This window comes from Pseudomonas sp. NPDC089734 (assembly GCF_044748865.1).
Taxonomy (GTDB): Bacteria; Pseudomonadota; Gammaproteobacteria; order Pseudomonadales; family Pseudomonadaceae; genus Aquipseudomonas.
Map to the genome: position 1 here is coordinate 1 of NZ_JBIVGV010000007.1, position 57671 is coordinate 57671.

52 protein-coding genes are annotated in these 57671 nt (G+C 60.1%); 17 read left to right on the forward strand and 35 right to left on the reverse strand.

The window, feature by feature from the left end:
- Together ilvA and ACIPY9_RS10885 are read left to right on the forward strand one after the other, a co-directional pair.
- Positions 1–972: threonine ammonia-lyase, biosynthetic (gene ilvA, locus ACIPY9_RS10880; RefSeq protein ID WP_400700381.1), on the forward strand; the 972-nt coding region annotated here is incomplete at its 5' end.
- A gap of 136 nt (positions 973–1108) precedes the next feature.
- A complete protein-coding gene (locus tag ACIPY9_RS10885; RefSeq protein ID WP_400700383.1) occupies positions 1109–1504 on the forward strand; it encodes a DUF2269 family protein in 396 nt (131 codons plus the stop codon).
- Between the two features lie 10 nt (positions 1505–1514).
- Here ACIPY9_RS10885 and ACIPY9_RS10890 read toward each other — a convergent pair whose 3' ends face one another.
- On the reverse strand, positions 1515–2171 hold the full coding sequence (locus ACIPY9_RS10890; protein WP_400700385.1) for an HAD family hydrolase: 657 nt from the start codon (positions 2169–2171) through the stop codon (positions 1515–1517).
- A 142-nt stretch (positions 2172–2313) separates the two neighbouring features.
- Here ACIPY9_RS10890 and ACIPY9_RS10895 point away from each other — a divergent pair, with 142 nt between their 5' ends.
- Entirely contained in the window at positions 2314–2793 is a 480-nt protein-coding gene (locus ACIPY9_RS10895; RefSeq protein WP_400700387.1) for an RNA pyrophosphohydrolase, read from the forward strand.
- A gap of 21 nt (positions 2794–2814) precedes the next feature.
- Complete coding sequence (gene ptsP / locus ACIPY9_RS10900; RefSeq protein WP_400700388.1) at positions 2815–5094, forward strand: phosphoenolpyruvate--protein phosphotransferase; 2280 nt, start codon at positions 2815–2817, stop codon at positions 5092–5094.
- A gap of 29 nt (positions 5095–5123) precedes the next feature.
- Here the strand turns inward: ptsP and ACIPY9_RS10905 are convergent, their stop codons facing one another.
- Positions 5124–5906, reverse strand: coding sequence for an NRDE family protein (locus ACIPY9_RS10905; protein WP_400700390.1), 783 nt, complete (start codon positions 5904–5906; stop codon positions 5124–5126).
- A gap of 101 nt (positions 5907–6007) precedes the next feature.
- Between ACIPY9_RS10905 and ACIPY9_RS10910 the strand changes: the two genes are divergently transcribed.
- Genes ACIPY9_RS10910 through ACIPY9_RS10920 form a run of 3 tightly spaced genes read left to right on the forward strand, consistent with a single transcriptional unit; the run spans position 6008 to position 8678 of the window.
- The gene (locus tag ACIPY9_RS10910) at positions 6008–6790 is read left to right on the forward strand and encodes a sulfite exporter TauE/SafE family protein (protein WP_400700392.1); all 783 of its coding nucleotides are present in this window, start codon (positions 6008–6010) and stop codon (positions 6788–6790) included.
- Between the two features lie 51 nt (positions 6791–6841).
- Positions 6842–7654: a prolipoprotein diacylglyceryl transferase gene (lgt, locus tag ACIPY9_RS10915; protein ID WP_400700394.1), complete on the forward strand. Its 813-nt coding sequence runs from the start codon at positions 6842–6844 to the stop codon at positions 7652–7654.
- 52 nt (positions 7655–7706) lie between these two features.
- Positions 7707–8678 carry a thymidylate synthase gene (locus tag ACIPY9_RS10920; RefSeq protein WP_400700396.1) on the forward strand — a complete coding sequence of 324 codons (972 nt, stop codon included), beginning with the start codon at positions 7707–7709 and terminating at the stop codon, positions 8676–8678.
- A 57-nt stretch (positions 8679–8735) separates the two neighbouring features.
- On the opposite strand, the gene cadR is transcribed toward ACIPY9_RS10920, so the two are convergent.
- Positions 8736–9182, reverse strand: coding sequence for a Cd(II)/Pb(II)-responsive transcriptional regulator (gene cadR / locus ACIPY9_RS10925; protein WP_400700398.1), 447 nt, complete (start codon positions 9180–9182; stop codon positions 8736–8738).
- 82 nt (positions 9183–9264) lie between these two features.
- On the opposite strand from cadR, the gene ACIPY9_RS10930 reads away from it, so the two are divergent.
- Positions 9265–11514 (forward strand): heavy metal translocating P-type ATPase, encoded by a 2250-nt coding sequence (locus ACIPY9_RS10930; RefSeq protein WP_400700400.1) that lies wholly within the window; start codon positions 9265–9267, stop codon positions 11512–11514.
- A gap of 66 nt (positions 11515–11580) precedes the next feature.
- Here ACIPY9_RS10930 and hutG read toward each other — a convergent pair whose 3' ends face one another.
- The 5 genes from hutG to hutU all read right to left on the reverse strand — a co-directional run bounded on the left by hutG (position 11581) and on the right by hutU (position 18466).
- Positions 11581–12381: an N-formylglutamate deformylase gene (gene hutG / locus ACIPY9_RS10935; protein WP_400700402.1), complete on the reverse strand. Its 801-nt coding sequence runs from the start codon at positions 12379–12381 to the stop codon at positions 11581–11583.
- A gap of 11 nt (positions 12382–12392) precedes the next feature.
- The gene (hutI, locus tag ACIPY9_RS10940; RefSeq protein ID WP_400700404.1) at positions 12393–13598 is read right to left on the reverse strand and encodes an imidazolonepropionase; all 1206 of its coding nucleotides are present in this window, start codon (positions 13596–13598) and stop codon (positions 12393–12395) included.
- 16 nt (positions 13599–13614) lie between these two features.
- The gene (locus ACIPY9_RS10945; protein ID WP_400700406.1) at positions 13615–14991 is read right to left on the reverse strand and encodes an amino acid permease; all 1377 of its coding nucleotides are present in this window, start codon (positions 14989–14991) and stop codon (positions 13615–13617) included.
- 105 nt (positions 14992–15096) lie between these two features.
- Complete coding sequence (gene hutH, locus ACIPY9_RS10950; protein ID WP_400700969.1) at positions 15097–16638, reverse strand: histidine ammonia-lyase; 1542 nt, start codon at positions 16636–16638, stop codon at positions 15097–15099.
- A 130-nt stretch (positions 16639–16768) separates the two neighbouring features.
- A complete protein-coding gene (gene hutU, locus ACIPY9_RS10955) occupies positions 16769–18466 on the reverse strand; it encodes a urocanate hydratase (RefSeq protein ID WP_400700408.1) in 1698 nt (565 codons plus the stop codon).
- A gap of 297 nt (positions 18467–18763) precedes the next feature.
- On the opposite strand from hutU, the gene ACIPY9_RS10960 reads away from it, so the two are divergent.
- Positions 18764–19957 (forward strand): cyanate transporter, encoded by a 1194-nt coding sequence (locus ACIPY9_RS10960; RefSeq protein ID WP_400700410.1) that lies wholly within the window; start codon positions 18764–18766, stop codon positions 19955–19957.
- Between the two features lie 377 nt (positions 19958–20334).
- Here the strand turns inward: ACIPY9_RS10960 and ACIPY9_RS10965 are convergent, their stop codons facing one another.
- The 6 genes from ACIPY9_RS10965 to hutC form a co-directional block, all read right to left on the reverse strand.
- The gene (locus tag ACIPY9_RS10965) at positions 20335–21042 is read right to left on the reverse strand and encodes an anti-sigma factor domain-containing protein (protein ID WP_400700412.1); all 708 of its coding nucleotides are present in this window, start codon (positions 21040–21042) and stop codon (positions 20335–20337) included.
- On the reverse strand, positions 21039–21605 hold the full coding sequence (locus tag ACIPY9_RS10970; protein WP_400700414.1) for a sigma-70 family RNA polymerase sigma factor: 567 nt from the start codon (positions 21603–21605) through the stop codon (positions 21039–21041). Before ACIPY9_RS10970 ends, ACIPY9_RS10965 begins: the two co-directional genes overlap by 4 nt.
- A gap of 94 nt (positions 21606–21699) precedes the next feature.
- Positions 21700–22233 (reverse strand): DUF3455 domain-containing protein, encoded by a 534-nt coding sequence (locus tag ACIPY9_RS10975; protein ID WP_400700416.1) that lies wholly within the window; start codon positions 22231–22233, stop codon positions 21700–21702.
- A gap of 105 nt (positions 22234–22338) precedes the next feature.
- On the reverse strand, positions 22339–23514 hold the full coding sequence (gene nhaA, locus ACIPY9_RS10980; protein ID WP_400700418.1) for a Na+/H+ antiporter NhaA: 1176 nt from the start codon (positions 23512–23514) through the stop codon (positions 22339–22341).
- Between the two features lie 34 nt (positions 23515–23548).
- Positions 23549–24145 carry a HutD family protein gene (locus tag ACIPY9_RS10985; protein ID WP_400700420.1) on the reverse strand — a complete coding sequence of 199 codons (597 nt, stop codon included), beginning with the start codon at positions 24143–24145 and terminating at the stop codon, positions 23549–23551.
- Positions 24142–24852 (reverse strand): histidine utilization repressor, encoded by a 711-nt coding sequence (gene hutC / locus ACIPY9_RS10990; protein ID WP_400700972.1) that lies wholly within the window; start codon positions 24850–24852, stop codon positions 24142–24144. The genes ACIPY9_RS10985 and hutC overlap by 4 nt, the downstream gene beginning before the upstream one ends.
- Positions 24853–25038: 186 nt before the next feature.
- Between hutC and ACIPY9_RS10995 the strand changes: the two genes are divergently transcribed.
- On the forward strand, positions 25039–26403 hold the full coding sequence (locus tag ACIPY9_RS10995) for a formimidoylglutamate deiminase (protein ID WP_400700422.1): 1365 nt from the start codon (positions 25039–25041) through the stop codon (positions 26401–26403).
- Positions 26404–26477: 74 nt separating this feature from the next.
- Here ACIPY9_RS10995 and ACIPY9_RS11000 read toward each other — a convergent pair whose 3' ends face one another.
- The 6 genes from ACIPY9_RS11000 to ACIPY9_RS11025 form a co-directional block, all read right to left on the reverse strand.
- Positions 26478–27047, reverse strand: coding sequence for a lipocalin family protein (locus ACIPY9_RS11000; RefSeq protein WP_400700424.1), 570 nt, complete (start codon positions 27045–27047; stop codon positions 26478–26480).
- A 3-nt stretch (positions 27048–27050) separates the two neighbouring features.
- Positions 27051–27305 (reverse strand): outer membrane protein assembly factor BamE, encoded by a 255-nt coding sequence (gene bamE / locus ACIPY9_RS11005; protein ID WP_122315216.1) that lies wholly within the window; start codon positions 27303–27305, stop codon positions 27051–27053.
- Positions 27306–27499: 194 nt separating this feature from the next.
- Positions 27500–28102, reverse strand: coding sequence for a DUF924 family protein (locus tag ACIPY9_RS11010; RefSeq protein WP_400700426.1), 603 nt, complete (start codon positions 28100–28102; stop codon positions 27500–27502).
- 5 nt (positions 28103–28107) lie between these two features.
- A complete protein-coding gene (locus ACIPY9_RS11015; protein ID WP_400700428.1) occupies positions 28108–29118 on the reverse strand; it encodes a class 1 fructose-bisphosphatase in 1011 nt (336 codons plus the stop codon).
- Between the two features lie 149 nt (positions 29119–29267).
- Positions 29268–30602, reverse strand: coding sequence for a DUF3999 domain-containing protein (locus tag ACIPY9_RS11020; RefSeq protein ID WP_400700975.1), 1335 nt, complete (start codon positions 30600–30602; stop codon positions 29268–29270).
- Positions 30603–30858: 256 nt separating this feature from the next.
- Positions 30859–33309 (reverse strand): glycogen/starch/alpha-glucan phosphorylase, encoded by a 2451-nt coding sequence (locus tag ACIPY9_RS11025; protein WP_400700430.1) that lies wholly within the window; start codon positions 33307–33309, stop codon positions 30859–30861.
- 280 nt (positions 33310–33589) lie between these two features.
- On the opposite strand from ACIPY9_RS11025, the gene pip reads away from it, so the two are divergent.
- The 4 genes from pip to mdoH all read left to right on the forward strand — a co-directional run bounded on the left by pip (position 33590) and on the right by mdoH (position 39902).
- Complete coding sequence (pip, locus tag ACIPY9_RS11030; protein ID WP_400700432.1) at positions 33590–34561, forward strand: prolyl aminopeptidase; 972 nt, start codon at positions 33590–33592, stop codon at positions 34559–34561.
- A gap of 93 nt (positions 34562–34654) precedes the next feature.
- The gene (gene dtd / locus ACIPY9_RS11035; protein WP_400700434.1) at positions 34655–35092 is read left to right on the forward strand and encodes a D-aminoacyl-tRNA deacylase; all 438 of its coding nucleotides are present in this window, start codon (positions 34655–34657) and stop codon (positions 35090–35092) included.
- A 264-nt stretch (positions 35093–35356) separates the two neighbouring features.
- Complete coding sequence (locus ACIPY9_RS11040) at positions 35357–37327, forward strand: glucan biosynthesis protein G (protein ID WP_400700436.1); 1971 nt, start codon at positions 35357–35359, stop codon at positions 37325–37327.
- Positions 37320–39902 (forward strand): glucans biosynthesis glucosyltransferase MdoH, encoded by a 2583-nt coding sequence (mdoH, locus tag ACIPY9_RS11045; RefSeq protein WP_400700438.1) that lies wholly within the window; start codon positions 37320–37322, stop codon positions 39900–39902. The genes ACIPY9_RS11040 and mdoH overlap by 8 nt, the downstream gene beginning before the upstream one ends.
- Before the next feature lie 60 nt (positions 39903–39962).
- Here mdoH and ACIPY9_RS11050 read toward each other — a convergent pair whose 3' ends face one another.
- The 11 genes from ACIPY9_RS11050 to ubiE all read right to left on the reverse strand — a co-directional run bounded on the left by ACIPY9_RS11050 (position 39963) and on the right by ubiE (position 50156).
- Entirely contained in the window at positions 39963–41915 is a 1953-nt protein-coding gene (locus ACIPY9_RS11050) for a methyl-accepting chemotaxis protein (protein ID WP_400700440.1), read from the reverse strand.
- A gap of 189 nt (positions 41916–42104) precedes the next feature.
- The gene (locus ACIPY9_RS11055; protein ID WP_400700978.1) at positions 42105–43940 is read right to left on the reverse strand and encodes a methyl-accepting chemotaxis protein; all 1836 of its coding nucleotides are present in this window, start codon (positions 43938–43940) and stop codon (positions 42105–42107) included.
- 170 nt (positions 43941–44110) lie between these two features.
- Complete coding sequence (locus ACIPY9_RS11060; protein ID WP_400700442.1) at positions 44111–44818, reverse strand: 16S rRNA (uracil(1498)-N(3))-methyltransferase; 708 nt, start codon at positions 44816–44818, stop codon at positions 44111–44113.
- Entirely contained in the window at positions 44815–45612 is a 798-nt protein-coding gene (gene tatC / locus ACIPY9_RS11065; protein WP_400700444.1) for a twin-arginine translocase subunit TatC, read from the reverse strand. Before tatC ends, ACIPY9_RS11060 begins: the two co-directional genes overlap by 4 nt.
- Positions 45609–46043, reverse strand: a complete 435-nt coding sequence (gene tatB / locus ACIPY9_RS11070; protein WP_400700446.1) for a Sec-independent protein translocase protein TatB — start codon at positions 46041–46043, stop codon at positions 45609–45611. The genes tatC and tatB overlap by 4 nt, the downstream gene beginning before the upstream one ends.
- A gap of 4 nt (positions 46044–46047) precedes the next feature.
- Positions 46048–46311, reverse strand: a complete 264-nt coding sequence (locus ACIPY9_RS11075; protein WP_400700448.1) for a twin-arginine translocase TatA/TatE family subunit — start codon at positions 46309–46311, stop codon at positions 46048–46050.
- 40 nt (positions 46312–46351) lie between these two features.
- Positions 46352–46684: a phosphoribosyl-ATP diphosphatase gene (locus tag ACIPY9_RS11080; protein WP_400700450.1), complete on the reverse strand. Its 333-nt coding sequence runs from the start codon at positions 46682–46684 to the stop codon at positions 46352–46354.
- Positions 46685–46686: 2 nt separating this feature from the next.
- Entirely contained in the window at positions 46687–47079 is a 393-nt protein-coding gene (gene hisI, locus ACIPY9_RS11085) for a phosphoribosyl-AMP cyclohydrolase (protein WP_400700452.1), read from the reverse strand.
- A 67-nt stretch (positions 47080–47146) separates the two neighbouring features.
- On the reverse strand, positions 47147–48766 hold the full coding sequence (gene ubiB / locus ACIPY9_RS11090; RefSeq protein WP_400700454.1) for a ubiquinone biosynthesis regulatory protein kinase UbiB: 1620 nt from the start codon (positions 48764–48766) through the stop codon (positions 47147–47149).
- Positions 48763–49386 (reverse strand): SCP2 domain-containing protein, encoded by a 624-nt coding sequence (locus ACIPY9_RS11095; protein WP_400700456.1) that lies wholly within the window; start codon positions 49384–49386, stop codon positions 48763–48765. The genes ubiB and ACIPY9_RS11095 overlap by 4 nt, the downstream gene beginning before the upstream one ends.
- On the reverse strand, positions 49386–50156 hold the full coding sequence (ubiE, locus tag ACIPY9_RS11100; protein WP_400700458.1) for a bifunctional demethylmenaquinone methyltransferase/2-methoxy-6-polyprenyl-1,4-benzoquinol methylase UbiE: 771 nt from the start codon (positions 50154–50156) through the stop codon (positions 49386–49388). The genes ACIPY9_RS11095 and ubiE overlap by 1 nt, the downstream gene beginning before the upstream one ends.
- 144 nt (positions 50157–50300) lie before the next feature.
- Between ubiE and ACIPY9_RS11105 the strand changes: the two genes are divergently transcribed.
- The 3 genes from ACIPY9_RS11105 (at position 50301) to ACIPY9_RS11115 (ending at position 52037) form a co-directional block, all read left to right on the forward strand.
- A complete protein-coding gene (locus tag ACIPY9_RS11105; protein ID WP_400700460.1) occupies positions 50301–50579 on the forward strand; it encodes a polyhydroxyalkanoic acid system family protein in 279 nt (92 codons plus the stop codon).
- A gap of 218 nt (positions 50580–50797) precedes the next feature.
- The gene (locus ACIPY9_RS11110) at positions 50798–51271 is read left to right on the forward strand and encodes a phasin family protein (RefSeq protein WP_400700462.1); all 474 of its coding nucleotides are present in this window, start codon (positions 50798–50800) and stop codon (positions 51269–51271) included.
- Positions 51272–51281: 10 nt separating this feature from the next.
- A complete protein-coding gene (locus tag ACIPY9_RS11115; protein WP_400700464.1) occupies positions 51282–52037 on the forward strand; it encodes a phasin family protein in 756 nt (251 codons plus the stop codon).
- A gap of 44 nt (positions 52038–52081) precedes the next feature.
- Here the strand turns inward: ACIPY9_RS11115 and ACIPY9_RS11120 are convergent, their stop codons facing one another.
- From ACIPY9_RS11120 to phaC (ACIPY9_RS11135), 4 genes are all read right to left on the reverse strand, one after another.
- Complete coding sequence (locus ACIPY9_RS11120; RefSeq protein WP_400700466.1) at positions 52082–52696, reverse strand: TetR/AcrR family transcriptional regulator; 615 nt, start codon at positions 52694–52696, stop codon at positions 52082–52084.
- 94 nt (positions 52697–52790) lie between these two features.
- A complete protein-coding gene (gene phaC / locus ACIPY9_RS11125; protein WP_400700468.1) occupies positions 52791–54473 on the reverse strand; it encodes a class II poly(R)-hydroxyalkanoic acid synthase in 1683 nt (560 codons plus the stop codon).
- A 164-nt stretch (positions 54474–54637) separates the two neighbouring features.
- Complete coding sequence (phaZ, locus tag ACIPY9_RS11130; protein ID WP_400700470.1) at positions 54638–55495, reverse strand: poly(3-hydroxyalkanoate) depolymerase; 858 nt, start codon at positions 55493–55495, stop codon at positions 54638–54640.
- Between the two features lie 135 nt (positions 55496–55630).
- Positions 55631–57310 carry a class II poly(R)-hydroxyalkanoic acid synthase gene (gene phaC, locus ACIPY9_RS11135; protein ID WP_400700472.1) on the reverse strand — a complete coding sequence of 560 codons (1680 nt, stop codon included), beginning with the start codon at positions 57308–57310 and terminating at the stop codon, positions 55631–55633.
- Positions 57311–57671 lie beyond the last annotated feature (361 nt).

Genomic DNA, 57671 nt, shown 5'->3' on the forward strand with positions numbered 1-57671 from the left:
CTGATTGCGGGCATCGCGGCCTACGTCAAATACCTGCGCCCGGAGATCAAGGTCATCGGCGTCGAACCGGACGACTCCAACTGCCTGCAAGCCGCGATGGCGGCCGGTGAGCGGGTGGTGCTGAATCAGGTCGGGCTGTTTGCCGACGGCGTGGCGGTGGCACAGATCGGCCAGCACACCTTTGAGGTCTGCCGCCAGTACGTCGATGAAGTGATCACCGTTAGCACCGACGAAATCTGTGCGGCCATCAAGGACATTTACGACGACACCCGCTCCATCACCGAACCGGCGGGGGCTCTGGGCGTGGCGGGCATCAAGAAATACGTCGAGCAGCGCGGCATCAGCGGCCAGACCCTGGTGGCCATCGATTCGGGTGCCAACGTCAATTTCGACCGCCTGCGCCACGTAGCCGAGCGCGCCGAACTGGGCGAAGGCCGCGAAGCCATCATCGCCGTGACCATTCCCGAGCAGCCGGGCAGCTTCAAGGCGTTCTGCCAGGCCATCGGCAAGCGTCAGATCACCGAATTCAACTACCGCTACCACACCGACCGCGAAGCCCACATTTTCGTCGGCGTGCAGACCCACCCGGAAAACGACCCGCGCAGCGCCCTGCTCGCCAGCCTGACGGATCAGGGGTTCCCGGTGCTGGACCTGACCGATAACGAACTGGCCAAGCTGCACATCCGGCACATGGTCGGCGGGCATTCGGAACGGGTCAGCGACGAAGTGGTGCTGCGCTTCGAGTTCCCGGAGCGGCCGGGCGCGCTGTTCAACTTCCTCGACAAGCTGGGCGGGCGCTGGACCATCTCGATGTTCCACTACCGCAACCACGGCGCGGCTGATGGCCGGGTAGTGGCCGGGCTGGTGGTGCCGGAAGAAGAGCGGCATCTGGTGGGCGCGGCGCTGGACGAAATCGGCTACCCGTACTGGGACGAGAGCCAGAACCCGGCCTACAAACTGTTCCTGGGCTAACCCGTAGGAGCGAATTCATTCGCGAAAGCAGCATTTCAAACGACAGATATGTGTCGAATGTACCGGCTCTTCGCGAATGAATTCGCTCCTACGGTGCTAGGCTCAATAAGGCTTCGCCTGCGAGGAATGTCTTCACGTGGAATACGTTACAGCACTGAAAACCCTGCATGTCGCCGCGATCACTTTATTGCTGCTAAGCGCCTTTGGGCTGGCGGGATGGGTCATCAAGGGACGCATTCATGATCGCCTCTTGCAGCGTCCGGCCTTGTTCGTCTGGCTGCTAATGGTCCTGTGCCTGGCGATCCTGCCCTTCAGCGGCTGGTGGCTGGTGCATCTGCTGGGGTTGTCACTGGGGCAGACGTGGGTATTGGCCAGTAGCGTGCTCTACGTCCTGGGGCTTTTCAGTGGGTTCTGGTTGCTGAGCCGACTGGCTCGCAAGGCGGGCAATTCGAGGTTCATGCTGGTACTGGCGATTTTCAGTGTCGCCTGTTTTGTCGCGATTGCCGGTCTGATGCTGTTCAGACCGGCTTGAGACGCTGCGTTTATCCGCGCAGTGAAATGACCGGCCAGCCGCGTTTTTCGGCTTCTGCACGCAGTTTCGGATCAGGGTCCACGGCGACGGGATGGGTCACCTGCTCCAGCAATGGCAGGTCGTTCATCGAGTCACTGTAGAAATAGCTGTCTTCCAGACTGAACGCGTTCTCTTCCAGCCAATCATTGAGCCGGGTCACCTTGCCTTCACGGAAACAGGGTATACCTGTCGTACGGCCACTGTAGCGTCCGTCGACCTGTTCGCACTCGGTCGCCAGCAGGGTGTCGATCCCCAGACGGGCGACGATGGGGCCTGTCACGAAGCGGTTGGTGGCGGTTATGACCACCAGTTTGTCACCTGCGTCGCGGTGTCTGGCGATCAGCTCCAGTGCTTTGGGCAGTACGATAGGTTCGATGCAGTCACGCATGAAGTCGCGATGCCACTCATCGAGCTGGGCCCTCTCTGTCCGCCCCAGGATTTCAAGGCTGAAATTCAGGTAGTCGGTCAGATTGAGGGTGCCAGCCAGGTAGTCGTCATAAAAGGCGTCGTTCCGCGTTTTGTAGGCCACGGGATCGAGAATGCCGCGTTCGCACAGGTAATCGCCCCATGCATGATCGCTGTCGCCGCCCAGAAGTGTGTTGTCGAGGTCGAATAAAGCCAGACGCATGGGGTTACTCGCTGAAATAACTGAAAAAAGAGCACAAGAATACGAGGTTTTCACAAGACTTCACATAAGGTGCTAAGGCTCGTTGCTGCTTTGATCGCCTTTGTGGAACAATGCGACGACATGCGTTTGCGAGGTTGTTGCCGTGATCGACCCCGATGGTTTCCGTCCTAATGTCGGGATTATTCTGACAAACGATGCTGGTCAGGTCCTATGGGCTCGGCGTATTAACCAAGATGCCTGGCAGTTTCCTCAAGGTGGGATCAACCCACAGGAGACGCCGGAAGACGCGCTTTACCGTGAGTTGAATGAAGAAGTCGGGCTTGAACGACAGGATGTGCAAATTCTTGCCTGTACTCGGGGCTGGTTGCGCTATCGTCTGCCACAACGACTGGTCCGTACTCATAGCCAACCGCTATGTATCGGGCAAAAACAGAAATGGTTTCTCCTGCGCCTGATCTCCAACGAGCAGCGGGTGCGGATGGATTTGACCGGTAAACCGGAGTTCGATGGCTGGCGCTGGGTCAGCTATTGGTACCCGTTAGGCCAGGTGGTGACATTCAAGCGCGAGGTGTATCGGCGCGCACTCAAAGAGCTTGCCCCGCGCCTTTTAGCGCGCGACTGACACGGAGTTCGACCCCGAGCCATGCTCAATACGCTGCGCAAGATCGTCCAGGAAGTTAACTCCGCCAAGGATCTCAAGGCGGCGTTGGGCATTATTGTGTTACGCGTCAAGGAGGCCATGGGCAGCCAGGTCTGCTCGGTCTACCTGCTCGATCCTGAAGCCAACCGCTTTGTGCTGATGGCTTCCGAAGGTCTGAACAAGCGTTCCATCGGCAAGGTCAGCATGGCGCCGAACGAAGGCCTCGTGGGTCTGGTCGGTACTCGCGAAGAGCCGCTGAACCTCGAAAACGCCGCCGATCACCCTCGTTATCGCTACTTTGCCGAAACCGGTGAAGAGCGTTATGCCTCTTTCCTCGGCGCGCCGATCATTCACCACCGTCGTGTGGTGGGCGTGTTGGTGATCCAGCAAAAGGAGCGGCGTCAGTTCGATGAAGGGGAAGAAGCCTTCCTCGTCACCATGAGCGCCCAACTGGCAGGCGTTATCGCCCACGCTGAAGCCACGGGCTCGATCCGCGGTCTGGGGCGTCAGGGCAAGGGTATTCAGGAAGCCAAGTTCGTCGGCGTGGCGGGCTCGCCCGGCGCTGCGGTTGGTGTCGCGGTGGTCATGCTGCCACCTGCCGATCTGGAAGTCGTGCCCGACAAGGCCGTCAGCGATATCGATGCCGAACTGACCCTGTTCCAGAATGCGCTGGAGGGCGTGCGCAATGACATGCGTACCCTGTCGGCGAAGCTCGCGACGCAACTGCGTCCGGAAGAGCTGGCGCTGTTCGATGTTTACCTGATGATGCTCGACGATGCCTCGCTGGGCAGCGAAGTGACCAACATCATCAAGACCGGCCAGTGGGCGCAAGGTGCCCTGCGCACGGTGGTGAACGAGCACGTCAAACGTTTTGAGCTGATGGACGACGACTACCTGCGTGAGCGGGCCTCCGACGTCAAGGATCTCGGTCGTCGTCTGTTGGGCTATCTCCAGGAAGCCCGCCAGCAGGCGTTGGTCTACCCCGATAACACCATTCTGGTCAGCGAAGAGCTGTCGCCGGCAATGCTCGGTGAGGTGCCGGAAGGCAAGCTGGTCGGCCTGGTGTCCGTACTGGGCTCGGGCAACTCCCATGTCGCGATTCTGGCGCGGGCCATGGGCATTCCCACTGTCATGGGCCTGGTGGACTTCCCTTATTCCAAGGTCGATGGCATCGACCTGATCGTCGATGGCTACCACGGCGAAGTCTTCACCAACCCCAGCGATATCGTGCGTCAGCAGTTCGCCAAGGTGGTGGAAGAAGAACGCCAACTGTCCCAGGGGCTCGATGCCCTGCGTGAGCTGCCTTGCGTGACGCTGGACGGGCATCGCATGCCGCTGTGGGTCAACACCGGTCTTCTGGCCGATGTCGCCCGCGCCCAGCAGCGTGGTGCCGAAGGTGTAGGGCTGTATCGCACCGAAGTGCCGTTCATGATCAACCAGCGCTTTCCGAGCGAAAAGGAACAGCTGGCCATTTACCGTGAACAACTGGCGGCTTTCCACCCACTGCCGGTGACCATGCGCAGTCTGGACATCGGTGGCGACAAGGCGTTGTCCTACTTCCCGATCAAGGAAGAGAACCCGTTCCTGGGCTGGCGAGGCATTCGCGTGACTCTCGACCACCCGGAAATCTTCCTGGTACAGACCCGCGCCATGCTCAAGGCCAGTGAAGGCCTGAATAACCTGCGCATTCTGTTGCCGATGATTTCCAGCACCCATGAAGTGGAAGAGGCCTTGCACCTGATCCACCGTGCGTGGGGTGAGGTGCGTGACGAAGGTACCGATGTGCCGATGCCGCCAGTCGGCGTCATGATCGAGATCCCGGCGGCCGTCTATCAGACCCGGGACCTGGCCCGTCAGGTGGACTTCCTGTCGGTGGGCTCCAACGACCTGACCCAATACCTGTTGGCGGTTGACCGTAACAACCCGCGCGTCGCGGACCTCTACGACTACCTGCACCCGGCCGTATTGCAGGCCTTGCAGACGGTCGTGCGTGATGCTCATGCCGAAGGCAAGCCCGTCAGCATCTGTGGCGAAATGGCAGGTGACCCGGCGGCTGCGGTTCTGTTGATGGCGATGGGTTTCGACAGCCTGTCGATGAACGCCACCAACCTGCCGAAAGTGAAGTGGATGCTGCGCCAGATCAACCTGAGCAAGGCCAAGGAACTGCTGGCCCAGTTGATGAATAACGATAACCCGCAAGTGATCAGCAGCTCGCTGCAACTGGCTCTGCGCAACCTGGGGCTGTCCCGGATGATCAATCCAGGTTCAGTCAAAGGGCATTAAGCGTAGGAGCGAATTCATTCGCGAAAGCATCATTTCGCGAATGAGCGGAACGCCGCCCGATTCGCTCCTACAAGTATCTCCATCTCTCCCAATCTTGCGCCATATGGTCCGAAACTGTGTTCGATCAGCTGTCGGCTGCCATCGGCATTGACGATCAGCACCGTGCTGGCCCGCGTTCCGTAGTTGGGGCTGGCAATGAAGAGGCTGGACAGCAGGGTTTCAGTCGCCAGTCCTACGCCGGTATCGGGCAGTTCGGCCTCGGGAGCGGGGTCGGCATCCTGTAACAGGTGCAACAGCGCAGAAGGCTGCGGGTCATCCAGTTGTGCCTGCAAGGCTGCCGTGGCCTTGCGCACCTTTGGCCAGGGCGTATCCAGACCGGCATTGGAAAGGCCATGGACACCTTCGCTCACCGGCATGGGCTGCGGGTTTCGCGAATTGAGGTAATAAAGTCGCCCTGCATCTCCCACCAACAGGTTGAAGCCCGTGTATTCGCCTGCCCGGCTGACGGTTTCGGCCAGATAGTCCTCCAGCGATTGCTCCCCCTTGAGAAACTGCGCAACCAGTTCGCCTCTGGATCGCAGACCCAACGGCTGATTCGGGTCGCGGACATTGGTCAGGGCCGCAAAGCGTCCATCAGCACCGATTCCCATCCAGGTGCCACCGGCCTCCAGGTCGCGCCCGGCATGGACTGTCGGATGATCCGGCCACTGTGCCAGCGGCAGGGTGGGGCGGGCATAGAACTCGTCACGGTTGGCCGCCACGATCAGTGGCTGCGGATGGGAAGGGCGCCAGGCGAATACGATCAGACACATGCGGTACTCCTTTTTCGGACACTCTACGATTCATCCATCGCCCACCGCTAGAGCATCACGCCGTGCTCCGGTAACATGCCGGACTGATTTTGGGGGCTCCCATGGAATTTCTGGTCTATCTGGCATTGGGTGCCTGTGCGGGTGTGCTGGCCGGCCTGTTTGGCGTCGGCGGCGGCATCATTATCGTTCCGGTGCTGGTATTCAGTTTCGGCCTGCAAGGTTTCGACGCTTCGGTGCTGACTCACCTGGCGGTCGGGACTTCTCTGGCGACTATTGTCTTCACGTCGATCAACTCCGTTCGCGCCCATCACAGCGTGGGTGCGGTGCGCTGGCCGATCTTTGCATGGCTGACGGTAGGTATTCTGGTGGGCGCCGGTCTGGGTTCATTGACGGCCAGTTACATTGCCGGGCCTTACCTGCAGAAGATCATTGGTGTCTTTGCGCTGGCGGTTGCGCTGCAGATGGCGCTGGACCTCAAGCCCAAGGCCAGTCGTGACGTACCCGGAAAGCCCGGCCTGACAGCCGCTGGCGTGGTGATTGGCTGGGCTTCGGCGATCTTCGGGATCGGCGGTGGTTCGTTGACCGTGCCGTTCCTGACCTGGCGCAGTGTCTCGATGCAGCAGGCCGTGGCCACTTCGGCGGCCTGCGGTTTTCCGATTGCCGTGGCAAGTGCAATAAGTTTCATGATTCTGGGCTGGCACGATCCCCTGTTGCCACCGCATAGTCTGGGGTTCGTTTACTTGCCTGCGTTACTGGGCATCGCCGTTACCAGTATGTTTTTTGCGCGCTTCGGTGCCCGGCTGGCACACAAGCTGTCGCCACGCCTGCTGAAACGACTGTTCGCGGCGTTGCTGCTGTGCGTCGGTACCAGTTTCCTGATCTAGCCGTTTTTCGGATTCAATCGCCTGCAAGGGCGTTTCAATTGAGGAGTCGCAATGCTGCCTTACCCGCAGATTGACCCGGTTGCCGTATCGCTCGGCCCGCTGCAAATTCACTGGTACGGATTGATGTATCTGGTCGGCATTGGCGGGGCATGGTTGCTCGCCTCGCGTCGCCTGAACGCCTTCGATCCGACCTGGACCAAGGAAAAACTCTCCGACCTGATCTTCTGGCTGGCCATGGGTGTCATCGTCGGCGGACGTCTGGGTTATGTGCTGTTCTACGATCTGCCGGCCTATCTCGCCAATCCGCTGCTGATCTTTGAAGTGTGGAAAGGCGGCATGGCCTTCCACGGCGGTTTTGTCGGCGTGATGCTGGCGGCCTGGTGGTTCGGCAGACGCAACGGCAAGACCTTCTTCCAGTTGATGGACTTCGTGGCCCCGCTGGTGCCGATCGGTCTGGGTGCCGGGCGTATCGGCAACTTCATCAACGCCGAGCTGTGGGGCAAGCCAAGCGATGTGCCATGGGCCATGGTTTTCCCGCCGTTCAGCGACCCGGCGCAACTGGCGCGTCATCCGTCGCAGTTGTATCAGTTCGCCCTTGAAGGCGTGGCACTGTTCATCATTCTCAACCTTTATGCACGCAAGCCGCGCCCGACCATGGCGATTTCCGGCATGTTTGCGATGTTCTACGGGATTTTCCGTTTCGTGGTCGAATTCGTCCGGGTTCCGGATGCGCAGCTCGGCTATCTGGCGTGGGGCTGGGTCACCATGGGGCAGATTCTCAGTCTGCCGATGATCATCGCCGGTATGGCCATGATCTGGCTGGCCTACAAGAAGCGCGATCTGGCTGCCAAGACTGCGGCTTAATACTGAAACGCCGGGTGAGATTGCCCGGCGGGTTCACCGATGCAGGTAATTTATGAAGCAATATCTGGAATTAGTCGCCCATGTGATCAAGCACGGGACCTTGCAATCCAACCGTACCGGGGTCAACACCATCAGCTTTCCCGGCGCGATGCTGCGTTATGACCTGCAGGAAGGCTTCCCGGCGATCACGACCCGGCGCATGGCCTTCAAGTCGGCCATCGGTGAGATGGTCGGTTTCCTGCGTGGCGTGAGCAACGCGGCGGAGTTTCGCGAGCTGGGCTGCAAGGTCTGGGATCAGAACGCCAATGAAAACGCCCAGTGGCTGAACAACCCGTTCCGCAAGGGCGAGGACGATCTGGGCGAGATCTACGGCGTGCAATGGCGTAAATGGCCTGCCTACAAGCGCATTGAAACCGGCAATGCGGCGGCGATCGAGCTGGCGGTCAGTCAGGGCTACAAGCAGATTGCCGAGTCCGAAGAGGATGGCGAAAGCTTTGTGGTGCTGTACAAGGCCATCGACCAGATTCGCCAGTGTGTCGACACCATCATCAAGGACCCGGGCAGCCGCCGCATCCTGTTCCACGGCTGGAACTGCGCGCAGCTCGACGAGATGGCCCTGCCGCCTTGCCACCTGCTCTACCAGTTGCACCCGAACCCGCAGACCCGCGAAATCTCGCTGACGCTGTACATCCGCTCCAACGACCTGGGGCTCGGGACACCGTTCAACCTGACCGAAGGCGCTGCGTTGCTGAGCCTGATCGGCCGCCTGACCGGTTACACGCCACGCTGGTTCACCTATTTCATCGGTGATGCCCACGTTTACGAGAACCACCTGGACATGCTCAACGAACAGCTCACCCGTGAGCCGTTCCCGATGCCGAAACTGGTGATTTCAGACCGCGTGCCCGAGTTCGCCAAGACCGGCGTCTATCAGCCCGAGTGGCTGGAACTGATCGAGCCTTCCGATTTCTCCCTGGAAGGGTATGAACACCACCCGGCGATGACAGCGCCGATGGCGGTGTGAGTCTTCTTCGCGAATGAATTCGCTCCTACGGTAGGAGCGAATTCATTCGCGAACGCTTCAATGCCCATGACTCTTGCCCACATGCGAGGGTTCGCCCTCAAGGGTTGCCACGGCACCAGTCATCTCCAGCCGCTCCAGAATTCCGCAGTGGTCCGGTCTTCCATCGCCGCAACGTCGACGCAGGTCCAATAGCTGCTCCTGCAAGGCTTGCAGGCTGGCGATGCGGGCGTTGACGTGTTCAATATGCTCGTCGATCAATGCATTGACGCTTTCGCACTGGTCCTGCGGACTGTCGCGTAGCCTGAGCAGGCTGCGGATTTCTTCCAGCGTCATGTCCAGGCTGCGGCAGTTGCGGATGAACGACAGCCGTTCCACGTGAGCCTGGGTGTACAACCGGTAATTACCGTCGCTACGGGCCGGTGCAGGCAGCAGGCCTTCGCGTTCGTAATAACGGATGGTTTCGACTTGAGAGTCCGTCAACTTTGCCAGTTCGCCGATCTTCATGTGTTTCATCTCGTTTGAGCGCTTGACCCTATAGTGGCTACAGGGTGTTCACTTGGCAACAAGTAGATCCTGGAGCGGACCCATGGGCCAGATGACAGACATTTCTCCAAAGCACGACCACGACGAGCGCGGGCTCAAGAAACCCGAGCCTGCTTCTTCCTGTTGTTCCAGCGGTTGTGCGTCAGCGGCTGCCAACAGCGCAGCGACGTTCAGCGAAGCACCTGCAGCCGGCGGACGTTTGAGTCGCTTCCGCATCGAGCAGATGGACTGCCCGACCGAACAGACGCTGATCCAGAACAAGTTGGGCAAGATGTCCGGCGTGCACAAGCTGGAGTTCAACCTGATCAACCGCATCCTCGGTGTCTGGCATGAGCTGCCCGGTACCGATCCGATTCGTGAAGCCATCGGGTCGCTGGGCATGCAGGCCGAACCGCTGGAAGAGGGGGCGGATCAGGATACGCCTGCCGTGCCTGCCCAGAAAAAGCCCTGGTGGCCTCTGGCATTGTCCGGGGTGATGGCGTTGGGGGCGGAAGTCGTCCATTTCGCCGAGCTGGGCCCCACCTGGGTCGTGGCGCTGCTGGCCCTGATCTCGATCTTCAGTTGCGGTCTGGCGACCTACAAGAAGGGCTGGATCGCCCTCAAGAACTTCAACCTCAATATCAATGCCCTGATGAGCATCGCGGTGACGGGTGCGGTCCTGATCGGTCAATGGCCTGAAGCGGCCATGGTGATGTTTCTGTTCACGGTGGCCGAACTGATCGAGGCCAAGTCTCTGGACCGCGCCCGAAACGCCATCAGCGGTCTGATGCAGTTGACGCCGGACATGGCGACTGTCAGGCAGAGCGATGGAAGTTGGGTTGAAACCGACGTCAAGCGTGTCGAGCTGGGCGCTATCGTGCGTATCAAGCCCGGAGAGCGTGTCGGTCTGGATGGTGAGGTGGTGTCGGGGGATTCGACCATTGATCAAGCCCCGATTACCGGCGAGAGCCTGCCGGTGGAAAAGACCGTGGGCGACAAGGTCTTTGCCGGCACCATCAACCAGTCTGGCTCGCTGGAGTACCGTGTGACAGCTGCGGCGAGTCATTCCACTCTGGCGCGGATCATTCATGCCGTGGAAGCGGCACAGGGTTCACGGGCGCCGACTCAGCGTTTCGTCGACAGCTTTTCACGGATCTACACCCCGCTGGTGTTCCTCACCGCACTGGCCGTGGCGCTGGTTGCACCGTTGTTTCTGGGCGGAGCCTGGTTTGACTGGATCTACCGGGCGCTGGTGCTGTTGGTAGTGGCGTGCCCTTGTGCGCTGGTGATTTCTACACCGGTGACCATTGTCAGCGGTCTGGCTGCTGCGGCGCGTAAAGGCATTCTGATCAAGGGGGGCGTCTACCTGGAAATGGGCGAGAAGCTCGATTACCTGGCCCTCGACAAGACCGGCACCCTCACCCACGGCAAGCCGGTGCAGACCGACTATCTGCCGCTGGACGTGACCGTTGCGGACAGCGCACCGGCCATTGCCGCGAGTCTGGCCGCTCGTTCCGATCACCCGGTTTCCCAGGCCATCGCCAAGGCGGCCGGACAGGATCAACGCCTGCATGAGGTCAGCGCTTTCGAGGCCTTGCCGGGACGCGGTGTGAAAGGCGAGATCAATGGCCAGCTTTACCACCTGGGCAACCATCGGCTGGTTGAAGAGCTGGGCCTGTGCTCGCCGGAGCTGGAAACCCGACTCGATGCGCTGGAGATACAGGGCAAGACCGTGGTGCTGCTGCTCGATACCTCGGGGCCGCTTGCACTGTTTGCGGTGGCCGATACGGTCAAGGACAGCAGTCGCGAAGCCATCGCCCAGTTGCATGAACTGGGGGTCAAGACCTTGATGCTGACCGGCGACAATCCGCACACCGCCAAGGCCATTGCGGGTCAGGTCGGGATCGATCAGGCGCGCGGGAATCTGCTGCCTGTGGATAAGTTGCAGGCCATTGAAGACCTGTATGCCCGCAAGCATCGGGTCGGGATGGTGGGCGACGGTATCAACGACGCGCCAGCGCTGGCCCGCTCCGAGATCGGTTTCGCCATGGCCGCAGCAGGCACCGATACCGCGATTGAAACTGCCGACGTGGCCCTGATGGACGACGATCTGCGCAAGATCCCGGCATTCATTCGCCTGTCACGCAATGCTTCGGCCATCCTCAAGCAGAACATTGCCCTGGCGCTGGTCACCAAGGTGTTCTTCCTGGGCATCACCTTTGCGGGGATGGCGACCATGTGGATGGCCGTGTTTGCCGATATGGGCGTGAGCCTGTTGGTGGTGTTCAACGGGTTGCGATTGCTCAAGAAGTGAGGCTTTTTCGCGGATGAATCCGCTCCTACAGGCTCTCCGTAGGAGCGAATTCATTCGCGAAAGCCGTCAACCCAATCTCTCCCGCCCCCACGCAATAAACGTCTCCAGCAACGACTTCAACACCTTCCGGGTCGGTGCAGCCAGATCAGGCCGGTAGTGGAAAGGCGCGAACTCTTCCATGTAGGTGCTCTGTGCCAGCTCCAACTGGACGGCGTGGATGTTGCTGGCCGGATCGCCGTAATGGCGGGTGATGTGCCCGCCCTTGAAGCGTCCGTTGAGCACATGGCTGTAGTCCTTGGCCGCTGCACACACGCTTTCCAGTCGGGCTGCCAGCTCGTTGTCACAACTGGCGCCGTTGAAGGTGCCCAGGTTGAAGTCCGGCAGGCGTCCCTCGAACAGATGAGGGATATGGCCGCGGATGGAGTGGGCATCGAACAGCAGGGCATAGCCGAACTCGTCGCGCAGGCGTTGCAGCTCCTGTTCCAGCGTCTGGTGGTAAGGCACCCAGATTTCTTGCAGGTAGCGGGCACGCTCTTTGGCATCGGGCGTCTGGCCGTCCTTGAACAGCGGCACGCCATCGAACAGGATCGACGGAAACAGCCCGGTCGTTGCACCGGCATACAGGGGCTTGTCGTCGGACGGTCGGTTGAGGTCGATGACGAAGCGCGAATACTCGGCCGCCAGCGTACTGGCACCCAGCTCGGCCGCGAAGTCGTACAGGCGCGGGATGTGCCAGTCGGTATCCGGCAGGCTCAAGGCTTCGTCCACCAGACCGGCCTCGACCGCTGGCGTCAGTTTCAAGCCGGCGTGAGGCATGCTGATCAGCAGCGGGACTCGGCCACGCTTGAATGTCAGAACGTTATCCACAGGGCTCTCCTTCAGAACGATGATTCGACGCCGTGACGCACGATGCGTTTATCCAGGTCGCCGCCCAGCCAGTAGGCCAGATCGGCAGGACGCTCGATGTTCCAGGCGACGAAGTCCGCTACCTTGCCGACCTCCAGCGAGCCATGGGTAGCGTCCATGCCCAATGCCCTGGCGGCGTTCAGAGTGACGCCTGCCAGCGCTTCTTCGGGTGTCATGCGAAACAGTGTGCAGGCCATGTTCAGCATCAGGCGCAGCGACAGGCCCGGCGATGTGCCGGGGTTCATGTCGGTGGCGATGGCGATGGGCACGCCATGTTTGCGCAGGGCATCCATCGGCGGCAGCTGGGTTTCGCGCAGAAAGTAATACGCGCCCGGCAGCAGCACCGCGACGGTCCCGGCAGTGGCCATGGCGATGGCGTCTTCTTCGGTCATGAACTCCAGATGGTCCGCCGACAAGGCCTTGTAGCGGGCGGCAAGGCTGGAGCCGCCCAGTGACGACAGCTGTTCGGCGTGCAGTTTCACTGGCAGGCCAAGTTGCCGGGACGCGATGAACACCTGTTCGACCTGTGCGGGGGAGAATGCCAGGTACTCGCAGAATGCATCCACAGCGTCGACCAATCCTTCTGCGGCCAGGGCCGGAAGCATCTCATTGCAGATGTGCTGGATGTAGTCGTCAGCGCGATCGGTGTATTCCGGCGGCAGGGCATGAGCGGCCAGGCAGGTACTGCGTACAGTGACCGGCAACGCATTGCCCAGGCGTCGGATGACCTGGAGGATCTTGCGTTCGCTGTGAAGATCCAGCCCGTAACCGGACTTCATCTCCACCGTGGTCACGCCTTCCTTGAGCAGGTGTTTCAGACGTCGCTCGGCACTGGCGAACAATTCATCTTCGCTGGCCGCTCGCGTCGCCCGCACGGTGCTGGCAATGCCACCGCCCGCAGCGGCGATATCGGCATAGCTCACGCCCTGCAGGCGTTGCTCGAATTCACCACTGCGATTGCCACCGAACACGATGTGGGTGTGGCAATCGATAAGGCCGGGCGTGACCCAGGCACCGCCCAGGTCTACCGTGCTGGCGAAGTCCGCTTCCGGAAGCCGGGCCTGAGGCCCGATCCAGTGGATGAGTTCTCCAGAGGTCACGATGGCGGCATCTTCGATGATCGAGTAGTTGCCTTGCGCCATGCTTGCGATGTGACAGTTCTTCCAGAGTGTTCTCATCCCGGGCCTCCTGGATTTATGGGGTGTTTGAGGTCTGTCTCGGTTTTATCCACAGGTAGTAGGCAATGACCAGCAACACGACCCAGATAGCACCGACGATCAGCGCTGCCCGGTTGTCGGGGAAGTAGCCCAGTACACCGAAAATAAAGAGCATGAAGACGATGGCGGCAGCTGGCCCGTAAGGCCAGAACGGCACCGGAAACTTCAGTTGGGCGGCTTCTTCGCGGCTCATCGAGCGGCGCATCGCGACCTGGGTCAGCAGGATCATCAGCCATACCCAGACCGTGGCGAAGGTGGCCAGCGAGGCGATGAGCAGGAAGACGTTCTTCGGGATCAGGTAGTTGAGCAGTACGCCTGCCAGCAGTGTCACGCCCATCACCACGACGGTCATCCACGGCACGCCCTGGCGCGACAGGCGGGCAAAACTGGCCGGAGCCTGACCTTCCTGAGCCATGCCATACATCATGCGGCCAGCGCCGAAGATGTCACTGTTGATGGCCGACACGGCTGCCGAGATCACCACGATATTGAGAATGGTGGCTGCCGAGGCAATGCCCAGATTGTCGAAAATCTGTACGAACGGGCTGCCTTGGGTGCCGATCTGCGGCCATGGATAGATGGACATCAGCACGAACAGGGTCAGCACGTAGAACAGCAGGATACGCAGCGGCACGGCATTGATGGCCTGAGGCAGCGTGCGTTGCGGGTTCTTGGCTTCACCCGCGGTGATGCCGATGATTTCGATACCGCCGAAGGCGAACATCACCACGGCCAGCGAGGCGATCAGGCCACCCACGCCATTGGGCATGAAGCCGCCGTGGGTCCAGAGGTTGCTGATACCGATGGTGCTGTCACCGCTGGATGAGCCGATGCCGAATAGCATGATGCCGAAACCGGCCACGATCATTGCCACGATGGCGCCGACCTTGAGCAACGACAGCCAGAATTCGGTTTCGCCGAAGACCTTGACGTTGCACAGGTTGAGCGCGCCGATCAGGAACACGATGCCCAGCACCCAGATCCAGCGCGGTACTTCCGGGAACCAGAAGCCCATGTAGATCCCGAACGCCGTGACATCCGCCAGACAGACGATGATCATCTCGAAGGCGTAGGTCCAGCCCAGCACGAAGCCTGCCATGGGGCCGAGATAACGGCTGGCATAGTGGCTGAACGAGCCGGAGGTCGGGTCATACACGGCCATCTCGCCAAGGGCGCGCATGACCATGAAGACCGCCGCACCGCCGATCAGGTAGGCCAGCAGAACGGCAGGTCCCGCTTGCTGGATCGCGGCGGCAGAGCCATAGAACAACCCTGTGCCGATGGCAGAGCCCAGGGCCATGAAGCGAATGTGGCGAGCTGATAACCCGCGTTTCAAACCATCTTTTGACGTCATTTCCGGTCCATTTCATTACTGGATATGGCAAGTAGCTGCGAGAACACCTGCTTTCGGCTTCCCGCAGCGATTGACCATTGCGAGCCCTGCCAGGCTCGCGGTACATCACAGACTGGGTAGCAGACGTGCAGGAACCAACGGGTTCAGGCAAGTTGAGGACAACAGCTGGCTGGCAGCTTCGATGTCCGGTGCAAAAAAACGGTCCTTCTCATAGGAAGGGACTTTGCTGCGAAGGGTGGCGCGGGCCTGCTCCAGCTTTGGCGATGTTTTCAGGCTATTGCGCAGGTCCAACCCCTGGCACGCAGCCAACCATTCTACGGCAAGAATCCCTCGAACGTTTTCTGCCATTTCCCATAACCGCTTGCCGGCAGCCGGTGCCATGGAAACATGGTCCTCCTGATTGGCCGAAGTCGGCAGGCTGTCGACGCTGTGTGGATGGGCCAAAGCCTTGTTTTCACTGGCCAGAGCCGCTGCGGTGACTTGCGCGATCATGAAACCGGAGTTGACGCCGCCATTGGCCACCAGGAACGGCGGCAGTTGCGACATGTGCTTGTCCATCATCAACGAAATGCGTCGTTCGCTCAGCGAACCGATTTCCGCGATGGCCAGGGCCAGGTTATCGGCGGCCATGGCCACGGGTTCGGCGTGGAAGTTACCGCCGGAGATCACATCGTTTTCGGCGGCGAATACCAGCGGGTTGTCGGAAACGGCGTTGGATTCGATCTCCAGCACGTCGGCTGCCTGACGCAACTGGGTCAGGCAGGCACCCATGACCTGGGGCTGGCAGCGCAGCGAGTAGGGGTCCTGCACCTTGTCGCAGTTGCGGTGGGATTCGGAGACCTCGCTGCTTTCTCCTAGCAGGTCGCGATAGCAGGCTGCGGCATCGATCTGGCCGCGCTGACCGCGTGCGGCATGAATACGGGCGTCGAACGGCGAGCGCGAGCCGAGAACGGCTTCGACGGTGAGGGCACCGCAGGTCATGGCACCGGCGAACAGGTCCTCGGCCTCGAACAGGCCGCGCAGCGCAAAGGCCGTGGACACCTGAGTGCCGTTGAGCAGGGCCAGACCTTCCTTGGCGGCCAGTGTCAGCGGTTTCAGGCCGGCCACCGCCAGGGCATCCACAGCGTCGAGCCATTCACCCTTGTAGCGCGCCTTGCCTTCGCCCAGCAGCACCAGCGACATATGGGCCAGCGGGGCCAGGTCGCCGGAAGCGCCTACCGAGCCCTTGAGCGGGATATGCGGATAGACCTCGGCATTGATCAGCGCAATCAGGGCGTCTATCACCACGCGGCGGATGCCGGAGAAACCACGGCTCAGGCTGTTGACCTTGAGCACCATGATCAGGCGCACCAGCTCGTCGCTGATCGGCTGCCCGACACCTGCTGCGTGGGACAACACCAGCGAACGTTGCAGGTTTTCCAGGTCCTGGCTGGCGATGCGGGTCGAGGCCAGCAGGCCAAAACCGGTATTGATGCCATAGGCCGTGCGGTTCTCGGCCAGAATCCGCTCCACGCAGGCCACACTGTCATCGATCTGTTGATCGGCACTGCTGTCGAGTGCCAGGGTCAACGGCTGCTGATAGACCGCACGCAGTTGCGCCAGTGTCAGCGTACCGGGGATCAGGTTCAGTGCCGTGGCGGGTTTGATCGTGCTCACTGTGCTGCTACTCCTTTATTGATATCAGTCGTTCGCTCGGGCTGAGTGTTGGCTGTTCTGTATTGAGTCAGCCTGAGCGTCGACTGTTGTCATGGCCTGCCGGGTGTTCGCGACAGGTGCTTCAACCTTCAATCATCGGCAGGTTCAGCCCCTGTTCCCTGGCGCAGTCGATCGCGATCGGGTAACCGGCATCGGCGTGACGCATGACACCTGTTGCCGGGTCGTTATGCAACACGCGGGCGATGCGTTTGGCGGCATCATCGGTGCCGTCGCAGACAATCACCATGCCTGAATGCTGCGAAAAGCCCATGCCGACACCACCGCCATGGTGCAGCGAAACCCAGGTCGCACCACTGGCTGTGTTGAGCAGGGCATTGAGCAATGGCCAGTCGGAGACTGCATCCGAGCCATCACGCATGGATTCGGTTTCGCGGTTGGGGCTGGAAACCGAGCCGGAGTCCAGATGATCGCGGCCGATCACCACGGGAGCCGACAGCTCGCCGCTACGGACCATCTCGTTGAAGGCCAGCCCCAGTCTGGCGCGCTGGCCCAGACCGACCCAGCAGATTCGTGCGGGCAGGCCCTGGAAACTGATGCGTTCACGGGCCATGTCCAGCCAGTTGTGCAGATGGGCGTCGTCCGGGATCAGTTCCTTGACCTTGGCGTCGGTCTTGTAGATGTCCTGCGGATCACCCGACAGCGCTGCCCAGCGGAACGGTCCTACGCCACGGCAGAACAATGGCCGAATGTAGGCTGGAACAAAGCCGGGGAAGTCAAAGGCATTGGAGACGCCTTCTTCCTTGGCCATCTGACGGATGTTGTTGCCGTAGTCGAAGGTCGGGATGCCTGCCTTCTGGAACGCCAGCATGGCTTCGACATGTTCGGCCATTGACTGCTTGGCGGCTTTGACCACCGCTGCGGGCTCACTCAAGGCGCGGGCGCGGTAGTCTTCCCAGCTCCAGCCTTTGGGCAGGTAGCCATTGAGCGGGTCGTGGGCGCTGGTCTGGTCAGTGACCATGTCCGGACGCACGCCGCGGCGGACCATTTCCGGAAGAATTTCGGCTGCGTTGCCGCACAGGGCGATGGAGATGGCCTTGCCTTCAGCGGTGTAGCGGGCGATACGCGCCAGGGCGTCATCCAGGTCCGTGGCCTGTTCGTCGACGTAGCGGGTCTTGAGGCGAAAGTCGATGCGGCTCTGCTGGCATTCAATGTTCAGCGAGCAGGCTCCGGCCAGGGTCGCCGCCAACGGCTGTGCGCCACCCATGCCGCCCAGACCGGCAGTCAGCACCCAGCGACCTTTCAGGTTGCCGTTGTAATGCTGGCGACCGGCTTCGACGAAGGTTTCATACGTGCCCTGAACGATGCCCTGGCTGCCGATATAGATCCAGCTGCCTGCGGTCATCTGCCCATACATCGCCAGACCCTTGGCATCCAGTTCGTTGAAATGCTCCCAACTGGCCCAGTGCGGCACCAGATTCGAGTTGGCGATCAGCACACGCGGCGCGTTGCGGTGAGTCTTGAATACGCCGACCGGCTTGCCGGACTGCACCAGCAGGGTTTCGTCATCGTTCAGGTGGGTCAGGCTTTCGACGATCTTGTCGTAGCACTCCCAGTTGCGCGCCGCTCGCCCGATGCCGCCGTATACCACCAGTTCTTTCGGATTTTCGGCCACTTCCGGGTCGAGGTTGTTCATCAACATGCGCAGCGGGGCTTCGGTCAGCCAGCTTTTGGCCGTGAGTTGCGTACCACGGGCGGCCCGGACCTCGACGTCACGATGGCGGGTCCAGTCTTGCTTGCAGGGGCGATTAGTGTCGGTCACGAAGAAATCCTCGGCGTTCAATCCAAACCAGCCCAATGAAGGGCGAGCGGTGCCTGATGCTCAGGCGAAATTCTGGTCAGTGGAGCGTAGGGATATTTATAACCTGTCTCTACTTGTACATACAAGTATGAGCAATTGAAAATCCCGCTTTCTTCATGTACCCGGGAATTCACCGGGAGGGCGCAGGACGTGCTTTCATCCTCAATCCTGATTTCTCAATACCACCCACCAGATTTTCATTTGTCGCTTGCACGGTTGCGCGGCCTAATCGTGTTTTTGGAAATCCAGGGTTGTGTGATGGAAAACATTCGTACCTCGACGGCGCACGCCTTCTGGTTGATGGCCAGTGTCGTGCTGGTGGCGCTGAACCTCAGGCCCAGCATGGCCGCTGTGGGGCCGCTTCTGTCGGCCATTCGTGGCGATATGCCCCTGAGTTTCAGCCTGGCTTCTCTCTTGACCATGCTGCCGGTGCTGGCGATGGGGTTGGGGATGTTTTTCGGCATGCGGCTGGCACAGTCGTTGGGTGAGCACCGTGCGATCGTCTGGTCGCTGCTGGTGATTGGCATTGCCAGTGCTGCCCGTTTGTTTATCGATGGGGCGGTGGAGCTGATCTTGAGCGCGATCCTGTCCGGGCTGGGGATCGCGATGATTCAGGCGTTGATGCCGGCCTTGATCAAGACCCGCTTCAAGGAAAACGTCTCCCTGTTCATGGGCCTGTATGTCACTTCGATCATGGGGGGCGCGGCACTGGCGGCGTCGTTTTCGCCGTTTGTGCTCAAGCAGAGTGGCAGTTGGCAGATTGCACTGGCGATATGGGCCATTCTCGCTTTGCTGGCGCTGGTCCTGTGGACGCTCCAGCGTTCGGCGATACCGGTTGTTGCACCCGCTCCCAAGGGGCGGACGGAATCTTTTTTCGCCAGTTCGCGAGCCTGGTTGCTGGCGATATTCTTTGGTCTGGGTACGGCTTCCTATACCTGTGTGCTGGCCTGGCTTGCGCCTTATTACGTGGAGCGGGGCTGGAGCGAGCAGGATGCGGGGCTGGTGCTGGGGTTTCTCACGGCGATGGAAGTGCTGGCCGGTCTGGCAGTGCCGACCATGGTCAACCAGACCCAGGACAAGCGTTGGGCGCTGACGGCCTTGCTGTTGCTGATCATCGCCGGCTTCTGTGGGCTGATCCTGTCCTTCGACCACATGGCCCTGTTGTGGCCTTGCCTGCTGGGGCTGGGGATCGGAGGCCTGTTCCCCATGAGCCTGATCATCTCGATGGACCATATCGATAACCCGGCCAGGGCCGGAAGCCTGACGGCGTTTGTGCAGGGTATCGGCTATCTGATTGCAGGCCTGTCGCCGCTGCTTGCAGGTGTCATTCGCGATCAGTCAGGCAGTTTCGAGGGGGCATGGTGGACACTGGCAGCGGTGATTGCGGCCATGATCGGTATTGTGTGGCGTTTCAATCCTCGTCATTACCGTCAACACATCAGCCCGGCGTAAAAAATACACAGCGAAAGCCTCTCAGGTATTAGGGTTTGTACGAAAAGTCGCCGAGCGGCGATCAGGCAAGGCGAAAGCAGGCGAGGAAGCGGAGTTTACGGGGTGTAAATGAGCATTCCGAGCCTGCTTTCAACGCAGCATGATCGTCGCGCAGGCACTTTTCGTACAAAGCCTAGCAAAGGAATGTGGTTGTGGCAGTCAATACCCGTGTTGCTCAGGCCTCACCGTTCATGGGCAAGCCGACATGGGCTGCTACTGGCGGCTTGCTTCGGTTTTATGAAGCCCATACGGCTACGTCGATACGCTGTCGATGACGCGATGTTTCGAGGTGTTCCTGATGCCGGGTCCGGTCCTGAAAGGCAGGGCAGAAAGCAACCTCAAATCACCTTCACCGCTCGGCCTATAAACTGTATCGGCCCTGTCGGTTTGCCAATGGGTGATCCCGTGGACTTTTCCAGGGTCAGTTCAAACAGTTGGTTATGTTGCAGCGGCGGCAATTTATCGAGAGGAATATGCAGCGTCTGACCGGGCTTCACCAGACCGAGGGAAACCGGTGCCTGCCAGCTGTCTGCCTTGGTCCAGAATTCCAGGGCCTTGTCGGGCGGAACTTCGCTCTCGCTCAAGGGGATGAGCTGGATTTCCTGCGTATTGCTGGCCTGAACCACCCAGCCGGGTGCCTTGTCCTGAGGGGCAACGAGTACGACGAGATAGGACGGGGCCTGTGTTGTCGGTGGCCGGGTGAGCAAGGCCATGCCCAGCACCAGTGATGCAGCCAGTCCTGCGCCAGCCAGACCACGCCAGAGCGACAGGTTGTTCCATCCGCGAATGGTGCGCGGCTCGGGATTGGCTGTGGTGAGTTCCGTCAGGCTGCGCTCGATACGCTCCCACAGCCTGGGTGTGGGAGTGACCGGCCCGGCCAGTCCGGTCAGTGGCAGCAAGCGCTCTTCCCAGGCATCCACCGCGGCCTGAAGGGCCGGCTCATGGGGCAGGCGACGCTGGACGTCCATTCTTTCCGACAGCGGTAAAGTGCCCAGTACGTATTCGCCCGCCAACTCATGGAGGTCGCGGTCTGAAGGTCGAGTCATCCCATGCACTCCCGCAAGGCTGCGAGGCTACGTTTGATCCAGGCTTTGACCGTACCCAGGGGCGCTCCGGTTTTCCGGGCGATTTCCTGATGTGAGTAACCGTCCACATACGCATGGAAAACACAGTTGCGCCGCACGGGTTCAAGTTGTTCCAGACAGAATTGAACCCGCCCCGGATTCACGTGCCAATCGAACTCATCCCCGGTTTCCTGCCAGCCCTCCAGGGTTGCCTGTTCAGCGTAATCCTCATGGCTTTCATCCCCTGCGTGCACTTCTCGAGCCGAGTTGCGCAGGGTATTGAGGGCCAGGTGCCGGGCCACGCTGAAGATCCAGCCGCGGGCCGAGCCGCGTGTCTGATCGAAGCTCGCTGCGCGAGCCCAGATCCTGAGGAATGCGTCGTGCACGATGTCTTCTGCCAAGGCCCTGTCACGCACAAGCCGCTGGACAACGCCCAGCAGCCGGGCGCTTTCCTGTTGATAGAGACGATGCAAGGCCTGGCGCTCACCGCGAGCGCAGGCGTGCAGCGTGGCTTCGTAGTCAAAGATGGATTCGAGTGAGGACAAGGTGATCCGCCATGCTACTGCCTCGGTGACATCACGAGGCTCCCGCGCAGCAGCATAGACTACTGGCTGCGCGGCACCTTATTGAATGGCTCGGTCAGTTGCTGGCCCAGAAGATGTAGTCCGCCTGATACTTGACCACTTCTTTTGCGCCCTTGTTACTGGCTGAGCAGGCCGTGGCCGGTGCCACGCCGCCTTTCAAGGCCACGCGCTGGATGTAAGCGACGCCGGTCATGGCGCCTTTGCCTTCGGCGGGGTTGGCCTTGACCAGTTGATAAGGCAGATTGCCCGCGCTGGATGGCGCCACGGCCACTTGAGTACCGGTTACTTTGGAGCCGTCTTTGGCTTCCCAGGTCGCGGGTGGGCCAAAGTAGCTGCCGACTGCTTTGCCGCTACGGTCGTTGAGCACCGCCTTGGGGCCGACGAAAGCCCATTCCATTTCATTCGGCATGCTGGCCTTGGCGCGGCATTCATACGTGATCTCGCCGACGCCCGTGGTTTCCATGCTGATCTTGTGGCCGTCCGGCACGCGGACGCTTTCAGGCAGGTTGGTTTGGGCCATGGCTACTGAAGTCAGGCAAGTGAGGGCCAGGGTGCTACCTGCAAGGCAGAGCAAACGTTTTGCGTTCATGCAGAAAATCTCCAGAGGGTTTAACCGCGCTCAGCAACTCAAGTGGCTGCTGTAGGTACTACCCGCGAGAAAGCAATCTGGATGCAGCGATCTGAAAATATTTTTTCAGCGCTGGCTGAAACGGCTTCGCAATAACAGCACACCGGCAATTGCAGCAAGGCCAGAGCCTATCAGGACCCCGACTTTGACCTCGTCTATCAGATGCGCCGCGCCGGGAAATGCCAGGTTGCCGATGAACAGGCTCATCGTGAAACCGATGCCGCATAGGATGGCCACACCATAGAGTTGTACCCAGTTACTGCCTTCCGGCAGGCTCGCAAGCCCGGCCCGGATGGCCAGCACGGCTGCCAGGAACACCCCGATCTGCTTGCCGACGAACAGGCCCAGAGCGACCCCGAGAGGGATGGGGTCCAGCAGGTTGTCAGCTGAAATGCCGGACAGCGACACCCCGGCATTGGCGAAACCGAACACGGGCACGATGGCGAAGGCGACCCAGTAGTGCAGCTTTTCTTCGAGAAACAGCAGTGGCGAACGTGCTTCTTCCTCTGGCTTGCCCAAGGGGATACATAGAGCTAGCGCAACCCCTGCCAGCGTGGCATGCACGCCCGATTGCAAGACAAAGAACCACAGCAACGCACCCATGATCAGGTACGGCAACAAGCGCCGGACATTCATCCGGTTCATCGCAACCAGCACCGTCAGGGTCACCAGGGACGCCATCAACATGGGCAGACTCAGGCCCGAACTGTAGAAGAAGGCGATGATGGTGACTGCGCCCAGGTCATCGAGAATGGCCAGGGCGGCGAGGAACACTTTCAGCGAGGTCGGGACACGGTTGCCCAGCAGCGACAGCACGCCGAGGGCAAAGGCAATATCCGTTGCTGCCGGAATGGCCCATCCGCTGAGGGTTTGCGGGTTGCCCCAGTTGACGGCGATATAGATCAGCGCCGGGACCAGCATGCCGCCTGCGGCTGCAAAACCGGGCAGGGCACGTTGCCCCCAGGTAGCGAGGCCTCCTGCGAGCACTTCACGCTTGATTTCCAGGCCGACCATCAAAAAGAAGATCGCCATGAGTCCGTCGTTGATCCACAGCTCCACGGAAAGTCCCAGCCAGACACTGTGCAGAATGGCGAAGTAGCCCGCGGCCAGTGGAGAGTTGGCAACGATCAGGGCGGCCAGCGCCGCGCCCATCAGGACAATACCGCCTGCTGATTCAGAGGAGAGGAAGCGGGCCAGAATGGCAACGGCTCTTGGGGTTTCCTTTATGGGAAGCTGGGTCATGCTCGTCCTTGTAAGAGGATCGTGAATCGGCGGGTCAAGCGCGCAAGGCGCTCAATTCTATCAGGCAGCAACGGCTGGCACTGGGCGCTTGCAGTTCGATCTCCAGCAGGCCGCCGGGGTTTTCCACTTGCAGGCAATCATATTTGCCAAGGATCTCCCAGTGCCCCTCATTCACGCTGATGCCCACCTGTTCGGCGGCGCTGAACAGCAGGAGTGTGCTGGCAGAACTGAAAAGTCGCTGCGGCTGGCGCACATCGATCCAGTGCAGCCGCGCATTGTAGCGCAGCGGGGCATAGATCAGGTTGAAATCGCGGATCGGGCCGTCGAGCAGTGAGCAACTGACATGGCTGTCGCCGCTGAAGGCGAACGGGTCTGAAGGCAGCAATGGTCGACTGATGACCCCATCGACATCCAGTGTCATGCCCATGCCCTGGATCACCGAAATGATCCGCTGGTAACCGGCAAACACCGAAAAATCGCCGGACGCCTCGATGTCGGCAATCGACAGGCGCCAACCGAAACCGTCCAGGTCCTGCCCGGCATCGCGGGCGATTTCTTCGGTACTGCCACCACCGTTTTTCCAGGGCATGCGAGGGTAATCGGTGGCACGCAGAATTTGAGTCTGGATCATTTGCTGAAGCGTCCTTCCAGGCGATGGCGGGAGCCGGGGTGGATCAGGCGGGCGGCGGTCACCGGCTGGCGGCCTGACCACGTCCTGCGGCGAATCAGCAGGCAGGGCTCACCTGCATCGATCTGTAACAACTGGCATTCATCGGCCTCGGCCAGTATCGCTTCGACCACATGTTCGCCTTCGGTCAGGGGGGCGACCTGTGAGAGATAGGCGTAGGGCGTTTGCCGGGTGAAGTCTTGCTTGAGGTAGTCCGGTGCGGCTTGCGCATTGACGAAGCGGTCTTCGATCTGCACCGGAATGTCGTTTTCGAAATGCACGATCAAGGAATGAAATACCTTCTGGCCTTCGCGCATGTCCAGCGCCAGCGCTCGTTCGGAGCCGGCAGGTTCTTCCTGGAGGATGATGACCTTGCAGGTGTGGCGATGGCCCCGTGCGGCGATCTCGTCGGCGATGTTATTGACTTCAAACAGCGCCGACTGGCTTTTGGGCTCGGCAACGAAGGTGCCGACACCTTGCATGCGCACCAGCAGCCCTTCGGCGGTCAACTCACGCAGGGCCCGGTTGATGGTCATGCGGCTGAACCCCAGTTGGGTGACCAGCTCGCTCTCCGATGGCACACGGTGATGCGGCGGCCAGGTGCCGTTCTGGATTTGCAGGGCAATCATCTGTTTGACGCGGGCATAGAGCGGTGCCGGACTTTCACCCATCTGGGCTGCCAAGGGAGAGGAGGCGGGTGGAGTCGACACGTTTGAGTCCTTGTTCTGAGAAGGCCAAGTATGAAAGAACGCCCAAGCTAACCATTAACCTGCGGTACGGCAAGCGCGTGAAGGTTTACCGGGAATGATAACGTCTGTATATGTATATACAAATTACCGTCATGAGGAATGAAGTCAATGTCCGCCTTCTTTGCCGAGCGTGCCTTATTACCCGGTGGCTGGGCTGACAACGTCCGTCTGGAGGTCGGCACTGATGGCCTGTTGAGTTCTGTGACGGCCAATGCCGATCGACAAGGTGCCGAAGTCGTTTGCGGGCCATTGCTGCCCGGCATGCCGAACCTGCATTCCCACGCCTTTCAGCGCGCCATGGCGGGCCTGGCGGAAGTGGCGGGCAACCCCAATGACAGCTTCTGGACCTGGCGCGACCTCATGTACCGTCTTGTCGGGCAGATCACGCCGGGGCAGTTGTGCGTTATTGCCCGGCAGCTTTATATCGAGATGCTCAAGGGTGGCTACACCTCGGTGGCCGAGTTTCACTATGTTCATCAGGATACCCACGGCAAGCCTTATGCCGATCCGGCCGAACTGGCGTTGCAGATCAGTCAGGCCGCCACCTCAGCGGGCATGGGCCTGACCCTGTTACCGGTGCTCTACAGCCATTCCGGCTTTGGCGGGCAGGCGCCCAATGAAGGGCAGCGCCGATTTATCCACAGCACCGACAGCTATCTGGATTTGCAGGCGCGTCTGTACTCTGTCATCGCTCGTCAGCCTGCCCAGAGCCTTGGCCTGTGCTTTCATTCGTTGCGGGCTGTCACTCCACAGCAGATCAGCGACGTGCTGGCCGCCAGCGATCGGCAGTGTCCCGTTCACATTCATATTGCCGAGCAGCAGAAGGAGGTCGATGACTGCCTGAGCTGGAGCGGCCGTCGGCCATTGCAATGGCTGTATGAACACGTGGCGGTGGATCAGCGCTGGTGCCTGGTGCATGCCACCCATGCCGAGCCGGACGAAGTGACGCTCATGGCCCGCAGTTGCAGTGTGGCCGGACTGTGCCTGACCACGGAGGCCAATCTGGGCGACGGTATTTTTCCGGCGGTGGATTACATGGCCCAGGGCGGACGCTGGGGCATCGGCTCGGACAGCCATGTCTCGCTCAGTGTGGTCGAGGAGTTGCGCTGGCTGGAATATGGCCAGCGCCTGCGTGATCAGCGCCGTAACCGGCTGTATCGCCATGATCAACCGATGGTGGGGCGGACGCTGTTCGATGCGGCGCTGGCGGGTGGTGCGCAGGCCCTGGGGCAGAAGGTCGGCAAGCTTGAGGTCGGGCAGCGCGCGGACTGGGTGGTGCTGGATGGCTCTGATCCGTATCTGGCAACCGCCTCTGGCGATGCCATTCTCAATCGCTGGCTGTTTGCGGGCGGAGATCGTCAGGTGCGTGATGTGCTGGTCAATGGACGCTGGGTGGTGCGTGAGGGGCGGCATGCCGGGGAGGAGGAAAGCAGGCGGGCGTTTGCGCAGGTGCTCAGGGAGTTGCTTTCATAGGGCATGCCTGTGTGGGAGCGAATTCATTCGCGAAGGGCCATCTTCGCGGATGAATCCGCTCTTACAGGTGGGCATTACTTCCCTATCTTGGCGTCATCCACACGCCAGATCAGGCGACTGGTGTCGTAACCCTGCTGTCGGGCCTTGCTCATCAGGTCCTGCTTGACCCACTCGGGCACTGTCGGTGTGCGGGACAGCAGCCACAGGTACTTGCGATCAGGGTTGCCGACCAGGGCGGTCTTGTAGTCGTCGCCGATGGCCAGTACCCAGTAATCGCCCTTGGCCAGACCAGGCAGCAGCTTCGAGAACCAGTTGTCGAACACCACCCACAGCTTGTCGGTTTTGCCGGGCACTTGGGGCGACGCCGTGCCGGTGGCTTCCTGCCATTTGCCTTCGGCTGTTCGGCAGCGGTTGGTCACGGCGATATTGCCGTCCGCCTTGAGTGTGTAATGGGCTTCGGATTGCGCGCAGTTGCGCTGGAAGAACATCGGCAGGCGGGCCAGTTCGTACCAGGTGCCCTGATAGCGTTTGAGATCGACGCTCTCGACCGTCTTGGGTTCGAGATTGTCAGCCGAATGGGCGAAGCCGATGGCCAGGAAGCTGGCCATGACGAGAAGCCCGAAGCGCAGAAGTAGCTTGATCATGATTTATTTCAGACCTTGGCCCGAGAATATGAGCACTTTGTCGCCGGCATACTGCACGCTGATAAAGGTTTTCTGGTCGCCCCAGGTGCAACTGGACATTCCCAATGCACCGGAGCATTCAGTCGGGCTGCCCAGCAGGCTTTCGACCTGAGCCTTGGGCATGCCTGCCGACAGTTTGGAATAGTTTTCCTGAGTGATTTTGCTGCACGCAGCCAGCAGCACGCAGAACGACAGTAACGCGAGAGAGCGCAAAGACATGGATGAAGCTCCTGGACGGGAAGGGGCCGCGCCGCCGCAACCGGTGCTTTGAGCCGATGCTGGCGCAATGCCGAAAGCTTAGAAGAGAAAAACGTGATCTGGTTCCCTGACTCCCACCCGCAGGAGCGAATTCATTCGCGAATACGGTATTTCAGGCAACACATCTCTCGCGAATGAATTCGCTCCTACAGCATTTAGAACCGTGATCCGGGCTCTTTAAGGAATTCGATCTCTTCAGCGGTCGAGGGACGGCCAAGAATCTCGTTGCGATGTGGGAAGCGCCCGAATCGGGCGATGATTGCCTGATGACGCTCGGCGTAGTCCAGGCTTTGCCTGAAGTAGTCGCGGTCAGTGGCGGGGAGGAGAGGGAGTAGTCCGCTGAAGCAGGCGATGGCCTGATTCTGTACATCGAGGTCTTCGCTGTGTTCCAGCACCAGATAGATGAAGGTACGCTCCAGCGGGTTCAGGTGTTGATCCCGGCCCAGTTTCAGGCCGTGTTGCACCAGCGTCCGGGCGCGTTGATCGCCAGCGAATGCCTGGGGTGTATCGCGATGAATCATGCGGGGAAGCTGATCGAGCAACAGGATCAGTGCCAGCCAGCCTTCAGGGGTTTCCGCCCATTCAGTAAGGCCGCCAGCCAGCGCTTGTTCGACCAGGGCACCGAAGCGTTCACGTGCTTCGGTGTCGTTGGCTGTGTTCTTCCCGAACCAGAGCTTTTCCCTGGCTTTCACCACTTCCGTGGGGGCTTCGGCTGAGCCGAACCACCATTCGAGCAGAGGCAGCCAGGGGGCAAGCACCGGTTTTACTCCTGGTGGTACGCCGTGGCGCGCTCGACTTCCTGTTTGGAGCCCAGGAATACAGCGACGCGCTGGTGCAGGCCTTCAGGCTTGATGTCGAGGATGCGCTGATGGCCGTCGGTGGACGCGCCGCCTGCCTGCTCGACCAGGAAGGACATCGGGTTGGCTTCGTACATCAGACGCAGTTTGCCTGGCTTGGAAGGCTCGCGGCTGTCGCGTGGGTACATGAACAGGCCGCCACGGGTCAGGATGCGATGCACATCGGCAACCATCGCAGCAACCCAGCGCATGTTGTAGTTCTTCTTCAGAGGGCCTTCTTCGCCAGCCAGCAACTCGCTGACGTAGCGTTGTACCGGAGCTTCCCAGTGGCGCTGGTTCGACATGTTGATGGCGAACTCCTGAGTGGACTCTGGAATGGTGATGTTTTCATGGGTCAGGACGAAGCTGCCCATTTCGCGGTCAAGGGTGAAGCCCTTGACGCCATTGCCCAGGGTCAGGATCAACATGGTCTGTGGACCATAGATCGCGTAACCGGCAGCAACCTGTTCGGTGCCTGGCTGCAGGAAAGCCTTTTCGTTCAGGGCTTCGTTCTGGCTCAGGTATTCGCTAGGGCAGCGCAGTACCGAGAAGATGGTACCGACCGGCGCGTTGATGTCGATGTTCGAAGAGCCGTCCAGCGGGTCGAATACCAGCAGGTAGGCACCTTTCGGGTATTTGCCCGGGATCTGGTAGGCATTGTCCATTTCTTCGGACGCCATGCCGGCCAGGTGACCGCCCCACTCGTTGGCTTCAAGCAGGATTTCGTTGGAGATCACGTCGAGCTTCTTCTGGACCTCACCCTGTACGTTCTCGGTACCCATGCTGCCCAGTACGCCGCCCAGTGCGCCTTTGGAAACGGCGTGGCTGATCTCCTTGCACGCTCGCGCCACTACTTCGATCAGGAAGCGCAGATCGGCAGGAGTGTTGTTGCTGCGGGTCTGCTCAATCAAAAAGCGACTTAGTGTAACGCGGGACATGGAGAGCTCCGAAAATGGGGGGTATGAAAAAACCCGCGCAGTTTAACGCGAGTGGCTGCGTAATACTGCTATCAGACTGGGTTATGGGTGATTGAGTTCATATGCCTGCTCAGCTTAGCCCTGAAATCGAGGTCCGCAGGCGCTCTGCGTCAAGGTTTTGAAGACCTCAGCGTGCTGATGGCGATCCCGCCGAGAGACAGCGCGCCCAGGACCAGAACGGCCCACAGGCCCAGGCGTTTGAAGTCGATGCCTTCGGAAGCTGGCAATGCCGAGGCGGCCTTGTCGGCTGCAACCGGTTGAGCCGTGCCCAGCATGACCAGCTTTTGCGGGTCCAGTCGGGGCATCACTCTCGCGAGCGGGACCCCCTCGACGTCAGCATTGCCGATGGCCAGCGTGAACGGCCCGTTGTCGTGGGCCTGAAACACCACCTGGACTGCCGGGACGGCAACACTCAATAGAGGGGCTTCTGCACCCAGTCCGCCGCCCCGGTCATCGACAACCAGTTTCAACTGCTGGACGTTATGGCCCGCCAGCTGTAACTGGTCTTGCACGATCTCGTCATGATTCTGAGTCAGGCGGTACAGCAGGCTGCTGCTGATGACCTGCCATTCCTGCCCGGCGTCGAGCCGTCCATACAGTGTGCCGGGTGCCAGGCTGTTGGCCTGGGCAATATCGATTTTCACGCGCTCTACCGACAGGGGAGTCGGAAGTTGCCAACTGTATTCATTGGGCTTTTCGACGACACCTTTGATGGGCGGTGACCATGTCAGCGTTGCAGGGAGGCTGTCGGGGCCTGCCGTGAGGACATGGGCGGAAACCAGGGTGGGCGCGTTTTGTGGTGAACGCCAGAGCAGGCGCAGATAACGGGCGTTCTGGCCGGGCAGGCCGATCTCTCGCTGCTCGACCACCTCGTCGGAGAGGGTCAGCCGTGCCACTTGCCCTTCGCCCCAGGGCTGCCAGTGCTGAAGGTCGTCGCTGGCTTCAATGCTGAAATGCTGGAAACCCTCGCGTTCGGCGCTCCAGTCGATCAGCAGTTGTTCAAGAGGGGCCTTTATCGCGCTGGTATCCAACAGCCAGCCGCGCAGTATTTCTTCGCCGGCCTCGATATCGCTTTGTGGCTGGATATCAATGATCGCACCGTCACTCGAACGCTCGCTGCGGATGATCGGTACGGTATCGCCTGCTTCGGCTGTGGTGTACAGCGGGAATCCGTTCACTGCCATCGGTGCCGAATCCCCGTCATGAGGCTCCTGGAGACGAAGGAATGTATAGGGCTGGGACTGGCCATCGGCATCGAATATGCGCAGGTCGTTCAAATTGCTCTGACGGGCATTCAACTGCAACGCGAAAGGCAGGTCGAGGCGATACCACGGGCCTTTACCAGTCAGGGTCAACGGCGTCTGGCTGGCGAAATCCGCCGGTTTTTCCAGCGCATTGACGGTCATCGCCGCACACAGGGCTGCGCCGAGCACAGCGATTTTGATGATGAGCGGACGACTCACGAACGGTTTCCTCACGGTTGAGTAGGCCTGGCGTCAGTGGCCGAGCCTGTTTCCGCGCCGATTTTTATCGAAAGGTTTCGGCGGTGTGTATGAAATATCCCACCACCAATAGCGATATGCCAACACCTATAAAGAAAACGCCGGGCACCCATGGGCCTCGGTTGTCCGATTCAATGAGGTTTCAAGGGATAGGGAACAGGCCGCATCCGAAAGAAGGAAGCGGCCTGGCGTGTCGGGATCAGTCCAATGCTTTCCAGATTTCCCCGGCATATTCGCGGATGGTCCGGTCAGACGAGAACCAGCCCATGCGCGCCGTGTTGAGTACCGCCGAACGCCACCACTGCTTGGAATCGTGCCAGCGTTCTTCGACCCTGGCCTGGGCGGCCCAGTACGAGTCGAAGTCGGCGCAGACCAGGAAGCGGTCATAGGCCAGTAACTGGTCGATCAGGCCGGAGTAGCGGTTCGGGTCATCCGGCGAGAACACGCCGCCACGAATGGCCTGCACGACGTCGTTGAGGCGTCCGGACGCGGCCACATCGGCATGCGCGCTGAAGTCCCCGGCCTGCTTGCGGGCTTCGACCTGCTGCGATGTCATGCCGAAGATGAACATATGTTCAAGGCCGACCTGCTCGCTCATTTCCACGTTGGCGCCGTCCAGCGTGCCTATGGTCAGCGCGCCGTTGAGGCCGAACTTCATGTTACTGGTGCCCGAAGCTTCCAGGCCTGCGGTGGATATCTGCTCCGACAGGTCGGCTGCCGGAATGATGCTTTCGGCCAGGCTGACGTTGTAGTTGGGCATGAACACCACTTTGAGCAAGCCACGTACGGTCGGGTCGTTGTTGACGGTGCGCGCGATATCGTTGGTGAGCTTGATGATCAGCTTGGCCGAGTGATAGCTGGCCGCTGCCTTGCCCGCGAAGATCTTCACCCGTGGCACCCAGTCTGTACCCGGATCGGCCCGAATGGCCTGGTACAGCGCAACGGTGTGGAACAGGTTGAGCAACTGGCGCTTGTACTCATGGATACGCTTGACCTGAACGTCGAACATCGAGGCCGGATTGACCACGATGCCCAGGCGCTCATGGATGATGGCGGCCAGGGCGCGCTTGCTGTGCAGACGCTGGTCGGCCATCTGTTTGCGGAAGGATGTTTTTTCCGCGAACGGCTCCAGCTCGATCAGTCGGGTTTCGGCATTGTCCAGAACCTCTTCGCCCAGGGTGCTCACCAGCATTTCGGTCAGTTTCGGGTTGGCCTGATACAGCCAGCGCCGGAAGGTAATACCGTTGGTTTTGTTGTTGATGCGCTCCGGGTAGATCTTGTGCAACTCGGCAAATACGGTCTTGCGCATCAATTGGGTGTGCAGCGCGGAAACACCGTTGACGCTGTGTGAACCCAGGAATGCCAGGTTGCCCATGCGCACGCGGCGACCGTTGTCTTCTTCGATCAGGGACACGGCCCGCAGCACATCGAAATCATGGACGCCCTTGGCGCGCAGGGTGTCGATATGCTGCGCGTTGATGAGGTAAATGATCTGCATGTGGCGCGGCAGCATGCGCTCCATCAGGCCCACCGACCAGGTTTCCAGCGCTTCAGGCAGCAAGGTGTGGTTGGTGTAACTCAAGGTGCCGACCGTGATTTTCCAGGCTGCATCCCAGGCGATGCCATGGGTATCGATCAGCAGGCGCATCAGCTCGGCCACGGCGATCGAGGGGTGGGTATCGTTCATCTGGATCGCGGCGTGTTCGGGCAGGTCTGTCAGGGTCGCGTGCATGTTCAGGTGGCGACGCAGCAAGTCCTGCAAGGAGGCCGAGACAAAGAAATACTCCTGACGCAGGCGAAGTTCCTGACCTGCCTCTGTCGCATCGTTGGGGTACAGCACGCGGGAAATACTTTCGGCCCGCACGACCTCGGCCACGGCGCCGAAGTGGTCACCGGCGTTGAATCGTTCCAGGTGCAGGTCTTCCACGGCGCGGGCGCGCCACAGGCGCAAGGTGTTGACGCTGGCGCCTCGCCAGCCGACCACGGGGGTGTCATAGGCAATGGCCCGGACGGTTTCGGCCGGACGCCAGACCTGCCGCGCTTCACCGGCTTCATTGAGCACGGTATCGACGCTGCCGCTGAAACCGATGGAGTAGACCACTTCCGGCCGCTCGAACTCCCAGGGGTTACCGAAGTCCAGCCAGTTCTCGGTCTGTTCCTGCTGCCACCCATCGACGATTGCCTGACGGAACAGCCCGTGCTCATAGCGAATGCCATAGCCATGACCGGCGATGCCCAGGGTCGACATACTCTCCATGAAGCAGGCGGCCAGACGGCCCAGGCCGCCATTGCCCAAGGCTGCATCCGGTTCCAGCAGGCGTATGCGCTCGATGTCCACACCCAGTTCGGTCAGGGCTTCACGAGCGATTTCCAGCAGGCCCAGGTTGCTCAGGCTGTCGTACAGAAGCCGACCGATCAGGAATTCGAGCGAGAGGTAGTAGACACGTTTCTGAACCTTGCGGTAGATCTGCCGCGTATGGTCCATCCAGTGCTCGACCATATGATCGCGGGCGGCAAGGGCTACAGCTTCAAACCAGTCATGCTCAAACGCATGGTCAGGGTCCTTGCCCACCGCGTAGGTGAGTTTGGCGAGAACAGCGGCGCGAAAAGCGGCCACATCAGCGTCACGAACAAGTGGTTCCTGAGACATCGGTACGACCTCAAGTAGTCAGACGAATGAAAAGTGGGGTTCTTTGACTGTAGGCGTGTCGTCAGTTATTTCCTGAAAAAAATTAAATAAGGGAAAGAGACCAGTCAGGCTTCGACCCGGACGCAGGCCTGTGGTTCGCGACCCAGAGCAATTGGCAAAACGCTTGCATCGTTTGTTCCAGCCTGATCTGCAATGTGCAGCATGCCGATTCGTCGTTTCGGGTTTATGATGCCCAACGGCAGGATGATAGACGCCCCTGAACTGGACTTATGGAGCATGTATGCAGACTTTGTACCCGCAGATCAAACCCTACGCCCGGCACGATCTGGCGGTGGAGCAGCCGCATGTGCTTTATGTCGATGAAAGCGGCTCGCCCGAAGGGTTGCCTGTCGTGTTCATCCATGGCGGGCCGGGGGCGGGGTGCGATGCACAGAGTCGCTGCTATTTCGACCCGAATCTGTACCGTATTGTCACCTTCGACCAGCGCGGCTGTGGCCGCTCGACGCCTCATGCAAGCCTCGAGAACAACACCACCTGGCACCTGATCGAAGACCTCGAGCGCATTCGCGAGCATCTCGGGATCGAAAAGTGGGTGCTGTTTGGCGGTTCCTGGGGCTCGACCCTGGCGCTGGCGTACGCCCAGACCCACCCTGATCGTGTTCACGCCCTGATTCTGCGGGGTGTCTTCCTGTGCCGTCCGCAGGAAATCGAATGGTTCTATCAGGCGGGGGCCAGCCGTCTGTTCCCGGATTACTGGCAGGATTATGTCGCCCCGATCCCGCTGGACGAGCGCGACAATCTGCTGGCGGCCTTCCACAAGCGCCTGACCGGTGCCGATCAGATCGCCCAGATGCACGCCGCCAAGGCATGGTCCACCTGGGAGGGCAGAACCGCCACCCTGCGGCCCAACCCGCAAGTGGTCGACCGTTTTGCCGAGCCTCAGCGCGCCTTGTCCATCGCGCGCATCGAGTGCCATTACTTCACCAACAATGCCTTCCTTGAAGAAAACCAGCTGATTCGCGACATGCCCAAGATCGCCCATCTGCCTGGCATCATCATTCACGGCCGCTACGATGTGATTTGCCCGCTGGACAACGCCTGGGAGCTGCATCAGGCCTGGCCCAACAGTGAGTTGCAGGTGATTCGCGATGCCGGGCATGCGGCTTCCGAGCCGGGTATCACCGATGCGCTGGTCCGTGCGGCTTCACAGATTGCCCGGCGCTTGCTGGATCTGCCGCCCGAAGAAGCATAACCCTGTGGGAGCGTATTTATCCGCGAAGAGGCCAGTGCTGTCTTCGCGAATAAATTCGCTCCCACACAGTCTGCATGATGGGATTCCTTATTTATGAAAGGCTTGTTGCAGCGTGTGCGAAGTGCGCGCGTGGAAGTGGCTGGAGAAGTGGTAGGCGCTGTCGATCAGGGCTTGCTGGTGTTGGTGGGGGTAGAGCCTCAAGACACGATTGCCAGTGCCGATAAGTTGCTGCATAAGCTGCTCAATTATCGGGTGTTCAGTGATGATGAAGGCAAGATGAACCTGTCGTTGCGTGATGTGGGCGGTGGGTTGCTGCTGGTTTCGCAATTCACGCTGGCCGCCGACACCAGGAGCGGCATGCGTCCGAGCTTTTCAAAGGCTGCCCCTCCCGCGCTGGGCGCTGAATTGTTCGATTACCTGTTGTCACAGGCCAGAAGTGCACATCCGGTGGTTGCGGCGGGCCAGTTTGGTGCGGATATGCAGGTTCACCTCGTAAATGATGGCCCTGTGACATTTTTGTTGGATACCTGACAATATGAGTTCTCTCCACGCCCCGGATTCATGAGTCCAGCGCGTGAGAAATTCTTTGTCATACATGGTGCGTTGTGACGCGTGCTACTGGATAATCGCGCGCTACGAGGACCAACCCCGGTTGGTCCGCTTGGTATATCAGAAGCGGGTTCTGACATTGATTGGGGAATCATTAAGCCCATTCGGAGTCGGAACAATGCTCGCCAACCCGGCATCTGATAGCTGGCCGTTGGTTTTTTCATCTGTTTTCGGCGAGGGTTGCTCGTGATTGTTAGTCCCTGTGATGCTCCAAAGACACCTGTCAAGCGGTTGCGTAGTGCGCTTTTGGCAAGCTCGGCTCTGGTCTGCCTGTTAGGTTCAGGCCAGCTGTGGGCATTCAATCTTGATGATGTAGCGGTAAAGGCCAAAGAAATGGCCGGGCAGAAGTTCGAGGCTCCCAAGAGCAATCTGCCAGCCGATTTGCGTGACATGAAGTTCGCGGACTATCAGAAGATCCGCTTCCGTGAAGAAAAGGCAGAGTGGGCGACTGACAAGACGCCGTTCAAACTGTCGTTCTATCACCAGGGCATGCACTTCGACACGCCGGTCAAGATCAACGAAGTCACGGCCACGACTGTCGAAGAAATCAAGTACGACCCGAGCCGTTTCGATTTCGGCGACATCAAGATCGACCCGAAAGCCACTGACAAGCTGGGCTATGCGGGTTTCCGCGTCCTGTATCCGATCAACAAGGATGACAAGCAGGACGAAATCATGACCATGCTGGGCGCGAGCTATTTCCGCGTGATCGGCAAGGGTCAGGTTTATGGACTGTCCGCCCGTGGCATGGCAATCGATACTGCCTTGCCGTCCGGCGAAGAATTTCCTCGTTTCAAAGAGTTCTGGATCGAAAAACCGGGCCCGGACGACAACCATCTGGTGATTTTCGCCCTGCTCGATTCGCCTCGTGCCACCGGTGCCTACCAGTTGACCCTGCGTCCGGGGACCAACACCCTGGTGGACGTCAAGTCGCGCATGTTCCTGCGTGAAAACGTCACCAAGCTGGGCGTGGCTCCGCTGACCAGCATGTTCCTGTTCGGTGCCAACCAGCCATCGCGTGTGCCTAACTACCGTCGCGAACTGCACGACTCCAGCGGTCTGTCGATCCAGGCTGCCAACGGTGAGTGGGTCTGGCGTCCGCTGAACAACCCTAAACACCTGGCCGTCAGCAGCTTCTCGGTCGAGAACCCGCGTGGCTTCGGTCTGTTGCAACGTGGTCGTGATTTCAGCCAGTACGAAGACCTCGATGACCGTTATGACAAGCGTCCAAGCGCCTGGATCGAGCCGAAAGGCGATTGGGGCAAGGGCACCGTCGATCTGGTGGAAATCCCGACAGCCGACGAGACCAACGACAACATCGTTGCGTTCTGGAAGCCTGAAACCCTGGCGGCTCCCGGTGAGCCGATGGAGTTCAACTACCGTCTGCACTGGACCATGCAGGAAAATGCCATTCACTCGCCTGATCTGGGCTGGGTCAAGCAGACCCAGCGTTCCATCGGTGACGTAAGGCAGTCCAACCTGATTCGTCAGCCTGATGGCAGCCTGGCATTCCTGGTCGACTTCGTCGGTCCGGTGCTGGCCGCACTGCCTGAAGACAAGACCATCCGCAGCCAGGTGACGACCGACGACAACGTCGAGCTGGTCGAGAACAACCTGCGCTATAACCCGGTGACCAAGGGTTATCGCCTGACCCTGCGCGTGAAGGTCAAGGACCGCAGCAAGCCGACAGAAATGCGTGCCTACCTGTTGCGTGAGATTCCTGCCGAGCCGGGCAAGGAACCTGCGTTGCTTGTCGTTGACAAAGAAGACAAGAAGCCGGCGAAGGAAGTGAAGGAAGTCTCGAAAGTGGCTGCCGTCAAGGAAGTCGCCAAGTACGACAAGACAGAAGTCGCCAAGGCCGACGCAGCCAAAGCCGATGCGGCCAAGGCAGGCGACGCCAAGCCTGAAGCGGCCAAGGCCGACGTAGCCAAGGCAGATGCCGCCAAGGCTGACCCGGCCAAGAAAGCCGATGCACCGAAAGCGGATGCTCCGAAGGCTGAAAAGGCTGACGTAGCGAAAGCTGACGTGGCTAAGGACAAGGACGGTAAAGAGATCAAGCAGCCTCAAGCCGAGGCAGCACCCACCCATCCGGAGCCGGCCAAGACGTTGCAAGTCATGACCGAGACCTGGAGCTACCAGTTGCCAAGCGATGAGTAATTCTCTACCCGTGCCAGAGTCTCTGAACGAGTACCTGGCACACCTGCCGATGACTGACGAGCAGCGGGCCGAACTGGCCAGCTGCACGTCGTTCGCTGAATTGCATGAACGTCTTTCCGCACAGCCGGTCGGCGACAAGGCCGAAGTCGCCCAGGCTTCGGTGGGTCGTCGCCTGACGCTGTCCACGGCTGACGAGCTGCAGGACGCCGAAATGCTCGACGTCGATGCCAGTGGTCGCATTCGCCTGAAGGCCACGCCGCCGATCCGGCGTACGAAGGTGGTGCCAGAGCCGTGGCGTACCAACATTCTGGTACGTGGCTGGCGGCGCCTGACCGGCAAGACCAACCCGCCCAAGCCCGATCACAGCGATCTGCCCCGTGATCTGCCCAAGGCGCGCTGGCGTACGGTCGGTTCGATCCGTCGTTACATCCTGCTGCTGTTGATGCTGGGTCAGACCATCATCGCGGGCTGGTACATGAAAGGCATTCTGCCGTATCAGGGCTGGTCGCTGGTTTCACTGGACGAAATCACTCGCCAGACCTTCGTGCAGACCGCCTTGCAGGTTCTGCCCTATGCCTTGCAGACCAGCATCCTGTTGCTGTTCGGCATCCTGTTCTGCTGGGTGTCGGCCGGTTTCTGGACGGCGCTGATGGGCTTTCTCGAATTGCTCACCGGCCGTGACAAGTACCGGATTTCCGGTGCCAGCGCCGGTAACGAGCCGATCGAGGCCGGTGCGCGCACAGCCCTGGTCATGCCGATCTGTAACGAAGACGTACCCCGGGTATTTGCCGGTCTGCGTGCGACGTTCGAGTCGGTGGCTGCCACAGGCGATCTGGACCGCTTCGACTTCTTCGTGCTCAGCGACACCAACGAAACCGATATCGCCGTGGCCGAGCAGCAAGCCTGGCTCGACGTCTGCCGTGAAACCGGTGGTTTCGGCAAGATCTTCTATCGTCGTCGCCGCCGTCGCGTCAAACGCAAGAGCGGTAACCTCGATGACTTCTGCCGTCGCTGGGGTGGCGATTACCGCTACATGGTCGTGCTCGATGCCGACAGTGTGATGAGCGGTGAGTGCCTGACCAGTCTGGTGCGCCTGATGGAAGCCACGCCGGACGCCGGTATCATCCAGACCGCGCCACGTGCTTCGGGCATGGACACGCTGTATGCCCGCATGCAGCAGTTCGCGACCCGCGTCTATGGCCCGCTGTTCACGGCCGGCCTGCACTTCTGGCAGTTGGGTGAATCCCACTACTGGGGTCACAACGCGATCATCCGCATGAAACCGTTCATCGAGCACTGCGCCCTGGCGCCGTTGCCGGGCAAGGGGGCGTTTGCCGGTGCGATTCTTTCCCACGACTTCGTTGAGGCTGCGCTCATGCGCCGTGCCGGCTGGGGTGTGTGGATTGCCTACGATCTGCCGGGCAGTTACGAAGAGTTGCCGCCGAACCTGCTGGACGAACTCAAGCGTGACCGTCGCTGGTGCCACGGTAACCTGATGAACTTCCGGCTGTTCCTGGTCAAGGGCATGCACCCGGTTCACCGTGCGGTGTTCCTGACGGGCGTGATGTCCTACCTGTCAGCGCCGTTGTGGTTCTTCTTCCTGGTGTTGTCCACCGCCCTGCTGGCCGTGAACACACTGATGGAGCCGACCTACTTCCTTGAACCGCGTCAGCTGTACCCGTTGTGGCCACAATGGCACCCGGAAAAGGCCGTCGCACTGTTCTCGACCACCATTGTCCTGCTGTTCCTGCCCAAGCTGCTCAGCGTCATCCTGATCTGGGCCAAGGGTGCCAAGGCGTTTGGTGGCAAGTTCAAGGTCACGGTCTCGATGTTGCTGGAGATGCTGTTCTCGGTGCTGCTGGCTCCGGTGCGTATGCTGTTCCATACCCGTTTCGTTCTGGCTGCCTTCCTGGGCTGGGCGGCGACCTGGAACTCTCCGCAGCGTGACGATGACTCCACGCCGTGGATCGAAGCGATCAAGCGCCATGGTCCTCAGACCCTGCTGGGTGCCTGCTGGGCCTTGCTGGTGGCCTGGTTGAACCCGAGCTTCCTGTGGTGGCTTGCGCCGATCGTGGTGTCCCTGATGCTGTCGATTCCGGTATCGGTGATTTCCAGCCGTACCAAGCTGGGCCTCAAGGCGCGTGACGAGAGCTTCTTCCTGATTCCGGAAGAGTACGAAACGCCTCAGGAACTGGTTTCCACCGATCAGTACACCCACGAGAACCGCTGGCATGCCCTGAAGGACGGTTTCATTCGTGCCGTTGTCGACCCGCAGCAGAACGCCCTGGCGTGTGCGCTGGCAACGTCTCGTCACCGTCTGGCGCGGCCTGTCGAGGAGATGCGTCAGGAGCGTGTCGAGCATGCACTGACGGTCGGGCCTGAAAAGCTCAGCAACCATGAGCGTCTGATGCTGCTGAGCGACCCTGTTGCCCTTGGCCGCTTGCATGAGCAGGTCTGGAGCACAGGGCACGCCGAGTGGCTGGCGGCCTGGAAGGCTTCGGTCGATGCCGATCCACATGCGCCTCTGCTGCCGCTTCAGCCGGTCAAACAGGCGCAAGAGCCGGCTCTGGCATAAGCTGTTTCGCGAATGAGTCCGCTCCTGCACAGTCTGTAGGAGCGGATTCATCCGCGAATGCTATCTCTCCTGATTCACCCGAAACCTCCCCACCAATTCCCTCAGATGCGTGCCCAGTCGGGCCAGCTCAACGCTTGAGGCAGCCGTTTCGTCGCTGGCCGCGGCGGTCTGTTCGGAGATGTCGCGTACGCTGAGCACGCTACGGTTGATCTGCTCGGCCACGGCACTCTGTTGCTCGCTGGCAATCGCGATCTGTTGATTCATGTCCTGAATGGCGGTCACCGCTCGTGTGATCTGCTCCAGTGCACTGCCCGCCTGACGGCTCAGTTCGACGCTGTTGTCGGTCAGGCTGCGGCTGCTGTCCAGGGTGGCGGCCACATGCTGGGTGCCATTCTGCAAGGCTGCGATCAACTCCTCGATTTCTTCCGCCGATTCTTGCGTGCGTTGCGCAAGGCCTCGAACCTCGTCGGCGACCACGGCAAAACCGTTCCCGGCCTCGCCTGCACGTGCGGCTTCAATGGCCGCGTTGAGGGCCAGCAGGTTGGTCTGCTGTGAAACCGATTTGATGACGTCGAGAACCCCTACGATCTTGCTGCTTTCCTGCTTGAGTCGTTTCATGGCCTGGGTCGAATTGATCATTTCGCTGGCCAGTTGCTCGATCTGGCTGATGGCCTGACCGACCACCTGAGCGCCTTCTCGGGCTTGTTGACCGGCATTACTGGTCGCCTGAGAGGCTTCCTGTGCATTGCGTGCGACCTCTTGCACGGTATTGGCCATTTGATTCATGGCGGTTGCGACCTGATCGGTTTCGTCCTTCTGGCTGTTGACCCCGACACTGGTCTGTTCGGTCACCGCCGAAAGCTGTTCGGCGGCACTGGCGATTTGGGTGACCCCGTCGCCAATGCCACTGATCAGCCCGCGCAGGCTGAGTGTCATGCTCTGCATGCTGTCTTGGAGCTGGCCCATTTCATCCTGTCGCTCGACCTCCAGGTTCTTGCTCAGGTCTCCCTTGGCGATACGGGTGGCAGCATTCAAGGTCTGTTGAAGCGGCACGGTAATCTGCTGTGTCATGATCCAGGCCGCCAACAGCCCCATGATCGAGGCCAGGATTGCCACGCTGACCAGCAGGCTTCGAGAGCCTGCGGCCTCGACATCACGCTGGCTACCTTGCAGGCTGATCAGCCGGGCCACCGAGTCCAGCATCTTGTCGCCCGACTCTTCCATGCTTTCCTGAAGGGCTTCGACCTTGATCTGGATATTCTTGAAGTGGGTCAGTTGTTCTCGATACTGCTGCAATGCCTCGCTGGCGGGCTTGAGCCCCTGAAGGTTGTCTTCGGCCTGATCCTGTGAAATCTGCTGCACTTCCTTGAGCGCTTCGTCGATGGCGGCAATGGCCGCTACCTCATCGGCTTCTCTGGCTGTGAAGGTGTAGGCCTGAACCTGATAGCGGGCCATCTGGATCTGGTGTTTGAGCTGGGAGATATTGGTGAACTCCTCCAGCCGCTCGTTGTTGTCCTGTTCCTGACTCACGGCCTTGAGCACTTCGCTCTCGATGTGTGCTACCGCCTGAATGGCCTGCTCCGATTGTTGTTCCAGCTGTGCGCGTGACTGGTCTCGTGCCTTGCGATCAAGACCCAGATCTGAAAAGGTCTTTTCCAGACGGCTGACGATCTGGCTCTGCTCAGTGAGCAGCGCCAGGCTTTTTGCATCGTCCGTTTCCCTGTGCAGTGTCGTCAGTTGTGCCTCTAGCTCGTTGAGCCGCTCGATCACTCGGGATGCATTTTCCTGGGTGTTTTCGGCACGAAAGAGGATGCGCTCGGCGCGCAGGTCTTTGGTCAGGTTGCTGAGCTGGCCCATGGCAGACATGGATTCGGAGCGTTCGATCATGGTGTCCAGGCCATGCCAGCCTGTCAGAGTGATGGCGAGCGTCAGCAAGAGCACCAGGCCAAAGCCCAGGGACAGTTTGAGTTTTACGCTCAGGTTGTCGAGTGCGTGATTGATCCATCGAAACATTGGATTTCTCCTGCGATAGCGAACAAAGGCAGGCCCGAAACAAGGTCAGGCATGCGTCATGAGCGCATCGGCGGAGAAGAGGAGTGCGAGACCTGAAGAGGTCGTAGGAAAGTTCCGAGAAGGGATCGAGCGTGACGGGAGTCACGTCTGGAGAGAGGGAAGCGGTGCTGGCACCGCTTCCTGTTCCGGTCAGATGGTGAAACGGCCTACCAACACCTGAAGATGGTTGCCCAGGCGTGCCAGCTCAACGCTGGACGCGGCGGTTTCTTCACTGGCGGCGGAGGTCTGCTCGGAGACGTCGCGCACGTTGAGAACGCTGCGGTTGATCTCTTCGGCCGTCGCGCTTTGCTGCTCGGCAGCGGCGGCGATCTGCTGGTTCATCGACTGGATCGCGGACACGGTCCGGGTGATGTTGCCCAGCGAGTCGCCAGCACGGCGGGTCAGGTCCACGCTGCTGCTGGTCAGGTCGCGGCTGCTGTCCATGATGCTGGAGGCCTGCTGTGTACCGTTCTGCAGGCTGGCAATCAGGGCTTCGATCTCTTCGGTGGATTTCTGGGTGCGTTGCGCCAGGCTCCGGACTTCGTCCGCCACCACGGCAAAGCCACGACCGGCTTCACCGGCGCGAGCGGCTTCGATGGCCGCGTTGAGGGCCAGCAGGTTGGTCTGTTCGGCCACCGACTTGATCACGTCCAGAACACTGCCGATCTTGTCGCTTTCCAGTTTGAGCGCGCCCATGGCATCGCTGGAGTTACCCACGGCCGAGGCCAGGCGTTCGATCTGGGAAATCGCTTCCTTGACCACACGCTCACCCTCGCGGGCCTGCTGGTCGGCGGCTACAGCGGCTTCCGACGCTTCTTCGGCATTGCGGGCAACTTCCTGCACCGTCGCCGTCATTTCGTGCATGGCCGTGGCGACCTGATCGGTCTCGACCTTCTGGCTGTTGACCCCGGCACTGGTCTGTTCGGTGACGGCGGACAGCTCTTCGGCCGCGCTGGCGATCTGGGTTACACCGTCGCGAATGCCACCGATCAGCTCGCGCAGGCTGAGCGTCATGCGCTGAATGCTGCCTTGCAGCTTGCCGAGTTCGTCGCTGCGGTCGATTTTCATGTCCCGGCTCAGGTCGCCGGATGCCACGCGTTCTACCACGGTGAGAGTCTGGTTCAGGGGAACGGTGATCTGACGCGTGATGACCCAGGCGGCCAGGATGCCGAACACCAGCGCCAGGGCGGTGGCAATGGCAATCATCATGACGGCCTGAGCACTTTCCTCATCGCGGCTTGCCGTCTGCCCTTTGATCATCTCATCGCTGAGGGCCAGCATTTTTATGCCCAGCGCCGTCATTTTCTCCAGTGCAACCTTGCTGGCGGCCTGTGCATCGCGATACTGGCCGACGGCTGAGCGATAGCCTTTGAGGCCTTCAATGGCCCGTTGCAACATGGGCAGGAAGGACGAGGAAATATCACCGGCCAGGGTATTGATGCCCGTCATCGCTTCATCGATGGCGGCATTGGCATTCTTCTCGAACTCGGGGCGGCCACTGTAGGTGTAGCCACGCACCTGAAAGCGCGCCTGCTGGATCTGCTTGCTGGCCCCGACAATATTGTTGAAGGCCAGAATGTTGTCTTCTTTCAACAGCTCGGCTTCGATCTTGTTGACTTCATCAACGGCCTTGTCGGCATTGTCACCCATCAGGCTGCGAGTGCCTTCCCGGGTTTCGATGGCCTTGGTCATTTCGGCAAATGCCTGACGGTACTCGGCAGCGTTTTGAATCTGGGCGTCGAGGCGTTTGATGTTCTCGGCTGACCGAAGCAGCGAACGTGCTTTCTTGAGGGCTGCGTCGAGCTTGTCGAGGTTGGCGACCACGGCTGACGCTGTCTCGGCGTTGTACAGGACTTCATAACGCATGCGATTGATGCGCAGCTCGAGTGTCATGGTGTTGATGTCGGTGATGGCCGCCACGCGGTCGCCGCGAGAGATCAGGCTCTGGGTGCTGAGCCAGGCCGTGGCCGTAATCATCAGGGTCAATAACAGGACCAGACCGAATCCGATCGCCAATTTCAAACTTACACTCGCATTGGCGAGACTTCGAGCGAACCAGCGATACATGACGACTCCTCAATATCTATTTTTATAGATCCGCTTCTACATCGGCCAGCGGTCACAAAACTGAAGCGATTTACCCGACAAATAAAGCATCAGAACAGACGGGCCAGCAAGGCGGTCACGGCGGTTTCCACCCTCAGGATCCGCTCCCCGAGTTGTACCGGTTGCAGTCCTGATTTCCGGAGCAGGTCGATTTCATAGGGAATCCATCCCCCTTCCGGGCCGATGGCCAGCGTGACCGGTTGTTCGACGGCTCGCGGGCAGGCCGGAAAATCGCCGGGGTGCCCCACCAGGCCCAGAGTATTCTGGGCCAGTTGTGGCAGGCGGTCTTCGACGAACGGCTTGAAACGCTTTTCGATCACGATCTCGGGCAGGATGCTGTCGCGGGCCTGTTCCAGCCCCAGGATCAACTGCTCGCGGATGGCTTCCGGCTCCAGAAAAGGGGTCTGCCAGAAGCTTTTCTCAACTCTGTAGCTATTGAGCAATACGACTTTCGACACGCCCATGGTCGCGACCGTCTGAAACACGCGGCGCAGCATCTTGGGGCGTGGAAGTGCCAGAAGCAGAGTCAATGGCAGTTTGGCTGGCGGCGGGGTATCAAGGCTGATGCGCAGCTCGGCCTCACGGCTTTCCAGGCGCAACAGTTCGGCGGTGCCCAGCAGGCCTCCGATACGACCGACGCGCAGGCTGTCACCGACCACTGCGCGATGCACCTCTTGCATGTGCGTCAGGCGGCGGTCGCGCAGGATGACCCTGTCGGCCGCAATGAAGTCGGCCTCTTCAAGCAGCAGCAGGTTCACGGCTGTGTCGCAGGCGGCTGGTCTTGCTTGTCGGCGTCTTCGGGCTGGTCGTCCGGGTGTTCGCCACGCTTCTTGATCATCGAGCTACACAGCACGCCCAGCTCGAACAGCAGCCACATGGGGACTGCCAGCAAGGTCTGGGAGAAGATGTCCGGCGGCGTGAGGATCATGCCGACCACGAAGCAACCGATGATGACGTAGGGGCGAATCTTCTTCAGGTAGCTGACTTCCACGATGCCGATCCAGACCAGCAGCACGACAGCCACAGGAATCTCGAAGGCGACACCGAAGGCGAAGAACAGCGTCATGACGAAATCGAGGTAGCTGGCGATGTCAGTCATCATCGACACGCCTTCCGGGGTCACGCTGGCGAAGAAGTGGAAAATCAGCGGGAAGACCAGGAAGTAGGCGAAGGCCATGCCGGCGTAGAACAGGATGATGCTGGATACCAGCAGTGGAACGGCCACACGCTTCTCATGCTTGTACAGGCCCGGCGCAATGAAGCCCCAGATCTGGTGCAGGATGACCGGCATGGACAGGAACAGCGCCACCATCATGGTCAGCTTGAACGGCGTGATGAACGGCGAGGCCACGTCCGTGGCGATCATCGTCGCGCCTTCTGGCAGGTAGACCCGCAGGGGGGCCGACACCAGCGTGTAGATCTTCTGGGTGAAGTAGAACAGGCCGGCAAAAATCAGGAACACCGCCGCCACACAGCGCAGCAGGCGTGTACGCAATTCTGTCAGGTGCGAGATCAGCGGCATTTGCTGATCGTTTTCCGGGATATCGCTCATGGGGCTCGTGGGGGCAGTGACGAATCGTGGGCGGAAGGCTGAGAGGCCGCTACCGGGGTGGCCGGTTGTTTCGGGCGCTTCTCCAGAGACAGTTGGCTCTTGGGAGCGGGTTCTGCCGGGCCGATTTCATGGGTCGATGCAGGTTCGGGTTCGTTCTGTGGCTCGGCGGCAGGCTCCGGCTCGGGTTGAGGCGAGAAAATCTTCCGGGCCTCTTCTTCCAGCGACAGAATGTGCTCGTTGTGCAGTTGCCGACGGATTTCGTCGGCACCGATTTCACGTTCAACTTCCTGTTTGATCGCATTGAAGCTGCGTTTCAGGCGCCCGATCCACAGACCGGCGGTACGGGCCGCGCCTGGCAGGCGTTCGGGGCCAAGCACCAGCAAGGCCACCAGGCCCACGAGCAGCAGTTCAGAGAAGCTGATACCGAACATGGGCTTAAACCTGATCTTTACGAGGCGGCTCTTCGACCTTGTGTGCCTGACCGTCGATGGTGTGCGGCTGGTTCAGAGGCGAAGCCTGCGACTGCTGCGGTTGAGCGGTCGGTTGTTCGGCCGGTTTTTCGTCGTCGTTCATGGCCTTGCGAAAGCCTTTGATCGACTCGCCGATATCGCTCCCCAGGCCCTTGAGTTTCTTGGTGCCGAATACCAGCACGACAACGATCAGAATGACGACCCAGTGTTTCCAGTCAAAAATACCCATGAAGCATTCCTCGAAGAAAATTCAAACTTGAAGACAGGTGTTAGTCCGCCGTGCGTGCAGCTTTTTCTGCATGCCCGGACAGCCCGAAACGGCGGTCCAGCTCATCGAGCACGGCCTGTGGATGCTGACCCAGTGCTGCCAGCATTACCATGCTGTGAAACCAGAGGTCAGCGGTTTCGTAGATGACATCGCTGCAGTCGCCGCTGATGGCGGCATCCTTGGCGGCAATGATGGTTTCGACCGATTCTTCACCGACCTTTTCCAGAATCTTGTTCAAGCCCTTGTGGTACAGGCTGGCGACATAGGAACTGTCGGCAGCGGCGCCCTTGCGTGATTCCAGCACCTGGGCCAGACGGGACAAGGTATCAGTCATGTTCAGTGTCCTGCGTGATAAATGGCATCCGGGTCCTTGAGCACCGGCTCGACAGTCTTCCAGCCCGAGTTTTCATACACCCGGTAGAAGCAGCTCTCGCGCCCGGTATGGCAGGCAATACCGCCCACCTGCTCGACCACCAGGATGATGACGTCGGCGTCGCAGTCCAGGCGCAGCTCATGCAAATGCTGAACGTGGCCCGACTCTTCGCCTTTACGCCAGAGTTTGCCACGCGAACGCGACCAATATATTGCACGGTTTTCGGCAACGGTCAGGCTCAGGGATTCGCGGTTCATCCAGGCCATCATCAAGACGCGTCCGGTCTTGTGATCCTGAGCGATCGCAGGCACCAGGCCGTCCTCGTTCCAGTTGATTTCGTCCAGCCAGTCTTTCATAACTACTCCGGCAGCCGGGCTTCGATCCCGGCGGGTTGAACAGTGTGCCAGTGACGTGCGTCGCTGGCTATCGGCGAACGATCAGATACAGCCCGGCAACCAGCATGATGCCTATTGGCCATGCGGTCAGGGTCAGCAGCGGCAGGCCGGCGGCGCTCAGTGCCCAGACCTGCACCGCTCCACCGCTCAGGAGTGCGGCTCCGATCAGGCGCAGTGCCCAGCCATCGGAGCGCTCATGCCTGGGCGGTTGAGGATCGTTTGCGTGGGGACGGGACATACGCTCCAGCAGGTCGCGGGTCATGCCGGCGATATGCGGCAATTGCTCGACCTGGGTCTGCAGGTTGTGGAAGAGGGTCTTGGGGCTGACCCGTTCACGCATCCAGCGCTCCAGAAAGGGTTGGGCGGTGGTCCAGAGGTCCAGGTCCGGGTACAACTGACGGCCCAGGCCTTCGATATTGAGCAGGGTCTTCTGCAGCAGTACCAGTTGTGGCTGGACTTCCATGTTGAAGCGGCGTGCCGTCTGGAACAGACGCATCAGCACCTGACCAAAGGAAATGTCCTTGAGCGGCTTCTCGAAAATCGGCTCGCAAACAGTACGAATCGCTGCCTCGAACTCGTTGAGTTTGGTTTCGGCGGGTACCCAGCCGGAATCGATGTGCAGTTGCGCCACCCGGCGGTAATCGCGCTTGAAAAAGGCAAACAGGTTACGCGCCAGGTAATCCTGGTCTTCAGGCGTCAGGCTGCCGACGATGCCGCAGTCGATGGCGATGTACTGCGGGCTCCATGGGCTGACGGTGCTGACGAAAATATTGCCCGGGTGCATGTCGGCATGGAAGAAGCTGTCACGGAACACCTGGGTGAAGAAAATCTCGACCCCGCGTTCGGCCAGCATTTTCATGTCGGTCCGCTGATCGGCCAGTGTCGCCAGATCAGTGACCTGAATCCCGTAGATACGCTCCATGACCAGCACTTTAGGACGGCACCAGTCCCAGTAGACCTGCGGCACATACAGCAGCTCCGAGCCTTCGAAGTTGCGGCGCAGCTGGCTGGCGTTAGCCGCTTCGCGCAGCAGGTCCAGTTCGTCGTAGATGGTCTTTTCATAATCACTGACGACCTGCACCGGGTGCAGCAGCCTGGCATCGGCAGACAGGCGCTCGGCGGTGCGAGCCAGGATGAACAGCCAAGCCAGGTCCTGGCTGATGATCGGTTTCAGGCCGGGACGCACGACCTTCACGACCACTTCTTCGCCGCTCTTGAGGCGTGCGGCATGAACCTGGGCCACGGAAGCCGAGGCCAGCGGGGCTACGTCAAAACGGCTGAAGACGTCGCTGATTCTTGCGCCCAGCTGTTCTTCGATCAGTCGCACGGCCAGTTGCTGGTCGAACGGTGGGACGCGGTCCTGCAACAGCATCAATTCGTCGGCAATGTCTTCGGGCAGCAGGTCGCGCCGGGTCGAGAGCAACTGGCCGAACTTGATGAAGATCGGCCCGAGGTCCTGAAGTGCCAGGCGCAGGCGTGCGCCGCGGCTCAGATCCGTGGTCTTGCGCGGAAACCAGCGCCAGGGCAGCGCAAAGCGCACGGCCAGCATCCACCAGGGAAGGGGCAGGGCGAAGAGCAAATCATCGAGGCGGTAGCGGATCACGACACGTTGAATGCGGAACAGACGGCGGACGGCAAGCAGCTTCATGCGTTATCGCTGGAGTTGAGGGATTGGGCGAGACGTGCACAGCGCGCCTCGAGACGTTCCAGATCCATTTTGATCTGATCGAGTTCGGCAAAGCGGGCTTCGGCTTCATGCGTGCCGACCAGCGTGCGTGACTCTTCACTCAGGTAGTCGGCCACATTCTGGCTGAGGGTGATGAAATTATCACGGGTCCAGCTGGCACGGCTGCGCAGATGGCTGCTGACTAACTGGCTGGCGACCGGGCCGAGCCAGCGGGAGATTTCATGTTCCCAGTCCAGCTCCAGGTCCTGAAGGATGCCTGTCAGTTCCAGCAATATCGCGCTGTCACCGTCCAGTTCGACATCGGGGCCATGCAGCACAGCGGTCTTGTCCTGGCTCAGTGCCAGCCGCAGCAGGCTGGTCGCCGGGGCGCGCAAGGTGCAATCGGTGTCGGCAGCCCAGTCGGCGGCCAGCAGCAGGCCTTCGTCGCTGGGCAGGATGAATACTTGCAGTGCCGGATCGCGGCAGTCGATGGCTATCACCTTGCCAGCCAGCCCGGCGAGGCGCGGCAGTGCCGTGCTGTCCATGCGCAGCACACGATTGATGCCGTGCTCGACGCCGACGAGCAGACCCCGGAGCAACATCAGGGTTTGATGCCGCGATGCAGGGCGACGATGCCTGACGTCATGTTGTGATAGGTCACGCGGTCAAAACCGGCTTCCACCATCATCGACTTGAGGGTTTCCTGGTCCGGGTGCATGCGGATCGACTCGGCCAGGTAGCGATAGCTTTCCGAGTCATTGGTTACCAGCTTGCCCATGAGCGGCATGAAGGCGAACGAATAAGCGTCATAGGCCTTGGACATCAGCTTGTTGGTCGGCTTGGAGAACTCCAACACCAACAGACGGCCACCGGGCTTGAGCACACGCAGCATGGAACGCAGGGCGTCTTCCTTGTGCGTCACGTTGCGCAGGCCGAAGGCGATGGTCACGCAATCGAAGTGATTGTCGGGGAATGGCAGTTTCTCGGCGTCGGCCTGGACGAACTCGACGTTACCCGAAACACCCAGGTCCAGAAGGCGATCGCGACCGACCTTGAGCATCGATGCGTTGATGTCGGCCAACACCACGTGGCCGGTCGGGCCGACCAGATGGGAGAACTTGCGGGTCAGGTCGCCCGTTCCGCCTGCGATATCCAGTACCCGGTTGCCGGTACGTACGCCGGACAGCTCGATAGCGAAACGCTTCCAGAGCCGGTGCATGCCGCCGGACAGCAGGTCGTTCATCAGGTCGTACTTGGCCGCTACGGAGTGGAAAACCTCAGCGACTTTCTCGGCCTTTTGGCTTTCCGGTACGTTTTTGTAGCCGAAGTGAGTGGTGGGTTCGGTATCGCTACCTTTGCGCTGATCGTTCATATCGCTGCCGCCAGAATAGAATGCCGGACATTCTAATCGCCAGGGCTGGCTTTGTCTTGACAAGGCTCACCCTCAAGGCTTTCTTGGGCCTCAGTGGCTGTTATAGTTGCGCCGCGATTCAACCGATCAAAAAGGAACTCTCCAATGGCGAAAATAACTGTTGAACGCCCACACACCCTGGGCCGTGACAAGGCGCGGGAGAGGGCAGAACAACTGGTCGAGAAACTGGCTGAAAAGTACGGGCTGGCCCACGAATGGGTCGGGGATACCGTCAAGCTTGAAGGCAAGGGGGCCAAGGGCAAGGTGGAAGTCGAGGATGCGCTGATTCGCATCAGCATCGAACTGAACTTCTTCCTGTCGGCCATGAGCGGCTCGATCAAGTCCGAAGTGGAGCGCGTGCTGGACAAGGCGCTGGTTGCCTGAGGTGCAGGAGCGAATTCATTCGCGAAAGCAGTATCCGTTGGTATATGCCTTTTGAATGTGTTGGCCCATTCGCGAATGAATTCGCTCCTACAGCACACACCCGCCCAATCCGGAAATGGCTTACCCGACACTAGGGTGAGCATTCTAATTTTTCTCCGTATTTTTGAGTCATGTCCCGTAAAGGACGGTTCCTTAAACTTTCGAGCGTGAGGTGCAGCATGGCCAAGGCTACTTTGAAGAAAAAGATTGAAGACGAGCAGGCAACAGCGTTTTCCGAAGTGAAGCTGTATGCCCGCAAGATCTGGCTGGCGGGCCTGGGCGCTTATGCCAAGGCCAATCAGGAAGGTACCGAGTACGTCAGGGAGTTGATCAAGACGGGCGAGCAGGTACAGAAAGACGCCAAGAAGGCTGTCGATGAAAAGCTGGAAGCGGCCAACAGTGAAATCGATTCGATCAAGGGTGAGGTCTCAGGCGTCAAAGGGCGCGTGGAGGCTCAGCTCGACAAGATCGAAAGTGCCTTCGATCGCCGTGTTGCCAAGGGCTTGAACCGTATTGGCATCCCTTCCAAGCATGATGTCGAGACACTCTCTGCTAAGCTCGATGAGCTGACGGCATTGCTTGAACGTGTCGGGCCTAAAAAGCTCGAGCGTGCCGAGCCTAAAAAGCTTGAACGTATCGAGCCTGAACAATAAGGAGAGCAGGATGGCTGGCAAGAAAAAAGTTGAAAAAGAAGGCAGCTCCTGGATTGGCGAGGTTGAAAAATACTCTCGCCAGATCTGGCTGGCTGGTTTGGGCGCTTACTCCAAGATCAGCAATGACGGCAGTAAGTTATTTGAAACACTGGTAAAAGATGGCGAAAAGGCCGAGAAGCAGACCAAGGCCGAAGCCGAGAAGCAGCTCGACACCGTCAAGGGCACTGCGAAAGCGGCCAAGTCCCGTGTGGGCGACGTCAAGGACCTCGCACTGGGCAAATGGAATGAACTCGAAAGCGCTTTCGACAAGCGTCTGAACAGTGCCATTTCGCGCCTGGGCGTGCCGAGCCGCAATGAAGTCCAGGCGTTGCATGCCAAGGTCGACCAGTTGACCCGGCAAATCGAGCAACTGACCGGTGCAACGGTCAAACCGGTTGCGTCCCGCTCGACAGCTGCCAAGACCACGGCAAAACCGTTGGTCAAGGCCGCAGCCAAATCGGTCGAGAAGGCCGCAGGCAAGGTGGCGAGCAAAACGGCAGCCGCCAAACCGGCGGTCAAGAAAGCGGCCGCCAAGCCGGTTGATGCCGTCAGCAAGACCGCTGCTGCGACGGCGAGCAAAGCCCGATCGGTTGCCAAACCGGCTCCGAAAAAACCAGCTGCCAAAAAGCCAGCGGCCAAACCGGCGGCATCGGCGGCACCTGCGTCGGCTGCCACCCCGGCCGCACCTTCGACCCCTCCACCGGCAACTCCGGCCAGTCAGGCCTGATATCGGTTGCCGCGTGACAGCCCGACCTGCCTGTCAGGTCGGGCTTATCGGCTCAGGTATTGCATCGCCAGCTCCTCGGCCGCTTGTCTCGACGTCGGCACCAGATGGGGGGCGACCAGCATCATGATCTGATAGACCACCACCCGCACTTCCCCTTCTCGCCCCAGAATGCGCTGATAGTCCAGTGAGAACAGCAGCGTCAGGGTGATCTGTTCCACCAGTTGGCCCAGCGCCCGGGTTTCGCTGATCAGTTGACCCTGGGATTTGAGGCGGGCCAGCAACGAGGCCAGCGTGCGCTTGAGTGCGTTGAGCAGGTTGCGGATACCCCGTGCCAGTTTGGGCAGGCGACCGGCCAGGTTGGACAGGTCCTGGAACAGAAACCGGTAGTGCGACAGGCGCTCGACGATCAAGTGCAGGAACAGCCAGTAGTCCTCGGCGTTCAGGCGCGCATCGGCGGGAGGGTCGAGCAGAGGCGTCAGTTCGACCTGAAAACGCTCGAACAGGCCCATGACCAACGGCTCCTTGCCATGGAAGTGGTAGTAGAGATTGCCGGGGCTGATGCCCAGTTCGTTGGCGATTTCCAGGGTTGAGACATTGGGTTCGCCTTGCTGGTTGAACAGGGTCAAGGCACATTCAAGTATGCGGTCGCGGGTTTTCATCCTGTCTTCTTGTTCGGGTTTCAGGGCAGTCGGTCGTCATCCGGCTGTTCTGCAGAAGCGGTGGTGACGGTCAGTCCGCTTCTGCAACAACGTTTCAGCGCACATGCACATAGGTTCCAGGTGCAGCCTCCATGGCCGGGTAGTGAGCGTTGCCCAGTTCCATTCGGGTTTCATGCTGGGTGCCGGAGCGCTCCTGAATCCATTTCAGCCAGGTGGGCCACCAACTGCCGTCATGGTGTTTGGCATCGTAATACCAGGCACGCGGGTCGCTGCTGAGCTGGCCGTTCTCGACAAAATTCGATTTCGGATTGCCTGGCGGGTTGAGGATGCTTTGCACATGGCCGCTATTGGCGAGCAGGAAGCGTCGTTCGCCGCCCAGCAGCAGGGTTGAGCGGTAGACCGAATCCCACGGGGTGATGTGGTCGTTGATACCGGCAATGCTGAAACTGTCCACGGTCACCTTTTGCAGGTCGATCGGCGTGCCGCACACTTCCAGGCCTCCCGGATGGCTGAGCGGGTTGTGCTTGAAGAAATCGAGCAGATCACCATGCAGTGCGGCCGTCAGGCGCGTGGTGTCGTTATTCCAGTACAGGATGTCGAACGGCGGTGGAGCCTTGCCCAGCAGGTAATTGTTGATCCAGTAGCTCCAGATCAGATCGTTCGGCCGCATCCAGGCAAAGATCCGGCTCATGTCGCTGCCGTCCAGCACGCCGCGTTGATACGAGCGCCGCTTGGCCGCTTCAAGGGCTTCTTCGTCGATGAACAGCGTGGCGGGGCTTTCGATCTGGCTGTCCAGCAGACTGACCATGTAGGTAGCGCTGGCGACACGGCGTATCTGGCGCTTGGCCTGCAAATGGCCTTGCAGTGCCGCGATGGTCAGGCCGCCGGCACAGGCACCCAACAGATTGACTTCCCGCGCTCCGGTGATCGCCCGGCATACGTTCATGGCTTCTTCGGTCGCTGCGACGTAGCTGGACAGCCCCCACTCGCGATGGCGGACATCGGGGTTGCGCCAGCTGATGGCGAACGTCTGCAGGCCGTTTTTCAATGCGTACTGCACGAAGCTGTTGGTGGGGCTGAGGTCGAAGATGTAGAACTTGTTGATCTGTGGCGGGACGATCAGCAGCGGCCTGGCGTATTGCTTTTCGCTCATCGGCTTGTACTGGATCAGTTCCAGCAGCTCGTTACGAAACACGACGGCGCCGGACGTGGTGGCGACGGTCCTGCCAATCTCGAAGGCATCCTTGGTGGTCTGGCTGGGCAGGCCGTTGTTGTGCAGCAGATCGTCGGCCATGTGGCTCAGGCCCTTGAGCACGCTGCTGCCGCCGGAGTTGAACATCTCCTTGATCGCCAGCGGGTTGAGCAGGGTGTTGGAGGGCGATAACGCATCATTGATCAGGGCGAAGAGAAAGTGCGCACGCGCCCGGTCGTCCGTGGACAGGTCGCTGTCGTCGATCCAGAGTTTGACCTGATGCTGCCAGCTCAGATAAGCCTGCAGGCCTCGACGATAAAGCGGGTTCAGGCTCCAGGTCGGGTCGGCAAAGCGGCTGTCGCGAGGGTTGGGTGTGTGGGGCATTTCACCCAGTAGAAGCACGCGCCCCAACTGGTTGCCGAGTGCCAGTGCATGTCGTGCGCTGCGAAGCGGGTGACGCCAGCCTTGGGCGGCCACGGTGCGCAGGGTGGAGAAGAGGTCCTGGCCACGCAATCCGGTAATGGCGCTTTGTGCATTTATGAACGTCGCCGGGGTGGTGGCAACCTTCGTTGATTTGTCTCGCATGAGGGCAACACTCCTTCGTCAAGCCATCAACCAATAGACTGACGCACGCGCCTGTCAGGTAGCGTGCGTCGCTCTGCGCTGTTCGACACTCCGGTCCGTGGGCGCAGTCGGTGAAGCGAATTGTTCTCGAAGCACTCCGGCTTCCTTGAGTACGACAGGTCGAATCAATGCCCTTTGGGTGGTGTGGGCTGTGGGTGCATGACAGCGCGTTGGCGCTCTTGCTGTAGAAAACTCATGATGATGGGTGCAACGGCTTCGGCCCTTGTGATGAGAAACAAATGGCCGTCATCGATTATGTGTAGCTGGGCATTGGGTATCCGCCAAGCCAGCAGACGCATATTTACCAGGGGAATCAGCGGGTCGTCGTCACCGGCCAGGACCAGCGTGGGCTGGCGGATCTTGTGCAGCCAGTGAAAGCTGGTCCAGCCCATGCCGGCAAACAGTTGCCAGTAGTAGCCCAGCTTGCCGGACGAGCGCACCTTGGCCGCATGATTGGCGGCAAGGTGCGGGTCGCGACGAAAGGCACCGCCGTAGATTTCCGGCGCGATGCGGATCACATGAGACGGCTGGATATAGCGACGAGGGCTGGCCATGAGCCACAGAACCCGAGGCTTGCCCGGCACCATGATCATGCCGGCCGCGGTCGCGGCCAGTACCAGTTTCCGGCAGCGTTCGGGGTAGTCGTGGGCAAACTGTTGAGCCAGTGCGCCGCCCCATGACACGCCGATTGCATTGACCTGGCCGTAATCCAGGTAGTCGAGCATCCGCGCGGCCAGCTTTGCCAGACCGGGAAAGCGATAAGGGCGACTGGGCGTCGAAGAGCCGCCGACCCCCGGCACATCGAAGGCAATGACTTCGAGGTCCGGGTCCAGAGCCTCGACAAAGGGAAACACCAGCTCAAGGTTGGCCCCGATGCCATTGAAGATCAGCAAGGGCGTCAGATGGCTCTTGCCGGGCCGCACCGCAGTGCGAATGGTATGACCGTCCAGATCGATGGAGCGGAAAACAAACGGTTGAGGCATACGCTAAGCCCTGTTGGTTAAACCGCCGGGAAAGCCGTCCTGCGCTTTTACCCGATCGACCGGGAGCGGTCCCATGTCTGCTGCCGGTACTTGCGTCCTGGCCCCGGCAACGCGCAGTCGCTCTATTCGATGAGCCTAACGTTCGTGAACGTATGTACCCGGTGACGCTTCGCTCGCCGGGTATGCCTTGCTGCCGAGTGTGGCAGGTGTCTTCTTCAGCTTGCCTGAACGTTCGGTTTTCCAGGCTTGCCAGTGCAGCCACCAGGAGTCGGTGTGTTTGGTGCCGTTCTCCTGCCAGACCGATGGCTCGGCAGGCAGTTCGGTGTTGGTCATGTAGCGGGCCTTGGGGTTGCCCGGCGGGTTGAGAATGCTCTGAATATGGCCGCTGCTGGAGAGCACGAACTCGGTCTTGCCACCAAACAGGCGGGCCGACTTGTAGCACGACGCCCAGGGCGTGATGTGATCGTTGGTGCCTGCCAGGCAGAACACATCGCTGGTGACCTGTTTCAGGTCGATGGGCGTGCCGCAGACCTCAAGGGCGTTGGGGCGAGTCAGCGGGTTGTTCTTGAACATCTCGATCAGGTCGCCATGAAAGGCGGCGGGCAGGCGAGTGGTGTCGTTGTTCCAGAACAGAATGTCGAAGACCGGGGGTTCATTGCCCAACAGGTAGTTGTTGACCCAGTAATTCCAGATCAGGTCGTTGGGGCGCATCCAGGCGAACACCTTGGCCATGTCGCGGCCTTCCAGTACGCCTGCCTGATAGGAATGGCGCTTGGCCGATTCCAGGGTCTGTTCGTCGACGAACAGGGCAACCTCGGTGTCCAGCGTGGTATCCAGGACACTGACGAGCAGGGTCAGGGCGTTGACCTTCTGCTCGCCCAGCGCTGCGTAATGCCCCATCAGTGCCGTGCAGGTAATACCGCCCGAGCACGCGCCGAGCATGTTGAGGTCTTTGCTGCCTGTAATGGCGAGCACCACATCGACGGCTTCCTTGAGCGCTTCAATGTAGGTCGACAGGCCCCATTCGCGCTGAGCCTTGGTCGGGTTGCGCCAACTGATGATGAAGGTCTGCACATGGCTGCTCAGGCAGAAGCGCGCCAGGCTCTTTTCGGGGCTCAGGTCAAACACGTAGAACTTGTTGATCTGGGGTGGCACGACCAGCAAGGGGCGCTCGTGGACCTGCTCGGTGATGGGCTTGTATTGAATCAGTTCCAGGACTTCGTTGCGGAACACCACCGAGCCTTCTGTGGTGCCCAGGTTCTTGCCGACTTCAAAGGCATCCATGTTGACCTGGCTCGGCATGCCGCCGTTTTTCACCAGGTCCTTGGCCAGATGCGCCAGGCCGTCGAGCACGCTTTTGCCGCCGGTTTCAAAGAAGCGTTTGATCGCTGCAGGGTTGGCGGCGGTGTTGGTCGGGGACATGGCTTCGGTCATCAGGTTGATCACGAAATGACCACGGCTGATGTCCTGAGGGGTGAGGCTGCTGCCATCGATCCATTCATGCAGTTCCTTGCGCCAGGCCAGGTACACCTGCAGGTAACGGCGATACAGAGGGTTCTGGCTCCAGGCCGGGTCGACGAAGCGTCTGTCATCGGCCGCAGGCTGCAAGGCGGACTTGCCGAACACGATACTTCTGATTTCGGTGCCCAGATGAGCGACATGTTTGAGGCTGTGAAAGGGCTGTTTGATTACCTGGCGCAGAACCATGCGAGCGGTGGTCAGTAAATCCTTGCGGCGCAGCCCCACCACCGGGTTGAGCCCCAGGGTGTGTTCAGAGGCTTGCTGCTGCAGGTCATCGTTGTTCTTGCTACTCATCTACGACGCTCCGTTGTCCTGAGACGAGTACTGACTTGCCTGTGAACCAGTGACACAGGCTGAATGCCAGTACTACTGCTCGTGTGACCGATGATGGCTTGGCAGCCAAATCCCCGCTCTCATGCAAGCGACCGCGAAGGCACCTGAACAACTGCGCTTCGTGTGACCACTGCTTGCATACTGCTTTTCATGCATCGACGTGACGCAGGGAATTTGCCAAGGTCATTGGTTACGCGAGATTTCAAAAAATCGCAAGCAGCGTCAGTCGTTGACCGCTGCGCGGGGCATTGAAACAAAATGAATTAGAAAGCGCTTCCTAATGCGCCGAGCGGCAGGCCAGAGCGTGCTGGCTACGATGATC

Excerpts from the sequence above, each read along its gene's own strand:
- ACIPY9_RS10890 (WP_400700385.1), bottom strand. The coding sequence starts at position 2,171 with ATGCGTCTGGCTTTATTCGACCTCGACAACACACTTCTGGGCGGCGAC.
- ptsP (WP_400700388.1), top strand. The coding sequence starts at position 2,815 with ATGCTCAATACGCTGCGCAAGATCGTCCAGGAAGTTAACTCCGCCAAG.
- ACIPY9_RS10905 (WP_400700390.1), bottom strand. The coding sequence starts at position 5,906 with ATGTGTCTGATCGTATTCGCCTGGCGCCCTTCCCATCCGCAGCCACTG.
- ACIPY9_RS10910 (WP_400700392.1), top strand. The coding sequence starts at position 6,008 with ATGGAATTTCTGGTCTATCTGGCATTGGGTGCCTGTGCGGGTGTGCTG.
- lgt (WP_400700394.1), top strand. The coding sequence starts at position 6,842 with ATGCTGCCTTACCCGCAGATTGACCCGGTTGCCGTATCGCTCGGCCCG.
- ACIPY9_RS10920 (WP_400700396.1), top strand. The coding sequence starts at position 7,707 with ATGAAGCAATATCTGGAATTAGTCGCCCATGTGATCAAGCACGGGACC.
- cadR (WP_400700398.1), bottom strand. The coding sequence starts at position 9,182 with ATGAAGATCGGCGAACTGGCAAAGTTGACGGACTCTCAAGTCGAAACC.
- ACIPY9_RS10930 (WP_400700400.1), top strand. The coding sequence starts at position 9,265 with ATGGGCCAGATGACAGACATTTCTCCAAAGCACGACCACGACGAGCGC.
- hutI (WP_400700404.1), bottom strand. The coding sequence starts at position 13,598 with ATGAGAACACTCTGGAAGAACTGTCACATCGCAAGCATGGCGCAAGGC.
- ACIPY9_RS10945 (WP_400700406.1), bottom strand. The coding sequence starts at position 14,991 with ATGACGTCAAAAGATGGTTTGAAACGCGGGTTATCAGCTCGCCACATT.
- ACIPY9_RS10960 (WP_400700410.1), top strand. The coding sequence starts at position 18,764 with ATGGAAAACATTCGTACCTCGACGGCGCACGCCTTCTGGTTGATGGCC.
- ACIPY9_RS10965 (WP_400700412.1), bottom strand. The coding sequence starts at position 21,042 with ATGACTCGACCTTCAGACCGCGACCTCCATGAGTTGGCGGGCGAATAC.
- ACIPY9_RS10975 (WP_400700416.1), bottom strand. The coding sequence starts at position 22,233 with ATGAACGCAAAACGTTTGCTCTGCCTTGCAGGTAGCACCCTGGCCCTC.
- nhaA (WP_400700418.1), bottom strand. The coding sequence starts at position 23,514 with ATGACCCAGCTTCCCATAAAGGAAACCCCAAGAGCCGTTGCCATTCTG.
- ACIPY9_RS10985 (WP_400700420.1), bottom strand. The coding sequence starts at position 24,145 with ATGATCCAGACTCAAATTCTGCGTGCCACCGATTACCCTCGCATGCCC.
- hutC (WP_400700972.1), bottom strand. The coding sequence starts at position 24,852 with ATGGGTGAAAGTCCGGCACCGCTCTATGCCCGCGTCAAACAGATGATT.
- ACIPY9_RS10995 (WP_400700422.1), top strand. The coding sequence starts at position 25,039 with ATGTCCGCCTTCTTTGCCGAGCGTGCCTTATTACCCGGTGGCTGGGCT.
- ACIPY9_RS11000 (WP_400700424.1), bottom strand. The coding sequence starts at position 27,047 with ATGATCAAGCTACTTCTGCGCTTCGGGCTTCTCGTCATGGCCAGCTTC.
- bamE (WP_122315216.1), bottom strand. The coding sequence starts at position 27,305 with ATGTCTTTGCGCTCTCTCGCGTTACTGTCGTTCTGCGTGCTGCTGGCT.
- ACIPY9_RS11015 (WP_400700428.1), bottom strand. The coding sequence starts at position 29,118 with ATGTCCCGCGTTACACTAAGTCGCTTTTTGATTGAGCAGACCCGCAGC.
- ACIPY9_RS11025 (WP_400700430.1), bottom strand. The coding sequence starts at position 33,309 with ATGTCTCAGGAACCACTTGTTCGTGACGCTGATGTGGCCGCTTTTCGC.
- pip (WP_400700432.1), top strand. The coding sequence starts at position 33,590 with ATGCAGACTTTGTACCCGCAGATCAAACCCTACGCCCGGCACGATCTG.
- dtd (WP_400700434.1), top strand. The coding sequence starts at position 34,655 with ATGAAAGGCTTGTTGCAGCGTGTGCGAAGTGCGCGCGTGGAAGTGGCT.
- mdoH (WP_400700438.1), top strand. The coding sequence starts at position 37,320 with ATGAGTAATTCTCTACCCGTGCCAGAGTCTCTGAACGAGTACCTGGCA.
- ACIPY9_RS11050 (WP_400700440.1), bottom strand. The coding sequence starts at position 41,915 with ATGTTTCGATGGATCAATCACGCACTCGACAACCTGAGCGTAAAACTC.
- tatC (WP_400700444.1), bottom strand. The coding sequence starts at position 45,612 with ATGAGCGATATCCCGGAAAACGATCAGCAAATGCCGCTGATCTCGCAC.
- tatB (WP_400700446.1), bottom strand. The coding sequence starts at position 46,043 with ATGTTCGGTATCAGCTTCTCTGAACTGCTGCTCGTGGGCCTGGTGGCC.
- ACIPY9_RS11075 (WP_400700448.1), bottom strand. The coding sequence starts at position 46,311 with ATGGGTATTTTTGACTGGAAACACTGGGTCGTCATTCTGATCGTTGTC.
- ACIPY9_RS11080 (WP_400700450.1), bottom strand. The coding sequence starts at position 46,684 with ATGACTGATACCTTGTCCCGTCTGGCCCAGGTGCTGGAATCACGCAAG.
- hisI (WP_400700452.1), bottom strand. The coding sequence starts at position 47,079 with ATGAAAGACTGGCTGGACGAAATCAACTGGAACGAGGACGGCCTGGTG.
- ubiB (WP_400700454.1), bottom strand. The coding sequence starts at position 48,766 with ATGAAGCTGCTTGCCGTCCGCCGTCTGTTCCGCATTCAACGTGTCGTG.
- ACIPY9_RS11095 (WP_400700456.1), bottom strand. The coding sequence starts at position 49,386 with ATGTTGCTCCGGGGTCTGCTCGTCGGCGTCGAGCACGGCATCAATCGT.
- ubiE (WP_400700458.1), bottom strand. The coding sequence starts at position 50,156 with ATGAACGATCAGCGCAAAGGTAGCGATACCGAACCCACCACTCACTTC.
- ACIPY9_RS11105 (WP_400700460.1), top strand. The coding sequence starts at position 50,301 with ATGGCGAAAATAACTGTTGAACGCCCACACACCCTGGGCCGTGACAAG.
- ACIPY9_RS11110 (WP_400700462.1), top strand. The coding sequence starts at position 50,798 with ATGGCCAAGGCTACTTTGAAGAAAAAGATTGAAGACGAGCAGGCAACA.
- ACIPY9_RS11115 (WP_400700464.1), top strand. The coding sequence starts at position 51,282 with ATGGCTGGCAAGAAAAAAGTTGAAAAAGAAGGCAGCTCCTGGATTGGC.
- ACIPY9_RS11120 (WP_400700466.1), bottom strand. The coding sequence starts at position 52,696 with ATGAAAACCCGCGACCGCATACTTGAATGTGCCTTGACCCTGTTCAAC.
- phaC (WP_400700468.1), bottom strand. The coding sequence starts at position 54,473 with ATGCGAGACAAATCAACGAAGGTTGCCACCACCCCGGCGACGTTCATA.
- phaZ (WP_400700470.1), bottom strand. The coding sequence starts at position 55,495 with ATGCCTCAACCGTTTGTTTTCCGCTCCATCGATCTGGACGGTCATACC.
- phaC (WP_400700472.1), bottom strand. The coding sequence starts at position 57,310 with ATGAGTAGCAAGAACAACGATGACCTGCAGCAGCAAGCCTCTGAACAC.